The 57671-nt window shown below is 40.9% G+C and carries 56 protein-coding genes, 2 tRNA genes, 3 rRNA genes and 2 pseudogenes (1 of these 63 only partly in view); 36 read left to right on the plus strand and 27 right to left on the minus strand.

Features of this window, described 5'->3' with window-relative positions:
- Both SE27_RS14445 and SE27_RS07110 read right to left on the minus strand, forming a co-directional pair.
- Positions 1 to 128, minus strand: a pseudogene (locus SE27_RS14445) (CinA family protein); the annotation flags it as partial.
- Between the two features lie 584 nt (positions 129 to 712).
- Positions 713 to 1183 carry an internalin gene (locus tag SE27_RS07110; RefSeq protein WP_039622111.1) on the minus strand — a complete coding sequence of 157 codons (471 nt, stop codon included), beginning with the start codon at positions 1181 to 1183 and terminating at the stop codon, positions 713 to 715.
- Positions 1184 to 1409: 226 nt separating this feature from the next.
- Here SE27_RS07110 and SE27_RS07115 point away from each other — a divergent pair, with 226 nt between their 5' ends.
- From SE27_RS07115 to SE27_RS07145, 7 genes are all read left to right on the plus strand, one after another.
- Positions 1410 to 3053: a CTP synthase gene (locus SE27_RS07115; RefSeq protein ID WP_039622114.1), complete on the plus strand. Its 1644-nt coding sequence runs from the start codon at positions 1410 to 1412 to the stop codon at positions 3051 to 3053.
- A 29-nt stretch (positions 3054 to 3082) separates the two neighbouring features.
- Positions 3083 to 3940 (plus strand): 3-deoxy-8-phosphooctulonate synthase, encoded by an 858-nt coding sequence (gene kdsA, locus SE27_RS07120; protein ID WP_039622115.1) that lies wholly within the window; start codon positions 3083 to 3085, stop codon positions 3938 to 3940.
- 44 nt (positions 3941 to 3984) lie between these two features.
- A complete protein-coding gene (gene eno, locus SE27_RS07125) occupies positions 3985 to 5274 on the plus strand; it encodes a phosphopyruvate hydratase (protein WP_039622117.1) in 1290 nt (429 codons plus the stop codon).
- 17 nt (positions 5275 to 5291) lie between these two features.
- Positions 5292 to 5687 (plus strand): septum formation initiator family protein, encoded by a 396-nt coding sequence (locus SE27_RS07130; protein WP_039622118.1) that lies wholly within the window; start codon positions 5292 to 5294, stop codon positions 5685 to 5687.
- Complete coding sequence (ispD, locus tag SE27_RS07135) at positions 5647 to 6369, plus strand: 2-C-methyl-D-erythritol 4-phosphate cytidylyltransferase (protein ID WP_039622121.1); 723 nt, start codon at positions 5647 to 5649, stop codon at positions 6367 to 6369. Before SE27_RS07130 ends, ispD begins: the two co-directional genes overlap by 41 nt.
- 83 nt (positions 6370 to 6452) lie before the next feature.
- On the plus strand, positions 6453 to 7589 hold the full coding sequence (gene rodA, locus SE27_RS07140; RefSeq protein ID WP_039622122.1) for a rod shape-determining protein RodA: 1137 nt from the start codon (positions 6453 to 6455) through the stop codon (positions 7587 to 7589).
- Between the two features lie 448 nt (positions 7590 to 8037).
- Positions 8038 to 9417, plus strand: coding sequence for an NAD-dependent succinate-semialdehyde dehydrogenase (locus SE27_RS07145; protein WP_039622124.1), 1380 nt, complete (start codon positions 8038 to 8040; stop codon positions 9415 to 9417).
- Positions 9418 to 9576: 159 nt separating this feature from the next.
- Here SE27_RS07145 and SE27_RS07150 read toward each other — a convergent pair whose 3' ends face one another.
- The 10 genes from SE27_RS07150 to SE27_RS07195 form a co-directional block, all read right to left on the minus strand.
- Positions 9577 to 9873, minus strand: a complete 297-nt coding sequence (locus tag SE27_RS07150) for a cyd operon YbgE family protein (RefSeq protein ID WP_039622125.1) — start codon at positions 9871 to 9873, stop codon at positions 9577 to 9579.
- 3 nt (positions 9874 to 9876) lie between these two features.
- Positions 9877 to 9978 (minus strand): cytochrome bd-I oxidase subunit CydX, encoded by a 102-nt coding sequence (gene cydX / locus SE27_RS13660; RefSeq protein ID WP_039622127.1) that lies wholly within the window; start codon positions 9976 to 9978, stop codon positions 9877 to 9879.
- A gap of 23 nt (positions 9979 to 10001) precedes the next feature.
- Entirely contained in the window at positions 10002 to 11147 is a 1146-nt protein-coding gene (gene cydB, locus SE27_RS07160) for a cytochrome d ubiquinol oxidase subunit II (RefSeq protein ID WP_039622128.1), read from the minus strand.
- Positions 11144 to 12730, minus strand: coding sequence for a cytochrome ubiquinol oxidase subunit I (locus SE27_RS07165; protein ID WP_039622129.1), 1587 nt, complete (start codon positions 12728 to 12730; stop codon positions 11144 to 11146). The genes cydB and SE27_RS07165 overlap by 4 nt, the downstream gene beginning before the upstream one ends.
- Positions 12730 to 12921 (minus strand): cytochrome oxidase putative small subunit CydP, encoded by a 192-nt coding sequence (gene cydP, locus SE27_RS07170; protein ID WP_039622130.1) that lies wholly within the window; start codon positions 12919 to 12921, stop codon positions 12730 to 12732. Before cydP ends, SE27_RS07165 begins: the two co-directional genes overlap by 1 nt.
- Positions 12922 to 13376: 455 nt before the next feature.
- Complete coding sequence (locus SE27_RS07175) at positions 13377 to 14414, minus strand: porin (protein ID WP_039622131.1); 1038 nt, start codon at positions 14412 to 14414, stop codon at positions 13377 to 13379.
- Between the two features lie 253 nt (positions 14415 to 14667).
- Complete coding sequence (locus tag SE27_RS07180; RefSeq protein WP_039622133.1) at positions 14668 to 15081, minus strand: HIT family protein; 414 nt, start codon at positions 15079 to 15081, stop codon at positions 14668 to 14670.
- A 31-nt stretch (positions 15082 to 15112) separates the two neighbouring features.
- Positions 15113 to 15382 (minus strand): YARHG domain-containing protein, encoded by a 270-nt coding sequence (locus tag SE27_RS07185; RefSeq protein WP_039622135.1) that lies wholly within the window; start codon positions 15380 to 15382, stop codon positions 15113 to 15115.
- A gap of 81 nt (positions 15383 to 15463) precedes the next feature.
- Positions 15464 to 16336, minus strand: coding sequence for an NAD(P)-dependent oxidoreductase (locus SE27_RS07190; protein WP_039622137.1), 873 nt, complete (start codon positions 16334 to 16336; stop codon positions 15464 to 15466).
- A 10-nt stretch (positions 16337 to 16346) separates the two neighbouring features.
- Positions 16347 to 17438, minus strand: a complete 1092-nt coding sequence (locus SE27_RS07195; RefSeq protein WP_039622139.1) for an alpha/beta fold hydrolase — start codon at positions 17436 to 17438, stop codon at positions 16347 to 16349.
- A gap of 138 nt (positions 17439 to 17576) precedes the next feature.
- Here SE27_RS07195 and SE27_RS07200 point away from each other — a divergent pair, with 138 nt between their 5' ends.
- From SE27_RS07200 to SE27_RS07235, 8 genes are all read left to right on the plus strand, one after another.
- Entirely contained in the window at positions 17577 to 18764 is a 1188-nt protein-coding gene (locus SE27_RS07200; RefSeq protein ID WP_039622140.1) for an O-succinylhomoserine sulfhydrylase, read from the plus strand.
- Positions 18765 to 18792: 28 nt separating this feature from the next.
- Entirely contained in the window at positions 18793 to 19122 is a 330-nt protein-coding gene (locus SE27_RS07205) for a YbaB/EbfC family nucleoid-associated protein (protein ID WP_039622142.1), read from the plus strand.
- Between the two features lie 12 nt (positions 19123 to 19134).
- Entirely contained in the window at positions 19135 to 19731 is a 597-nt protein-coding gene (gene recR / locus SE27_RS07210; RefSeq protein ID WP_039622144.1) for a recombination mediator RecR, read from the plus strand.
- A 164-nt stretch (positions 19732 to 19895) separates the two neighbouring features.
- Positions 19896 to 21038 carry a ribonuclease D gene (locus SE27_RS07215; protein WP_039622146.1) on the plus strand — a complete coding sequence of 381 codons (1143 nt, stop codon included), beginning with the start codon at positions 19896 to 19898 and terminating at the stop codon, positions 21036 to 21038.
- 129 nt (positions 21039 to 21167) lie between these two features.
- A complete protein-coding gene (locus SE27_RS07220; RefSeq protein ID WP_039622147.1) occupies positions 21168 to 21476 on the plus strand; it encodes a YcgL domain-containing protein in 309 nt (102 codons plus the stop codon).
- Between the two features lie 21 nt (positions 21477 to 21497).
- Positions 21498 to 21881, plus strand: coding sequence for a hypothetical protein (locus SE27_RS07225; protein WP_039622148.1), 384 nt, complete (start codon positions 21498 to 21500; stop codon positions 21879 to 21881).
- A gap of 22 nt (positions 21882 to 21903) precedes the next feature.
- Positions 21904 to 22755 carry an AAA family ATPase gene (locus SE27_RS07230; RefSeq protein ID WP_039622149.1) on the plus strand — a complete coding sequence of 284 codons (852 nt, stop codon included), beginning with the start codon at positions 21904 to 21906 and terminating at the stop codon, positions 22753 to 22755.
- Between the two features lie 13 nt (positions 22756 to 22768).
- Positions 22769 to 23956, plus strand: a complete 1188-nt coding sequence (locus SE27_RS07235) for a vWA domain-containing protein (protein ID WP_039622151.1) — start codon at positions 22769 to 22771, stop codon at positions 23954 to 23956.
- 118 nt (positions 23957 to 24074) lie between these two features.
- Here the strand turns inward: SE27_RS07235 and SE27_RS07240 are convergent, their stop codons facing one another.
- Entirely contained in the window at positions 24075 to 24506 is a 432-nt protein-coding gene (locus SE27_RS07240) for a CBS domain-containing protein (RefSeq protein WP_039622153.1), read from the minus strand.
- A 439-nt stretch (positions 24507 to 24945) separates the two neighbouring features.
- Complete coding sequence (locus SE27_RS07245; RefSeq protein ID WP_039622155.1) at positions 24946 to 25179, minus strand: SEL1-like repeat protein; 234 nt, start codon at positions 25177 to 25179, stop codon at positions 24946 to 24948.
- Between the two features lie 225 nt (positions 25180 to 25404).
- Here SE27_RS07245 and SE27_RS07250 point away from each other — a divergent pair, with 225 nt between their 5' ends.
- On the plus strand, positions 25405 to 25764 hold the full coding sequence (locus SE27_RS07250; protein WP_039622158.1) for a hypothetical protein: 360 nt from the start codon (positions 25405 to 25407) through the stop codon (positions 25762 to 25764).
- 105 nt (positions 25765 to 25869) lie between these two features.
- Positions 25870 to 26187: a hypothetical protein gene (locus SE27_RS07255; RefSeq protein ID WP_039622160.1), complete on the plus strand. Its 318-nt coding sequence runs from the start codon at positions 25870 to 25872 to the stop codon at positions 26185 to 26187.
- Here the strand turns inward: SE27_RS07255 and SE27_RS07260 are convergent.
- Positions 26117 to 27694 carry a M16 family metallopeptidase gene (locus SE27_RS07260; RefSeq protein ID WP_039622162.1) on the minus strand — a complete coding sequence of 526 codons (1578 nt, stop codon included), beginning with the start codon at positions 27692 to 27694 and terminating at the stop codon, positions 26117 to 26119. The genes SE27_RS07255 and SE27_RS07260 overlap by 71 nt on opposite strands.
- Positions 27695 to 27706: 12 nt before the next feature.
- Positions 27707 to 29047 (minus strand): M16 family metallopeptidase, encoded by a 1341-nt coding sequence (locus tag SE27_RS07265; RefSeq protein ID WP_227504652.1) that lies wholly within the window; start codon positions 29045 to 29047, stop codon positions 27707 to 27709.
- Positions 29048 to 29269: 222 nt separating this feature from the next.
- On the opposite strand from SE27_RS07265, the gene ftsY reads away from it, so the two are divergent.
- The 7 genes from ftsY (at position 29270) to rrf (ending at position 37697) form a co-directional block, all read left to right on the plus strand.
- The gene (gene ftsY / locus SE27_RS07270) at positions 29270 to 30373 is read left to right on the plus strand and encodes a signal recognition particle-docking protein FtsY (RefSeq protein WP_039622163.1); all 1104 of its coding nucleotides are present in this window, start codon (positions 29270 to 29272) and stop codon (positions 30371 to 30373) included.
- 170 nt (positions 30374 to 30543) lie between these two features.
- Positions 30544 to 31230: a nitroreductase family protein gene (locus tag SE27_RS07275; RefSeq protein WP_039622164.1), complete on the plus strand. Its 687-nt coding sequence runs from the start codon at positions 30544 to 30546 to the stop codon at positions 31228 to 31230.
- Between the two features lie 1005 nt (positions 31231 to 32235).
- A 16S ribosomal RNA gene (locus SE27_RS07280) occupies positions 32236 to 33775 on the plus strand.
- Positions 33776 to 33835: 60 nt separating this feature from the next.
- A tRNA-Ile gene (locus tag SE27_RS07285) sits at positions 33836 to 33912 on the plus strand.
- Between the two features lie 82 nt (positions 33913 to 33994).
- Positions 33995 to 34070: transfer RNA gene (locus tag SE27_RS07290), tRNA-Ala, on the plus strand.
- 438 nt (positions 34071 to 34508) lie between these two features.
- Positions 34509 to 37403 (plus strand): 23S ribosomal RNA (locus tag SE27_RS07295).
- Between the two features lie 179 nt (positions 37404 to 37582).
- Positions 37583 to 37697, plus strand: a 5S ribosomal RNA gene (rrf, locus tag SE27_RS07300).
- Together the 16S, 23S and 5S rRNA genes with 2 tRNA genes alongside form the textbook arrangement of a ribosomal RNA operon.
- 118 nt (positions 37698 to 37815) lie before the next feature.
- Here the strand turns inward: rrf and SE27_RS13665 are convergent.
- The 6 genes and pseudogenes from SE27_RS13665 to SE27_RS07330 form a co-directional block, all read right to left on the minus strand.
- A pseudogene (locus SE27_RS13665) lies at positions 37816 to 38611 on the minus strand (IS5 family transposase).
- Between the two features lie 356 nt (positions 38612 to 38967).
- Positions 38968 to 39501, minus strand: coding sequence for a lytic transglycosylase domain-containing protein (locus SE27_RS07310; protein WP_039622165.1), 534 nt, complete (start codon positions 39499 to 39501; stop codon positions 38968 to 38970).
- A 239-nt stretch (positions 39502 to 39740) separates the two neighbouring features.
- On the minus strand, positions 39741 to 40283 hold the full coding sequence (locus SE27_RS07315; RefSeq protein WP_039622167.1) for a type 1 glutamine amidotransferase domain-containing protein: 543 nt from the start codon (positions 40281 to 40283) through the stop codon (positions 39741 to 39743).
- A gap of 255 nt (positions 40284 to 40538) precedes the next feature.
- Entirely contained in the window at positions 40539 to 41024 is a 486-nt protein-coding gene (locus SE27_RS07320) for a GNAT family N-acetyltransferase (protein WP_039622169.1), read from the minus strand.
- Positions 41025 to 41172: 148 nt separating this feature from the next.
- Positions 41173 to 42546, minus strand: coding sequence for an ABC1 kinase family protein (locus tag SE27_RS07325; RefSeq protein ID WP_039622171.1), 1374 nt, complete (start codon positions 42544 to 42546; stop codon positions 41173 to 41175).
- A gap of 165 nt (positions 42547 to 42711) precedes the next feature.
- On the minus strand, positions 42712 to 43014 hold the full coding sequence (locus tag SE27_RS07330; RefSeq protein WP_039622173.1) for a hypothetical protein: 303 nt from the start codon (positions 43012 to 43014) through the stop codon (positions 42712 to 42714).
- A 203-nt stretch (positions 43015 to 43217) separates the two neighbouring features.
- Here SE27_RS07330 and SE27_RS07335 point away from each other — a divergent pair, with 203 nt between their 5' ends.
- The 3 genes from SE27_RS07335 (at position 43218) to aroC (ending at position 45810) form a co-directional block, all read left to right on the plus strand.
- On the plus strand, positions 43218 to 43598 hold the full coding sequence (locus tag SE27_RS07335; protein ID WP_039622175.1) for a lysozyme inhibitor LprI family protein: 381 nt from the start codon (positions 43218 to 43220) through the stop codon (positions 43596 to 43598).
- A gap of 103 nt (positions 43599 to 43701) precedes the next feature.
- Positions 43702 to 44703, plus strand: a complete 1002-nt coding sequence (prmB, locus tag SE27_RS07340) for a 50S ribosomal protein L3 N(5)-glutamine methyltransferase (RefSeq protein ID WP_256938987.1) — start codon at positions 43702 to 43704, stop codon at positions 44701 to 44703.
- Between the two features lie 12 nt (positions 44704 to 44715).
- Positions 44716 to 45810, plus strand: a complete 1095-nt coding sequence (gene aroC / locus SE27_RS07345; RefSeq protein ID WP_039622178.1) for a chorismate synthase — start codon at positions 44716 to 44718, stop codon at positions 45808 to 45810.
- 159 nt (positions 45811 to 45969) lie between these two features.
- Here aroC and SE27_RS07350 read toward each other — a convergent pair whose 3' ends face one another.
- Positions 45970 to 46620 carry an A1S_1983 family putative colistin resistance protein gene (locus SE27_RS07350; RefSeq protein WP_039622180.1) on the minus strand — a complete coding sequence of 217 codons (651 nt, stop codon included), beginning with the start codon at positions 46618 to 46620 and terminating at the stop codon, positions 45970 to 45972.
- A gap of 99 nt (positions 46621 to 46719) precedes the next feature.
- Between SE27_RS07350 and ispF the strand changes: the two genes are divergently transcribed.
- Complete coding sequence (gene ispF / locus SE27_RS07355) at positions 46720 to 47211, plus strand: 2-C-methyl-D-erythritol 2,4-cyclodiphosphate synthase (RefSeq protein WP_039622181.1); 492 nt, start codon at positions 46720 to 46722, stop codon at positions 47209 to 47211.
- Here the strand turns inward: ispF and SE27_RS07360 are convergent.
- From SE27_RS07360 to SE27_RS07370, 3 genes are all read right to left on the minus strand, one after another.
- A complete protein-coding gene (locus tag SE27_RS07360; RefSeq protein ID WP_039622183.1) occupies positions 47199 to 47723 on the minus strand; it encodes a protein tyrosine phosphatase family protein in 525 nt (174 codons plus the stop codon). The genes ispF and SE27_RS07360 overlap by 13 nt on opposite strands.
- A 63-nt stretch (positions 47724 to 47786) precedes the next feature.
- Positions 47787 to 48878 carry a 3-deoxy-7-phosphoheptulonate synthase gene (locus SE27_RS07365; RefSeq protein WP_052251714.1) on the minus strand — a complete coding sequence of 364 codons (1092 nt, stop codon included), beginning with the start codon at positions 48876 to 48878 and terminating at the stop codon, positions 47787 to 47789.
- 125 nt (positions 48879 to 49003) lie between these two features.
- On the minus strand, positions 49004 to 49894 hold the full coding sequence (locus SE27_RS07370; protein WP_039622185.1) for a sulfite exporter TauE/SafE family protein: 891 nt from the start codon (positions 49892 to 49894) through the stop codon (positions 49004 to 49006).
- 215 nt (positions 49895 to 50109) lie between these two features.
- Here SE27_RS07370 and lpxB point away from each other — a divergent pair, with 215 nt between their 5' ends.
- The gene (gene lpxB / locus SE27_RS07375; RefSeq protein WP_039622187.1) at positions 50110 to 51306 is read left to right on the plus strand and encodes a lipid-A-disaccharide synthase; all 1197 of its coding nucleotides are present in this window, start codon (positions 50110 to 50112) and stop codon (positions 51304 to 51306) included.
- Here lpxB and SE27_RS07380 read toward each other — a convergent pair.
- Positions 51293 to 52231, minus strand: a complete 939-nt coding sequence (locus tag SE27_RS07380) for an AraC family transcriptional regulator (protein ID WP_039622189.1) — start codon at positions 52229 to 52231, stop codon at positions 51293 to 51295. The two genes, lpxB and SE27_RS07380, sit on opposite strands and share 14 nt — an antisense overlap.
- Before the next feature lie 191 nt (positions 52232 to 52422).
- On the opposite strand from SE27_RS07380, the gene SE27_RS07385 reads away from it, so the two are divergent.
- The 7 genes from SE27_RS07385 to SE27_RS07415 all read left to right on the plus strand — a co-directional run.
- A complete protein-coding gene (locus SE27_RS07385) occupies positions 52423 to 53637 on the plus strand; it encodes an alkane 1-monooxygenase (protein WP_039622191.1) in 1215 nt (404 codons plus the stop codon).
- A 250-nt stretch (positions 53638 to 53887) separates the two neighbouring features.
- Positions 53888 to 54358 (plus strand): Cys-tRNA(Pro) deacylase, encoded by a 471-nt coding sequence (gene ybaK, locus SE27_RS07390; RefSeq protein WP_039622193.1) that lies wholly within the window; start codon positions 53888 to 53890, stop codon positions 54356 to 54358.
- A gap of 197 nt (positions 54359 to 54555) precedes the next feature.
- Complete coding sequence (locus SE27_RS07395; protein WP_039622195.1) at positions 54556 to 55185, plus strand: 2'-5' RNA ligase family protein; 630 nt, start codon at positions 54556 to 54558, stop codon at positions 55183 to 55185.
- A complete protein-coding gene (cobU, locus tag SE27_RS07400; protein WP_039622197.1) occupies positions 55182 to 55703 on the plus strand; it encodes a bifunctional adenosylcobinamide kinase/adenosylcobinamide-phosphate guanylyltransferase in 522 nt (173 codons plus the stop codon). Before SE27_RS07395 ends, cobU begins: the two co-directional genes overlap by 4 nt.
- Positions 55700 to 56752: a nicotinate-nucleotide--dimethylbenzimidazole phosphoribosyltransferase gene (gene cobT, locus SE27_RS07405; protein WP_039622199.1), complete on the plus strand. Its 1053-nt coding sequence runs from the start codon at positions 55700 to 55702 to the stop codon at positions 56750 to 56752. The genes cobU and cobT overlap by 4 nt, the downstream gene beginning before the upstream one ends.
- 36 nt (positions 56753 to 56788) lie before the next feature.
- Entirely contained in the window at positions 56789 to 57403 is a 615-nt protein-coding gene (locus tag SE27_RS07410; protein ID WP_039622200.1) for a histidine phosphatase family protein, read from the plus strand.
- A protein-coding gene (locus SE27_RS07415; protein WP_039622201.1) for an adenosylcobinamide-GDP ribazoletransferase crosses the window boundary here: on the plus strand, positions 57400 to 57671 show its 5' portion. Its footprint extends 478 nt past the window's final position; 272 of the gene's 750 nt are visible here — the first part of the coding sequence; its start codon is at positions 57400 to 57402; its stop codon lies off the right edge, out of view. The genes SE27_RS07410 and SE27_RS07415 overlap by 4 nt, the downstream gene beginning before the upstream one ends.

Consider the following 57671-nt stretch of genomic DNA (forward strand, 5'->3'; position numbering starts at 1 on the left):
AGCAAAATATCAGCCCCACTATTTTTATACAGCGCAAACTGACTAGACAGATAGCCAGCACTGGCGCTTTCAATAAAGCCAATAGTTAAATGATGATATTGCAATAAATCACAGCATTTTTTAATCATTAGTGGAACATTCCATTATTTGAAGTCATCTTGAAAATATTATTGGTTTTTTAATTTTTGATAAAGCGATGAGTGTAATAGTCAGAATATAATAAATATGCTACTTAATGATTTAACTTTAAAGTATATAAAAATAATATCGTTTTAAGAATAAAAAACGAAATATATAAGATGTGTTTTTTATCTGTATATTTATGATTTAAAAAGAATTAAATTTATAAAATTTTAAAGTGATAATTATAATAATTTGTATTTAGAGGAATAAAAATGCTTAAATTCTTAAGAAGTTTTAATATAATCGATACCTATTTATGGCTTTCACTATTTCTGCTCATTTATCTTTTAGTGTATTTTTACCTTATTAATCCGGTGAAAGTAAGCTAAAGGATTAACAGTTATGGTGCCATGAAGCTAAATAGAAAAATATGTTCTAGAATCACGATAAAATTAATATTGCGTGGTTTTAAATTTAACTAATAGTACAGTTTTACTGGCAAGAGCACATATAAAGATAGATCCATTGAATAGACAATAAAAAACCCAGTATCAGCACTGGGTTTCTTGTATTTTAAATTAAATTGAACTTAGTTGTTAAGTGCTGGCGTTGCAGCAGCAATGGCCGCCGCAATCGCATCATCTTCAGATTGAGAGCTAGCACTGCTTGGTTTACTTGGCGTTGGTTTGCTTTCAATTTTCGCTGTTGGTGGTTTAGGAGCTTCTACTTTGGGTGCTGGTGCCGGCGTCGGTTTTGCTGGTTCAACCTTGGTTGGCTCTTGTGCTGTAGGTTCAACTGGTCGCACTTCTCGGCGAATTTCAGTGGTGGTGTTGGCCGTTTCCTGACGTTCAATTTCTACGCGTGCAGGAATTTCGGGTTCATCGCTTTCAATGGGTTCGAGTGGTTGCATGGGTGCAGGCTCAATTACAGTCACCGTTTCGGGTTGTAAGGTGGTTTCAGGCTGTTTTGGTTCATCTTGCTTGGGCTCTTCTTTTTTTACACAAGCAGTAAGTACAAGAGCAGCAGCAATTGCCCCACAGATTAAAAGTTTTTTATTCATAATTGCACAAAATAAAGCATCGATAGGATGCAACTATTATAACAGTAAATATGAATATAGAAATCCTGCTTCAGTACACTAATTTTTTATCGGAAATGCTGATAGAATAACCAATTGTTTATTGTTCTATGAATTGATGCGGATTGACTTTGCTTTATAGGTACAGAGTAAAGTAAAATTGCGCAACATTGTAGGCCGCTTTAGGCTCGATCGTACGAGAAACCCAATGACCCATTTTATTTTCGTGACTGGTGGTGTAGTTTCATCACTAGGTAAAGGTATTTCAGCTGCTTCAGTTGCTGCACTTTTAGAAGCCCGTGGTTTAAAAGTAACCATGGTCAAAATGGATCCATACATTAATGTCGATCCAGGGACAATGAGCCCATTCCAGCATGGTGAAGTTTTTGTTACCGAAGATGGTGCTGAAACTGACCTAGATTTGGGTTATTACGAACGTTTCTTGCGTCGTGCAAAAATGACCAAATTGAATAACTTTACTTCAGGTCGTGTTTACCAAGATGTCTTAAACAAAGAACGTCGTGGTGACTATCTGGGCGGTACAGTCCAAGTTATTCCCCATATTACCGATAATATTAAAGAACGTGTCCTTCGCGCAGGTGAAGGCTACGACGTGGCAATTGTTGAAATTGGTGGAACAGTTGGTGACATTGAATCTCTCCCATTCATGGAATCTGTTCGTCAGTTAATGGTTGAGCTTGGTCATAATCGGACCATGCTGATGCATTTAACCTTGTTGCCTTATATTAAATCGGCCGCTGAACTTAAAACCAAACCAACACAGCATTCGGTTAAAGAGTTGTTATCTATTGGTATTCAGCCGGACATCTTAATCTGTCGTACTGAATACGATGTCGATGCAGATACGACGCGTAAAATTGCTTTGTTCACTAACGTTCAAGCGCGCGCTGTTGTCGTGTGTAAAGATGCACGCTCTATTTATGAAATTCCACGCACGTTTTACGAGCAAAATGTGGATGATTTAATCTGTGAACGTTTTGGTTATAACGACTTACCTGAAGCGGATTTAACCGATTGGGATAATGTGGTCGAAGCATTATTTAATCCTGAATATACCGTGCGCGTTGCCATGGTCGGTAAATATGTTGAATTGCCAGATGCCTATAAATCGGTCAATGAAGCACTATTGCATGCCGGCATTCAAAACCGCGTTAAAGTTCAAATTGAATATATCAATGCTGAAGAGCTTGAAAGTCAAGATGTGGCCAGCGTATTAAAAGATATGGATGCCATTTTGGTGCCGGGCGGTTTTGGTGAGCGTGGTACAGAAGGTAAAATGCAAGCCATTCAATTTGCGCGTGAAAACGGTGTGCCATTCCTCGGTATTTGTTTAGGGATGCAACTTGCAGTGATTGAATACGCACGTAATGTGGCCGGTATTACTGATGCAACCTCGACTGAATTTAATCGTTCAACCAAATCGCCATTGATTGGTTTAATTACTGAATGGTTGGATGAGCGCGGTGAAGTGCAACAGCGTTCTGTTGAGTCTGATTTAGGCGGCACTATGCGTTTAGGTGCACAAAAATCAGAATTGGTTGCCGGTACAAAAATTTGTGACGTGTATGGTAGTGCTGATATTATCGAGCGCCATCGTCATCGCTACGAGATGAACAACCGTTATATTCCGGTGCTTGAAGAAGCGGGCATGAAAATTTCTGGTTATTCACCGGTGCAACACTTGGTTGAAACAGTTGAAATTCCTCAACATCCTTGGTTTATTGCGGTACAATTCCATCCAGAATTTACCAGTTCTCCACGCGATGGCCATCCATTATTTGCAAGCTTTATTGATGCCGCTAAAAACCAGTATCAAAAAACCAAGTCATAATGTGTTCGGATTAAACTAGGGACGTTTAAATGTCATCATTAAAACCACAAGAAATTGTACGTTTAGGCGATATACAAATGGCAAATCATTTGCCATTTGTATTGTTCGGCGGTATGAACGTACTTGAATCTAAAGACCTTGCTTTTGAAATAGCTGAAACGTATGTGGATATCTGTCAGCGTTTAGAGATCCCATACGTCTTTAAAGCCAGCTTTGATAAAGCCAATCGCTCTAGTCTGAACTCTTTTCGTGGCCCAGGGCTAGAAAAAGGTCTTGAGTGGTTAGCTGACATTAAAAAACAGTTCAATGTGCCGATTATCACGGATGTACATGAACCGTATCAAGCCGAAGCTGTTGCACAAGTGGCGGACATTATTCAGTTGCCGGCTTTTTTAAGCCGTCAAACTGATTTGGTTGAAGCCATCGCAAAAACTGATGCCATTATTAACATCAAAAAAGCTCAATTTCTTGCACCGCATGAGATGCGTCATATTCTGAATAAATGCTTAGAAGCCGGAAATGACAAGCTGATTTTATGTGAACGTGGTTCAGCCTTTGGGTATAACAATTTAGTGGTAGATATGCTGGGCTTTGATCTCATGAAAGAGATGAATGTGCCAGTATTTTTTGATGTAACACACGCGCTGCAAACACCGGGTGGTCGTAGTGATTCAGCTGGTGGTCGCCGTGCGCAAATTACCACATTGGCACGTGCTGGTATGGCAACCGGTTTGGCAGGCTTATTTTTAGAAGCGCATCCAGACCCAGAACATGCCAAATGTGACGGTCCATGTGCACTGCGTATGTCGCAACTGGAACCATTTTTGGCACAATTAAAACAATTGGATACTTTGGTTAAAGGATTCAAAGCGTTAGATACTCATTGATGCACTCATCGCATCTCGTTATTCAATCAACTGAGGAATTGTTCATGAGTCAAATCGTTGACATTCGTGCACGTGAAATTTTGGACTCTCGTGGTAATCCTACCATCGAAGCAGATGTAATCTTAGAATCTGGTGTGGTTGGTCGTGCATGTGCACCCTCTGGTGCTTCAACTGGTTCTCGTGAAGCTTTAGAACTTCGTGATGGCGATAAAGCACGTTATTTAGGCAAAGGTGTTCGCACTGCGGTAAATAACGTAAACACATTAATTCGTGATCTTTTGATCGGTACTTCGGTATTTGAACAAAAAGAAATTGACCAAAAGATGATTGATCTTGATGGTACTGAAAATAAAGAAAAACTAGGTGCAAATGCCACTTTAGCCGTTTCTTTAGCAGCAGCACGTGCAGCTGCCAATGAAAAGAAAATTCCATTGTTTCAATATATCGCAGACTTACGTGGTCAAACAATTTTAACCATGCCTGTACCCATGATGAACATTATCAATGGTGGTTCACATGCAGACAATAACGTTGATATTCAAGAATTTATGATTGAGCCAGTAGGCTTTACTTCATTCTCTGAAGCGTTACGTGCCGGTGCGGAAATCTTCCATTCTTTAAAATCAGTGTTAAATAAAAAAGGTTTAAATACTGCAGTTGGTGATGAAGGCGGTTTTGCGCCGAACTTACGTTCAAATGAAGAAGCAATTACCGTTATTCTTGAAGCAATTGGTCAAACGGGCTACAAAGCAGGTTCTGATATCATGCTTGCACTAGACTGTGCAGCAACTGAATTTTATAAAGATGGTCAATATATTCTGGCAGGTGAAGGCAACAAAGCATTCTCAAGTCATCAATTTTCTGACTATCTAGCTGGCCTAGCCAAGCAATATCCAATTATCTCAATTGAAGATGGTTTGGATGAGTCCGATTGGGAAGGTTGGTCATATTTAACCTCAATTTTGGGCGATAAAATCCAATTGGTTGGTGATGATTTATTCGTAACCAACCCTAAGATTTTACAACGTGGTATTAATGATAAAGTCGCCAACTCGATCTTAATCAAATACAACCAAATTGGTACCTTGACTGAAACTTTAGATGCCATCTACATGGCAAAAGCCAATGGTTACTCGACGGTAATTTCGCATCGTTCAGGTGAAACTGAAGATTCAACCATTGCTGATTTAGCTGTTGGTACTGCAGCCGGTCAAATTAAAACGGGTTCACTGTGTCGTTCTGATCGTGTTGCTAAATATAATCAGCTGCTTCGTATTGAAGAGTTGACGCATGCTGCATATCGCGGTAAAGCTGAATTCAAAGCTTTGAACTAAGCGGCTGAATGCGATTTATGTTAAATATATTTGACTCCTTGATGAGTAAAATATTATTGGGCCTTGCGATCATTTTGATCGCAGGGTTTCAGTATTTATTTTGGTTTGGGGAAGGTGGTTACAATGACCATCAAAAATTAGCACAAAAAATTCAACAACAAACAGAAATAAATGGCGAATTAAGAGAGCGTAATCGCGTTCTTGCAGCCGAAGTCTACGATTTAAAAAATGGTATTGAAGCCATTGAAGAACATGCCCGTTTAGATTTAGGTTTAATTAAGCCGCATGAAACCTTTGTGCAAATGAGTATGATTGGCACGCAGTATAAACCCATCTATATCGATCCCAATGCTCAAGTGGATTTAAGAACCAATGAAGACGCCAATCAAGTTTCTAGCGCAGACACACCCTAAAATTTGGGCGGTCATTCCGGCTGCCGGTTCTGGACGTCGTTTTTCTCAGACTGCGCTTAAACAGTATCAAATGATCGACGATCAAACTGTTTTAGAACACACCATTGGTCGTTTAAATCACTTGTCATTAAGCGGTTATGTTTTAGCCATTGGCGCGAGGGATGATTTTGCCCGAACGCTTAATTTTGCTCAGTCCGATCAAACGCATTTTTGTATAGGCGGGGTAGAGCGTGTTGATTCTGTTTTGAATGCTTTACATTATTTAAGCCCAATAGCCAGTGATGATGATTGGGTTTTGGTGCATGATGCGGCTCGTCCTTGTGTTACGCAAAAGTGCTTGTCACGACTGATTCATACTGCCATCACCGAAAACTGTAGTGCAATTTTAGCGATTCCCGTTCGAGATACGCTCAAATGTGTGAAACAGGCCGAGCAGATTCAAAGTACGGTCAGCCGCGACTTTTTATGGCAAGCGCAAACGCCGCAGATTGCAAAACTAGGACTATTAAAGCAAGCCATTGAGCAGGCTTTAAAAGATGGTGCACATATTACGGATGAAGCCAGTGCGTTAGAGCATATGGGCGCAGTCGTGAAAGTTGTACAAGGCCGTTCAGACAATATTAAAATCACCTATAGCGATGATTTAGAGTTGGCCAAACTCATTCTCAATGCACAAAAATAAAATTAAAATGTATCGTAGATATAGGATCTGGTACGCTTTGAATTTATAATTCGCCATCTCATTTACACGTCTAAACATTTCAAATGATACCATCTCAGCAGTATCGTTTTTTACGTCACGCTTTACGTGATGGTAGAAGCATTAAACATGACGCATCACGTTGGAAAAAACTACATTTAGATCCGTGGTTATTGTGTTTTTTACTTCTAAACGCCGCCTTAGGTTTAATGGTGGTGTATAGCGCCTCTGGACAAGACTCACAAATGGTATTACGCCAAGCAATCAGCTTTGGTGTCGGTTTTATTGCGCTTTTTATCTGTGCGCAAATTCCACCGAAAGTCTATCAAGCAATTAGTCCATTTTTCTATGTCTTGGGTGTGGTGTCGTTAATTTTGGTGCTGTTGGTGGGTGAAACACGCATGGGCGCAAGACGCTGGATCAGTTTACCCGGTATTGGCAGTATGCAGCCCAGCGAGTTAATGAAATTTGCAATGCCATTAATGATGGCATGGTTCTTTGCTCGTCGGCCGTTTCCACCTAAACTTTTGGATATTATCATCGCCTTGGTGTTGATGCTGATTCCTTTTGTATTGGTGGCCTTGCAACCCGATTTAAATATCGGACTGATTATTCCGGGTATTTTTGTACTGTTTTTAAGTGGCATGTCGTGGAAGTTAATTTTAGGCGCATTATCTGCACTGGCCGTTGCTGCACCGGCATTATGGATGTTCGTGTTTCAGGAATATCAGAAAAAACGTGTGATTACATTATTTGATCCAGAGTCTGACGCTTTGGGTGCAGGTTGGAATATTATTCAATCTAAAATTGCCATTGGTTCAGGCGGCTTAACCGGTAAAGGCTATCTCGGTGGCACACAATCGCATTTGGGGTATTTGCCTGAACACCATACCGATTTTATTATGTCAACCTATGCTGAAGAGTTTGGCTTTATTGGGGTGTTTTTGCTGATCAGCTTATTTGCCGCCATTATTATTCGTTGTTTAATGATTGGCATGGACTGTTTTCATAATTTTGGACGTTTATTTGCCGGCGCAATTGGTCTGACCTTCTTCTTCTTTGTCTTTTTAAGTACCGGTATGGTCAGTGGTATTTTACCCGTAACAGGCGATCCTTTACCTTTGATGAGTTACGGCGGAACGGCGGTCATTTCAATGCTGGCCAGTATGGGGATTGTGATGTCGATTCACACCCATCGCTGAGTGATAAATCTATAGATTATTTAATTACAGCGATAAAGCATGCCAAGATAAAATGAGTCAGCAGGTTAGGAATAGGGTAATGCGACAAGCTGACCAAAGTGAATGTTGAACGTGAAGCAGATTCTATAGATAGAATCTGCTTTTTTAATCGGCTTAAATTATCAATCTGATCCTATACACTAAAATCAATGAACTCCTACATCTACTCAGCAACAGAATAAAACACTCGGTCTTTAGGCCAATCAATCGGATGGTTGAAGCTCACTCTTAAAATAATAAAAAAATTTCAGTTCTATGAGGTTTTGTTGGCTTACGTGGTGGTTGTGATACTTTTTTGCTGCTGGCGCTATGCGATTGCACTAAAGCACTTTATGTTGGATGTGCATCGCATGATTTATAGATGCTGCGCTATATTCAAATTATAACGATACACTGACTGGAGATTTTTATGGCTTACCAATCGGTAAATCCTGCTACAGGCGAAGTTGTTAAAACATTTACTCCTCATGATCAACAAAAAATTGACCAAACGCTAGCGCGTGCACAGGCACTGTTTAAATCAGACTGGTCACAGCACGATCACTTGCCGCAGCGATTAGACGTGTTGCTAAAATTTGCAGATCTTTTATTAGAACAAAAAGAACAGTTGGCTACTCTGATGAGTAGTGAAATGGGTAAATTAATTGCCCAAGGCCGAGATGAAATTGAGCTTTGTGCGGGAATTGCACGTTATTACAGTGCTCAGGCAGCAGAATTTTTGAAACCGGTGCAATATCCGACTGACTTGGGTGAGGCATGGGTAGAAAATCATCCGCTGGGTCTAATCATGGCAGTAGAGCCGTGGAATTTCCCGTTTTACCAATTGATGCGCGTTTTTGCACCAAACTATGCCATTGGTAATCCGGTCATGCTGAAACATGCCAGTATTGTGCCGCAGTGCGCTGAAAAATTTGAAGCGTTAATTCGTGATGCTGGTGCGCCAGATGGTGCTTTCACCAATCTATTTATTAGCCCTGATCAAGTGGCAGAAATTATTGCTGATCAACGGGTTCAAGGTGTGGCGTTAACAGGTTCAGAAGGTGCCGGTAGTGTAGTTGCTCAGCAAGCGGGTAAACATCTGAAAAAATCGACGCTAGAGCTCGGAGGGAATGACGTTTTTGTGGTGCTAGATGATGCCGATATGGAAAAAGCCATTACCATTGGTTGTCAGGCACGTCTCAATAATGCAGGACAGGTATGTACCGCCGCTAAACGTTTTATTTTGCATGAAAAGATTGCAGCGCAGTTTAGACAGGGCATGTTAGAGGCCTTTAAAGCGATAAAAATTGGTGATCCGCTCGATGAAAGCACTCAATTGGGGCCATTATCATCAAAAGATGCCACAGATAAGCTGTATAAACAGGTACAAAAAGCCGTTAAACAGGGTGCGACATTGCTCACAGGCGGTAATCCCGTCCAAGGTCAAGGTTTCTTCTTTGAACCTACGATTTTAGAAAATATTAGTATCGACAATGACGCATGGTATGAAGAGTTCTTTGGCCCAGTGGCACAGATTTATATTGCCAAAGATGATGATGAGATTGTTGAGATTGCCAATAACTCAAATTATGGTTTAGGCGGTGCTATTCATTCAAAAGATATTGAGCGCGCTAAAAAATTAGCATCGCGTATTGAAACCGGTATGTTGTGGATTAATTGGTACACTGCATCTTCACCTGAATTACCCTTTGGTGGGGTAAAACGTTCAGGTTATGGGCATGAATTGGCTGATATTGGATTCTCGGAGTTTGTTCAAAAAAGGTTGGTGGTGGTCAAGTCTGCCGAATAAATTATCGATATATAAGCTGAAGCGATTGTTTGTTTTTATAATGCGTCTGCTTGTTAGATAAAATTTAGTGATGGTTTTGATGTTTAATCAGCTATTTCGATGGTTTAAAAACAGGCATGAAAGCCATTAAAAAAGCCCTCAGATGAGGGCTTTTTTAATTTAAATCACGAACCAAGTGTAGTAACCCCAAAGCATAAGTGGCCATGAAAGAAAAGGACTAAACATCCATTTCCATAACCAAAACTTTGGAATAAAGCCTACCCCGTAAACAAAGCCACCCGAAATGCCGATCATAATCAACATCATCACGCGGTGACTATATTCACCATTGGCATCTAAAATTAATGCTGGATGAATGAGTAAAACAGCTGCAAGCGGCAATGCCAACAAAAATGAAATGGCCATAACCAACTTGTTAGGCTTTTGGCTCTTTTCGGGCACTACAACGTCAGTCATTTTTTATTCCTCATCCAAATCTTGATTGTGTTCGATATAAAGCGCACTTAATATACCTGCAAAACACGCCATTAAAATTCCAAGAATCCAAGCGAAATACCACATATCTATTCTCCTTGTACACGCACTCAATAAAGAGTGTGTGAGTTTTCCTGAACGTGTTTATTGGTGATAACGCCCCACATTTTGTAGTAACACCATGTGGTGTAACCCAAGATAAGAGGAACAAAGATGCCTGCTGCTACGGTCATTACTGTAAGCGTATGTTTACTTGAAACAGCATCCCACATGGTTAAGCTGATCGCCGGATTAATGCTAGATGGCATCAAGAACGGGAACAACGCGAAACCTGCGGTAAGAATGGAGCCAATCACAGCAAGGCTTGAACCTAAAAAGCTAAAACCGGCTTTATTTTTACTGGCGCCCAACACCACAATTAAACCACCGAGCAGACCCATAATCGGTGCAAGCATCATAATCGGATAAGTCGTGTAGTTGTTCATCCAGCCGTGGTTACCTGTGGCCAGTACTTCTTTGGCTAAAGGATTCGCCACGCCATTGGTGTCAAATGGTTGAACCAAGGTATAGCCTTCAATACCACCGAAGTATAACCAAGCGCCTGCGCCCAAGAAGCAAACCAAGAACAGGATGCCCATAATTTGCGTCGCTTTGGCTGAACGCATGCGTAAGTCACCATCGGTACGCAGCATCAGCCATGCACCACCGTGTGCGCAAAGCATTGATAGGCTGACTAAGCCACAGATTAAAGCAAACGGGTTGAGTAAGGCAAAGAAGCTACCGCTATAGGTTGAACGCACTGTTTCATCTAAATTAAACGGTAAGCCAAGGAATAAGTTACCGAATGCCACGCCAAAAACCAGCGCAGGAACTGCACCACCAATCGCCAAACCCCAATCCCAAGAGGTACGCCATTGCACGTTTTCTAGTTTTGAGCGGTAGTCAAAGCCTACCGGACGTAAGAATAGCGCGAACAGTACCAACAGCAGTGCCCAGTACATGCCGGAAAAGGCAGTGGCATACACCATTGGCCATGCTGCAAATAATGCACCACCGGCAGTGACGAACCAAACTTGGTTGCCTTCCCAGTGCGGAGCAATAGTGTTAATCGCGGCGCGACGTTCGTTATCATCTTTACCGACAAATGGCATGAGAGCCATGGAGCCCATATCAAAACCATCAGTTAGAGCAAAACCAATCAGCAATACCCCAACCAACACCCACCAAATAATTTTGAGCAGTTCATATTCGATCATGATTGCGCCTCATCATTGACTTTGTTTTGTGCTTCAAGTTTTTCGAAGTGATATTTACCCGTATGCAATGAGCTTGGCCCAAGACGAGAGAACTTAATCATTAAATACATTTCGATAATCAAAAGCACGGTATAGAAGGCAACCAGTGCAATGATTGAACCCCAGATGTCGCCAGTACTTAAAGTTGAAGTAGAAAGATGGGTCGGTAAAATTTCACCAATGGTCCATGGTTGACGACCGACTTCGGCCACATACCAACCGGTTTGACCGGCAATCCAAGGTAGCGGAAGCGAAAACAGTGCAAATTTAAGTAACCAAGGTTTGCTTTCTGCGTTGCGTTTTGCCACTGCATAGGTTGCAAGAGCGAACAATAACAACATAAGGAAACCAGACGCGACCATGGCACGGAATGCCCAGAATAAACTTGGAACGTGTGGAATGGTATCTAGAGCGGCAGATTTAATATTGGCTTCAGTTGCATCCACCACATTCGGCGCATACTTTTTCAGTAGTAGGCCATACCCTAAATCTTTTTGAGATTGATCAAAAGCAGTTTTTAATTCTGGTGAGGTATCACCCGCACGCAGTTTTTCAAGTTGTGCATAGGCCACCATACCATTGCGGATACGTTCTTCATGCTGAATCAATAAGTCTTTAATACCGGTAACTTGTTGAGTGGTCGAGCGTGTTGCAATAATCCCCATGAGATATGGGATTCTAACTGCATAATCTGTGGTCATGGTTTCTTTATTCGGAATACCAAATAAAGTGAACGATGCTGGTGCAGGATGCGTATCCCATTCTGCTTCAATAGCTGCAAGTTTGGTTTTTTGAACATCACCAATTTCGTAACCCGATTCATCGCCCAGTAAAATAACCGATAAGGTCGAAGCTAAACCGAAGATAGCCGCGATAGCGAATGAACGACGTGCAAAGGGTAAATCACGCTTTTTCAGCAAGTAGTAACTTGAAATTGCCATGACAAAAATGGCACCAGTTACATAACCGGCTGAAACGGTGTGGACAAATTTAACTTGTGCCACGGGATTAAAAATCAATGCGCCAAAGTCAATCAATTCCATTCGCATGGTTTGATAGTTGAACTCTGAACCGACGGGATTTTGCATCCAACCATTGGCAATCAGAATCCACAGTGCGGATAAGTTAGAGCCTAAAGCCACCAACCACGTTACCGCCAAATGCTGAACCTTGGTTAGTCGGTCCCAACCAAAGAAGAATAGACCAATAAATGTCGACTCTAAGAAAAATGCCATCAGGCCTTCAATGGCCAAAGGTGCACCAAAAATATCACCCACATAATGTGAGTAATAGGCCCAGTTGGTACCAAACTGGAACTCCATGGTCAGACCAGTCGTCACTCCTAAGGCGAAGTTAATACCGAAGAGTTTTCCCCAGAACTTAGTCATGTCACGGTAAATTTCTTTACCTGAAATCACATAGGTGGTTTCCATGATGGCTAAAATAAAAGCCATACCTAAGGTCAGTGGGATAAAAATAAAGTGATACATCGCGGTCATTGCAAATTGGAACCGCGAAAGATCGACCACGCTTTCAGAAATCATCAACGTGTCTCCTTGATTGGGGAAGGACTGCCGGCAATACGCTCGGCAACTTGAGTGTCAAAATTTTTGGGAACAGTAGGGGCGTCAAACCAGATGCTTTTAATAGTCAACAAAATAACAATCTTAATTATTAATATGATTGTGATCTCTCGAACTAATTTCTGGTTGAAGTTTTTCGGTATTAAGCTCATGCGCATAAGCCTATCTGTAAAACATTATGTTGCTTATTATACAAAAATTAACCAAAGATAAACAGGTTAAATAATTAAAATAGATATATATTATTTTATATATAATTAACAGTAACTTATAAATAATTAATGTTAAAAAATAAACTAAATTTTGTTATTTTAAAGTTGATTAAAATGCTTTGTATTGTTGTTTTTAATCCCGACTAAAATGGTTATATATTATATTTAAAGTTGACTAAAATGGTTGAATATTATTAATGCATTAAAGAGTATTTATAAATGAGATTGATTGATATTTTAATTCAAACTTAAATACATTGAAAAGTAATAGCGGAAAATCAAATATCGGTATGCTGATGAGCAAGGCAAAGGTTATCGGGACTGTCATCAAAAGACCACCCGAAGGCAGTCTTGGATTACATCAAAAGGACAGTAAAATGTTAACCAGAGGATTATTAAAAGTTAAGTTCCATGCCCAAGCCAAACACCGATTGTGAATCTTCTGCGCCCCAGTCACGTTTTTGCTGAGCCAGTAAGCCATACAGTTTGGCTTGTTTGTTGAGTGTATAATCCACAGCGACACCATATTGATCTACTGTGCGGTCGTTACCTGTCCAAGAGGTATCCGCCGTTTGGTATTGTGCTTTTAGTGTCCAAGGTGTAGTCGCAATTTTATAGGTGGCATTAATTAGCCATGCTTGTTCTTCTAGGTTTAAGGCTTTACCTACCGAAGAGGTCGCTTCAGCCGTTTGATACAGTGCATTTAAGCCTAAACCTTCCACACCAACTTTGGCTAAATCATAAGAGCCGGTTAAGCGAAAAGCATCACTGGCTTGTTTGCTGCTGCCAAAACTTGAGGCAGAGTATTTGCCTTTCACATCAAAGTCACCGGCCAAAGCCAAAGCTAAACCTAAATCTTTATTTTCATAAGTGATTGAAGTGGAAATTGCATCACCAACGCCATTGTCGCCGTCAGCCTTATTTTCTTCACCTTGTTGCAGCATGATATTAAGACCGACACCGGCCAGTCGTTTTGGATCGGTTTCAAAACCAACCACGTTTTTTAGGCGTTCTTCGCCATAGATCATGCTGGTCATGTCAAAGCTATGATCATTAAAAATATCATTTTTACTGGCTGCGGCTGTTTTAAAGTAGGAGTCATAGTTACCGGCTTTTAAGGTGCCAAAACCATTCCATTTTAATCCTGCATAGATATTACGTTTCTTAAAGGTTTGGCTATCATCTTCATCGCCATCGACACTAATTTCCCACTCTGCTAAATATAAAGCCGAAAGTTGATCTGAAATTTTTTCTTCGCCTTTGACCCCAATACGGGATGAATTAGAATTCACCTCGGTGACATTTTCACTGCCAAAACTTTTATTATTAAATTGATCAATGCTGACGTTTACTTTACCGTAAAGTGTAGGCGCAGCTTGTGCTGCATGTAAGCTTAAACTGGTTATTGCTACGGCAAGAAGCAATTTTTTCATTGATATTTCTCCAAAACACGATCTTTAAAGGCGACAGCCTGACATAGCTTTTTAAGTACGCTGATGTAGGACAACCTACACAAGCTCACCTGCTTGCAATGCAGTATCTGTAATCTTTATGACAGTGCAGTGAACGATCAATGACAGTTTAATGAACTGTTGAGTGAGGTGGAGATTAAGAAATTCTTTATTCTTATTATATGCTTATAAAAAATGGAGCCGAAGCTCCATTGGATCAATTAAAAATGAGAATTTAAAGCGCGGCTTTAATTTTTTCAGCCAAGGCTTTAATTTTTTCCTGATCACCCATTTGTAAGGCATGTTTACCCAGCTCATGAACTGAACTTGGAATAAGATGAAAGTGCACATGCGGTACGGTTTGACCCGCTGCTGCACCGGAAAGTTGCATCAACACAATGCCTTTCACTTCTAAAGCTTTTTCCATCGCCTGTGCAATTTTTTGCACAATTTGAATGGTATAAGCCGCAGCTTCTGGCGGTAAATCAAGCAGGGTTAACGCAGGGGTTTTGGGAATCACCAGCGTGTGACCTTCAGCTTGCGGCATGATGTCCATAAAGGCCAACACTTGATCATCTTCATATACTTTTATGGCAGGCAATTCGTTGCGAATAATGCGTGCGAAAATATTTTGCTCATCGTAAACCATGTCTAATCCTTGAAAATGCTTGAAGCTGTAATTATTTACAGTTCAATTCTTTCTGACGATCTTTAATGGCGTCAAGTCGTTGTTGTTCTTTATCCGAAAATTTTGGCTTGGTGGTATAGCAATTGTCATTGCCATATTTTGCCTTCGCTTCGGGGTCTTTAAAGCAAAAACCTTTTGATGCATAAATAACATCATGGTCATTTTTCAATTTTTGACACTCTTCTTCAGTGCTGGCTGCAAAAGTGCTTGTCCCCATAAAGACTGCAAGGCTTGTAAGTATTGCAGCGGTAAATTTGCTCATGAGCATTTCCTTAATTTTAACTGGTGTGGACGCATATAATCACAATATTAGGTTTAGTTATCATTATTCAATGGCCAGTTCTTACTCAAGTGTAATTTTACTCCATGATTCATACATTTTTACAGCACTAGAAAAGTCACTGTCTTTTTCTGCTAAATCACTGGAAGCTTGAATTAAACTTTGGGTTAAAGCAATGACCGGTGCCGAGAGTTTTGCTTCACGCACCAAGTCTAAAGCAATTCCGGTGTCTTTGGCCAATAACGGTAGGGCAAAGGTGAGTGGGAAACTGCGGTTTAAAATACGCTGCGGTAAAACTGTTTCAGTCACACCACTTTTTCCACTTGAGGCATTAATACAATCTAAAGCCTCATTTAAATTAACGCCGTGTGCTTTAAGGGTTGTAAATCCTTCTGCAACCGAACATAAATTAACAGCCAGTAACATATTGTTGACGGCTTTAACGGCAAAACCCGTACCTGAGTCGCCCACATGCTTAATCAATTGCCCGAATGCTTGAATCGCAGGTCGTGCTTTTTCAAAAGCTTGCGTGTTACCACCGACCATCACCGTTAAGGTAGCATTCTGCGCACCAATCGTTTGACCACTCACTGGGGCATCGAGAAAGTCGACATTCTGTACTTTTAATTGTTGACTCAGGTGTTTGGCGGATGCAGGTACACCGCTGGTGCAATCCACCCAAATTGCCCCAGATTTAATGCTTAATGGCGCAATCAGTGCTTCAAGATCTGTACTGGTGGGTAAGCAAGAAAAAATAATATCCGCCTGAACCGCGTGTTGTAGCTCGACCGCTTGTGTGCCGTATTCAGTTGCATGTTGTTGAGCTTTTTCAAAGTTACGGTTCCAAACATATACCGTGTCGAAATGTTGCGGTAAATGCGCAGCCATACGATAACCCATTGCGCCTAAGCCGATAAATGCCACTGACTGAATCATGTTCTATCCTTTAGATTTTGCTCGATCTTTGTTTGAGCCAATGGGTCATAAATGGCCAGAACTCGTTGGCACTGGCTTGACTAGACATTAGCCCCAAATGACCACCGGGAATAAGAGTAAACGTGACATCTGTACTATTTGTCAATTTGGTTAATGGTTTAACCGCATTAATTGAGACAATTTGGTCACTACGGCCTGCACCGACCAATAACGAGCAACTGATATTTTTTAACTCAATATAATGATTTTGCAGTTGAATCGCGCCTTTTTTCAGGGGGTTTTGTAGCCACACATTTAAAATCATATCCTCATTGATGCCGCCTGGATAATCAATCATACGATTGAGAAAATGACCCATCGTGGCATGTTCATACAGGGCTTGGCGATTATCTAAATTCAGCAGTAAGCGTTTTTGACTTTTTAACCAGCCTTTGGGATCAATCATTTTAAACACCAAGGCATTTAACAGCCCGGGGGTGTGGATGAACTGTTTAGGTACGTGACCTGAATAAATTTTACTTTGTAAGCTTAAGCTTTTATGAATTAGATGATTAAGCTTTTTAACTATAGTGCCGATATATCCAGAAGCATAGCTATCAACTGGGCTGCCCAAAACAATTAAGTTTTTAACCGGATTAATCGGGTGTAAAGCGCTATATAGCATCACAAATACACCGGACATACTCCAGCCATGTAGTGAAATTTGCTCGCTTTTAGAATGCTGACAAATCTGCTCAATACAGTGTGGAATGGCATCATTAATAAAAGACATAAAGTTTAAGAAACGATCTTGATAATTAAATTGTCCCCATTCCATTAAGTACACATCAAAGCCGCTATTTTGAAAATGTTTCACCAAAGATCGATAGGGATATAAGTCGTAAATCGCCATATTAATGGCCAAGGGTGGCACAAATACCAATGGCTCTTTATATTGCCTATTGGGAGAAGCGTAATAACGCACACGCGTTTGTTTATATTCTGCAATCACCTCATAGGCTGTGCTTTGAGATAACACCAGTGAGTTTGAATTAAATAAACGGGTAGATAGATTTTTAAGTTTCTTGGCCTGTTTGTTAATTTTATCTTTAACTCGAATCATGGGATGTATGCTGATATATAAGTGCATTAAACACAGTGTAAGCGATATTTTTACATTATGCCTTGACCTTAAATGTATTAGACGCTCAAAATATTGGCAATTATTCGCAAAAAGCAATTACAGGATTGGGTAATACACATGAGCCGACCAGACGATATTGAATATCAATTAGACACTTTAGCCATTCGTACAGGTCATACGCGTAGTTTTGAAGGCGAGCACGGCGAACCTATTTTCTTAACCTCATCCTTTGTTTATGAAAATGCAGCAGAAGCCGCGGCTAAATTTTCCGGTCAAGAGCCGGGTAATATTTACTCACGCTTTACCAATCCGACAGTTGCAACGTTTGAAAAACGTTTAGCTGCCTTAGAAGGCGCTGAACGTGCTGTTGCCACCAGTACTGGTATGGCGGCCATTATGGCTGTGGCAATGTCGTATTTAAAAATGGGCGATCATGTGATTTGTTCACGTGCCGTATTTGGCTCTACGGTTTCTTTATTTGAAAAATATGTGGCTAAATTTGGTGTGGCGGTTGATTTTGTCGATTTGACAGATTTACAGGCTTGGAAAAATGCCATCAAAGCTGAAACCCGCTTATTGTTTGTAGAATCACCGTCCAATCCATTGGCAGAGATTGCTGATATTCAAGGCTTGGCAGAGATTGCCCATGCCAATGGTGCATTACTGGCCATTGATAACAGCTTTTGTACCCCCGTGTTGCAACGCCCTATTGAATTAGGTGCAGATTTGGTGGTGTACTCCGCCACCAAATACTTAGATGGTCAAGGCCGCGCTTTGGGCGGCGCCGTGGTGGGTAATCACAAGTTGCTTGATGAAGTGTTTGCCTATGTACGTACCACAGGCCCATCGATGAGTCCGTTTAATGCTTGGGTGTTTTTAAAGGGTTTAGAGACCTTGCATTTGCGCATAAAAGCGCATTCAGAAAGTGCACAAAAACTGGCTGAATTTTTAAATCAACACGAAAAGGTTGAAAAAGTTTATTACGCAGGTTTAAGCTCTCATGTTGGTCATGCGATGGCCGCTAAACAACAAAGTGCTTTTGGTGGCATTGTTTCCTTTGAAGTTAAAGGCGGACGTGAAAGCGCATGGACAGTCATCGATCAGACGCAATTTATTTCAATTACCGGTAATTTGGGCGATACCAAGTCGACCATTACCCATCCAGCCACCACTACACACGGTAAACTTCCTGCTGAAGCCAAAGAAATTGCCGGTATTCGTGAAGGTTTAATTCGGGTATCTGTTGGTTTGGAAGATATTGATGATATTATTCGCGATCTTAGTCGTGGTTTAGACTTAATCTAATTTTAACCTTTGTGGTTCGGAGATTTTTATGAACATTAATATGTTGATGCAGCAAGCACAGCGCATGCAAAAAGATATGGAAGTTAATGTTAAAAAGGCAAAAGAAGAACTTGCTCAAACAGAAGTACACGCTGAAGCGGGCGGTGGTTTGGTTAAAGTTACCATGACTTGTCGTAACGTGGTAAAACGCATTGAAATCAGTCCTGATCTTTTGCAAGATGATGCCGATATGATTGAAGATTTGATTGCCGCAGCAATGAACGATGCAGCACGTCAAGCCGAAGCCGTTTCAGAAGAAAAAATGAAAGTGGCAAATTCGGGTATGGGCATGCCACCGGGCCTTGCTGGTTTATTCTAAGGAAGACGTTAAGTGTTTAGTGATCGATTTGATCAGCTAGTGCAAGCTTTACGTATTTTACCTAGCGTTGGGCCGAAATCGGCTCAGCGTATGGCATTGCACCTGATTATGAAAAATAGACAAGGTGCAGTGGGCTTAGCGCATGCATTAAATGAAGCGACCAGTTATATTCATGAGTGTCGTCTATGTCACTCACTGACTGAAAATGAGATATGTGATATTTGTCTCTCACATGAACGTGATGATCAGCTTTTATGTGTGGTTGAATCGCCAGCTGATGTTATGGCCATTGAACAAAGTGGCAGTTTTAAGGGTAAATATCATGTTCTAGGCGGACATTTATCGCCGTTAGATGGTATTGGGCCTGAAGAAATTGGTATTCCATATTTAATACAGCGACTAACACAAGGTCATGTGGTTGAAGTCATCTTGGCCACCAATGCCACAGTAGAAGGACAGGCGACTGCACACTACTTGGTAGAAGCCACCAAACACTTACCATTACAAATGACGCGAATTGCACAAGGCGTTCCGCAAGGCGGAGAACTTGAGTATGTCGATAGTCATACCTTAAGTCAGGCTGTGCATAATCGTATGCGAATGAAGTGATTTTGGCCTGTACTTAGATCAAAAACCTCTAACTGATGGCTGGGTTTCTACTTGAGGTGTCAAATTACGAGCAATAGACGCTATAGACATAAAATTTGTTATAGCCAAATGTTATATATCGGTTAATATGCTTTTAAAGAGAATCTGATCTTAGACTCGATAATATGTTCCAGTTCATTCAGCAACAACAAGACTTAGACAATATTCTGCATTTAATGAGTCAAACCTCGGTTTATGGGTTAGATACAGAATTTATTAAAGTTGATACGCTGTGGCCCAAATTAGGGGTCTTTCAAATTAATGTTGCGGGTCAAGTGTTCTTGCTCGACGGCACACGTCTAGAACTGTCAGCCTTTTGGGAAAAATTATTTCAAGCGCAGCAGAATATATTTCATGCCTGTAGCGAAGATATTGATTTAATTTATCACTATGCGCAGCAAAAAAGTTTAAGCAATGTCTTTGATACGCAAGTCGGCTTGTCCTTTTTAGGCCATGGACTGCAAGTGAGTTATCAAAACGCCTTAAAGCAAATGCTCGATGTGGATATTGATAAAGATCAGACGCGTTCTGATTGGTTGGCGCGTCCATTGACTACCAAGCAATTGGATTATGCGGCCAATGATGTGCTGTATTTGATGAATTTGTCGCATAAAATTCAGCATCAACTCAGCGATAAGTATCTACTTGATTTTGCCCTTGAAGATTGTCGTCACTTGACCTATGAAATCGGACAAGAAACGCCTTTAGAGTTACTGTATCAGGATATCGGAAATTATCGTCATTCACGCCGTCAACTGATGCAATTACAACAATTGGCAGTGTGGCGTGAACAGATGGTCAAAGCCTTAAATTATCCGCGCAGCTTTATTTTAAAAAGCTCAACCATGATGGATTTGGTCGAGCAAAATCCACATAACCAGTTTCAACTCTCTGGCATCAAAGATATTCGGCAAAATATTGTTCGGGACTACGGTAAAACCATTTTAGATTTACTGAAATTTTTACCCGAGCAAAATGAATGGCCACTGCGTATGGCACGCCCAATTCGCCATTCCTCTAAAGATATTGGCGAAAAAGTGGATACCGTGATTCAAGCTGTCGTGCAACAGACGACCGTGCCTAAAGAAGTGCTGATGCGTAAAAAATGGCTGAATGCCTTATATCAGCATGTGGTGTTTCATAACGATGAACAAGATTTACCGTCTTATCTTTTGGGTTGGCGCTATGAGTTATTAACCAAGCCACTGATTGATGTTTTACATAGCGATGAAAGTTACCTTTCTACCCAAATGAAAGTCATGGAATAATTTTTAGGCAGATTGCCAAAAGAGTGGTCATTTATATAAAATCGGGACGGGTACCTGAGCATTGCTTAATGTACCGGTCTTTTTTTTACTGTATGCTTGAGCTTAAGTTTTATGAGTACTGTTTCAACTATGCACTGTTCAATTTATAAATCTAGCAAAAAAGATGAAATGTATATGTACATTCCTCGTCCTGTGTCGAGTGAAAACGAAGCAGAGCGCGCGGATCCGCTACTGGCTTTACCTGAAGCAATGCGTAGCGCATTTGGTCGAGCCATCTTTATTATGGATTTAGAACTATCTGAAAGCCGTAAATTGGCACGTGTGAATGTCTTACACGTTATGGATTCAATTCAAAACAGAGGTTTCTTTATTCAGGTTCCACCCGAAGGATTAATTAATCCCAATGCAGTTGCCCCTGAGGGATTGCGCGGTGCTTAAGGTTCATTCAGGAGTTGCACAATGAATAGTTTGCTTTCACTGCTAGATTCAATTCCTGAAGACAGCATTGCTGTTACGGTTTATTTGCTGGGCAGCATGATTATGCTGTGGGCGTGGTATGGCGTTGCCAAACGCTTACCGAAACCTTTGGGTGGAATTACGTGGATCGTAGGATTTGCAATTTTACTCACACCTACGGTTTCTGAAGGCAATAATGCCTCAATTGCTCCAGCAATTTTTGGCTGGGTTTTTGGGATTCTAACCAAAGAAAAAGATTTGGTTTGGTTCAATGCCGCGCTCATTTTATTTGTGATTGGATTGGGTTTGTTGGTGGGCTATCTATGGTCACAATACAGTGCCAAAAAAGCAAAATTTGTCATCAACAAAAAAAGTTCACCACTTTAAAGTAAAACAATAAGGTCAAATCATGTCTGTGGATACTCAACAATTTACTGGTACCAACCAATACATCGCAACTGAAAGTCTAAAACTGGCAGTAAAAGCTGCGCGCGCACTCCAAAAACCGCTTTTAATCAAAGGTGAGCCGGGCACAGGTAAAACCTTACTGGCAGAGCAAGTGGCGCAAAGTTTAGGCATGGAGCTGAAAACGTGGCACATTAAGTCCACCACAAAAGCCCAACAAGGTTTATATGAATACGATGCCGTATCACGTTTGCGTGATAGCCAATTGGGCGATGATCGTGTTTATGATATCAAAAACTATATTAAACCGGGTAAATTGTGGGAAGCCTTTACCAGCGATCAGCGCTGTGTGTTATTGATTGATGAAATTGACAAGGCGGATATTGAATTTCCAAACGACTTGTTGCATGAATTAGATAAAATGTCATTTTTTGTCTATGAAACAGGCGAAACCATTACTGCCATTCAGCGTCCAATTGTGATTATTACCTCAAATAATGAAAAAGAATTACCCGATGCATTTTTGCGTCGTTGTTTCTTTCATTATATTGAATTCCCTGATGAAGCCACCATGCGTGCCATTATTGATGTGCATTTTCCGCGTGTTTCTGCCAGCTTGGTCTCTGAGGCGCTACAAGTATTCTTTAAGTTGCGTCAAGTTCCGGGCTTAAAGAAACCGCCATCAACCTCTGAATTAATTGATTGGTTAAGTTTGCTGATGGCAGATGACATGCCTGCCGATGTGCTACGTAATCATGATAAATCTGAAGCTATTCCACCGCTGTATGGTGCGCTGATTAAAAATGAGCAAGATGTACAGTTGCTGGAACGTTTAGCCTTTATGTCACGACGTTAAGGAGACATCGCTCATGTTCGTGCGACTGTTTTATACCTTGCGACGTTACGGTATACCGGTTTCAACGCGTGAATTAATCGACTTAAATCAGGCGGTGAGCGAAGGATTGGTGTTTGCCGATCAAGAAGAGTTTTATCAATTGGCCAAAACAATTTTGGTCAAAGATGAACGCTTTTTTGATAAGTTTGACCGTGCCATGAAGGATTACTTTGAAGGTATTTCCACTTTTGATATAGATGATGTGCTCAAGCAAGTACAGCAATTGCCCAAAGAGTGGTTAGATCTTGAATTGCTTGAAAAAAATCTTACGCCAGAGCAACGAGAAGAACTGAAAAAAGCCGGTTCACTCGAAGAATTAATGAAGATGCTTGAAGAGCGTCTACGTGAGCAACATAAAAAACACCAAGGTGGCAATCGAATGATTGGCACCGGTGGCACATCACCATTCGGTGCGTTTGGTGATCATCCCGAAGGCGTGCGTATTGGTGGGCCGGGGCGTAAGCGTTCGGCAGTTAAGGTGTGGGAACAGCGTAAATATAAAAACTTAGATGATGAACAAATTTTAGGGACACGGCAAATGCAGATGGTACTGCGCCGTTTACGTAAATTTGCCCGCCAAGGTGCAGCTGAAGAGTTGGATATCAATGGCACTATTCGCGAAACGGCCAAGCAAGGGGTGCTCGATGTCCAGCTGATCCCTGAGCGACGTAATCGCGTTAAAGTTTTAATGTTGTTTGATGTTGGTGGCTCTATGGATTCTCACATTGCACAATGTGAAAAACTATTCAGTGCAGCCAAAACAGAATTTAAAACCCTCGAGTACTTTTATTTCCACAACTGTTTATATGATTATGTGTGGAAAGACAATGTGCGCCGCTCCAACACGCGCATGAACACCTTTGATTTGTTTAACACCTATGGGCGCGATTATCGGGTGATTGTGGTGGGTGATGCCAGTATGGCACCTTATGAACTAAACTCAGTTGGTGGCTCGGTTGAGTACATGAATGATGAAAGCGGTAAAGTCTGGTTACAACGCTTAAGACAGCATTTTGAAAAAACAGCGTGGCTCAATCCAGAAGAAGATCGCTATTGGCATTACACGGCTACGATTGGTCAAATTCAACAGCTTTTTGAAAACCATATGTATCCTATGACGCTAAAAGGGGTTGAAGAAATGACCAAATATTTAGCGCGTTAGATGATTTACTTTTCGCTTAGATAAAGTATTACAGCAACACCAAGCGAGACTGAATAGGTAAAAAATCAGCACTAAAAAAACCTCTGATGTGCAGAGGTTTTTTTAGTGCTGATTAAAATTAACTGGCAATATATTGTTGTAGTTGTTCAATTAATTTACGCTGATCATCCATCACTGCTTTGACCAAGTCGCCAATTGAGATAAAACCGACTAATTTTTCATTTTCAATTACGGGAAGATGGCGTAAATGACGATCGGTCATCAAGTCTAAGCAGTCCTCAACACTGGTGGCTTTTGTCACTGTCACGACTTTTGTGGTCATAATTTCACTGACCAAGGTTTGTTTTGAAGTACGTTCCATCAGCATCACTTTACGCGTGTAATCACGCTCAGACAAAATACCTACGACTTTATCTTGATCCATGACCACGACTGCTCCAATACCTTTTTCTGCCATAAGCGAAATCGCTTCAAGTACGGTTGAATGAGGAGCAATAGTAAAAATGGTTTGTTGACTTTTATCCTGAATTACTTGTGCCACATTGGTCATAATTGGTCATCCTTCATTGTTTTTTATTTGATCTTAAACTTAGCGTGAAATTGAAAAAATGCAAATACTTTTAAGTCAAAAACTAAGTCATTGATAGTTTATGTAGCACTTTAACCTATAGATGAAACCTGTTGCCTAAGTGCTGATGATTCAGTGAAAAAGAAATATAGATTTGTTGTGTGGTTAATTTAAATTTTTTACTAGCGGCGTTGCCCTAGCACAATCATCACAACATATTTTTAATAAAGAAATTTTGCAAAATAAATTTTAGGCAAGAAATTGTGATGACTGAATACACTTTATCTCAAAAATAAGCTTTCATCTCAGTACATTATAAAAATTTTAGCTGAAGCGTGAGTGAAAGCTTGAAAGCGTAATGTAAATAAATATATCTCGAGAAAGAATAGGCATTAAAAAACGCCACCTTGGTGACGTTTTACTAAGCTTGCATGGTAGCTAAATTTTGCCAGTACTGCGCTTTGAGCGAATCGCGTTCAACTCGAAAGCCTTGATAATACAATTCGGCCAAAAATAAAGCGGCTTTACCATGTCCTGCGCGTGCCACGTCTTCCAACTGTTTAACGGCATCGGCAAAATTCATTTGTGATTGAATGGTATTGACTGCTTCTGCATATACATGTTCTAAATCTTGATGAGAGAGTTGTTGAATCATATTAAACTCCTTATTGTAATTATGATTACTGTAAAAGACCTTTCGCTTTGTCTTACGATTACTTTAACGTAGTCATATTAAAGTAATATTACAATAAGTATAAATTGTCAAACAATAAGTCTGGACTAAATCATTTAAATTGGATTTACAGGATGATACAACGCTCGAAAAGATTTTTGCATAGTATAGAGATGCTGCAAGAATTGTAGAGATAAGGAGAATAATATGACAAGAACATTTGATGGTTTGAATTTTGATTTTCCTCCAACAGCGGCTCAAATTGTCGAGCTTGCACATCAACATCGCAGAAATTTAGATGAAGCCGTTTTTCATCAGGATATTCACTTGGGAAATTTTTGCCTTTTGCAACGTAAAAGGGTTTACGATTTTACGCGTGATTTAGACAAACAACAGCGTAAAGACTTTTATGGTGTCTACAATGGCGAATTGCTGCGTATCGCCGATGACGATGAACTACATCCTCAAGATGCAGAACGGGGCGTCGGCGTTTTTGCAATTGTGTTGGTATTGGCGATTATTGCATTGGTGCTTTATTTCGCAGTCATTAAAAATATTGTCGGATAGTGCATGACTGAATGCTCAATTTTCATGTGGGTGCATGGAAATTGAGCAGCTTTGCTTGTGCTTCTTTATACCACGCCCTAAACTACCTTAAGTTCGAGGTAGTTTATGCATATTGCTATACAAAAAATTGCTCAATTAAAATCTGAAATCAAACTTGAAGATGTCTATAACGTACTCATTGTGAGTATTATTGTCATTATATTGGCACTGGCATTAATTGCGCTGCACCGACCGATCTCGGTGCAGCAGTTTGAAAATGTGACCAAACTTTCCTCACAAGCCAATCATCCTGATACCCAAGCAATGGCCTTGCAACTTATGCAGCAACCTGAAGTCGCTTATGGTCAGTATTTTAGATTGCTTCAGGCGCATCAGTTGGAAACGACACGGGCAAATCAATTACCTCCTTTTCAGGTGGATTAAGAATATTAGGAAGGTTTTCCGTGGGTAAAGGTTGGGCAGCCTGCGGATTCAGATCTTGCTTTAATCTGGTTTCTAGTGCAGTTTTATCTAATTGGTCATTGACTACGATCAGCGTTAAACGTTCGGGATGTAAGTGTTTCTGAATGGCATTTTGTACATCTTGGGCATTAATTTTTTCTAATAATTTTGGATATTGACTAAGATAGTCTGCTGCTTGGTGATAAAAACCCATTGCGCCCAACTGTGCATTGATATTGGCATTACTACTGTAATTGTTGGGAAAGGCACGCAACATGCCGGCTTTGGTTTCTGCAAGCTGATTTAAGTCAATGGGCTGTGTAACGAAATCAATAAGTGCTTGATGTGCCACTTGCACACTGCTTAACAGTTGATCTTGTCGCGTTGAATAGCTAAAACTAAAGGTACCCGGTACTTGGCTAAATGAAAAAGTACTATATGCGCCATAAGTATATCCACGCTTTACCCGTAATTCTTGCATTAAAATGGAGTTAAATCCGCTGCCACCAAACATCTGATTGGCAATTTCTAAGGCCAAGCGATCTGAATCAAAACGGCTGGTGCCTAAATGCCCCATCATCACGTGTGCTTGACTGGAGTCAGAGGCAATATGACGAATATCAAAGCTCGATTTATCTATAGGTTCAGGCAAAGCTTGAGCTTTTTCGCCTTGTTTTAAGTTGCCTGCAATTCGCTCAGAAAGTTTAAGCGCTTCTTTTGCGCTTAATTGTCCCGTGATGGCAATATTCATATTTTGCGCCACCAAAAATTGATTGCTAAATTGCTTGAGTTGTAGCGGAGTAATTTTGCTAATACTGCGCTGCGTGCCGCTAATCGGTTCGGCATAAGGATGTTTGCCGTATAAAGCCCGATAAAATTGTACGTTCATCATCCGGCTGGGGTTTTCTTGGATCTGTTTTTGTCCAACCTGTGTATTGCTCAGAATTAAATTAATACTCGATTTTTTAAACGTCGCGTGATTGAGTATCTCCATCAACATGCCTAAAGCCGGTTCAAGTTTTTTAGGATGAGATAAGACCCGTAATTTAACAATAAACATATCGCGGTAAGCTTTAACGCTCAATTGCGCACCCACACGCTCAAAAGCACGAGCAATTTCATTGGCAGTATATTTTTCTGTACCTTCATCCATCAATTGCGCTGCCATATTGGCAATACCATGTAATCCTGTCGCCACTTCTTCATCGCGTGCTGAGCCTGCATTAAAGGTCAGTTGTATATCCACAATGGGTAAGTTTTGTGACTCTACAAATAAGCTGCGAACTTTATAGCGGTTTTTTAAATCATGCACATATGGTGCATTAAATTGCATGGCAGTTTGCGGGCTTTTTAAGCTCTGTAATAAAGCAATTGATTTTAAAACGCGTGGATTATGATCGAGTGTAACGCCTTCTAAGTTCACATCAGCAATACAGGCTTGAGTTAAAAAAAGTCCACTCAATGCAGTCAAAAAATACGGCTTAATCATGTGAATAATCCATTACTGTGTTTTATTTTCAGGAGAGAGATATAAAGTGCTGAGGTTGTCACGAACAAAATAGATATTGGCCACACGTTGAATATCTTGCGGAGTCACTGTTTCAAAATGCTGCGGTAATTCATCAATAAGGCGATAGCTTAAACCGTTAATTTCTAAATTACCGATCATCTTGGTTTGACCGGCAATATCATCTTGGCTATACACTAAACCAGAGACAAATTTGGCGCTTACGCGTTCCATCTCATCAGGCTGAATCAGCTCAGTCTTTAATAAGTCAATTTCATTTTGAATGGCTTTTTCAGCATTTTGCAGACTCACGCCTTCGGTTGGAATGGCAGAAATACTCAGCACGCTATCGCCACGGCTATAAGGGTCGTAACTGACGCTTATGGCGGTCAAGATTTTTTTATCTCGAACTAGTCGGTCTTGTAAGCGCGAGGAAATACCACTGTCTAATATATTCTGAATGATGGTGAGTGCGTAGGCATCCTGCGGATTTTTGGCAGTTTTGAGTGAGCGGACATTCCACGCCATATATAAATTCGGCACGTGTACAGGTAAGTTAAGCTCCATATGGCGGTAACCGACACGCTCAAATTCTAAGACATCATTGCGTTCGGGTGTTTTTCTGGGGGCAATATCACCAAAATATTTTTGTACCTGTAGTAATATTTTTTCAGAATCGACATCCCCGACAATAATTAAGATTGCATTGTTCGGGGTGTACCAATCTCGATACCATTTTTTTAGATCGTTCAATTGAATATTTTGTAGATTTTTCATATAGCCAATCACCGGTTGGCGATAATGACTGGTCGGATAGGTGAGCCACTTAAAACGTTCAAATGCCAAGGATCGCGGATTATCATCTGTACGTAAACGCCGCTCTTCCATCACCACTTTAATTTCAGGTTCGAAATCTTGCTGACGCAGCAGTAAATTGCTCATCCGATCGGCTTCAAGCTCTAAAGCCATCGGTAAATAGTTTTTCGGATACAGTTGATAGTAATTGGTGTAATTGGCTGTAGTAGCGGCATTGATACTGCCGCCATACATGCGACTTAATCGAGTAAATTCATCATTTGGCACTTTATTGGTGCCTTTAAACATCATGTGTTCAAGCGCGTGAGAAATTCCGAGTAAGTTTCCCGACTCATCACTGCTGCCGACGCCGTACCAAATCTGCGTCATCACCATCGGAGAACGATGGTCTTCACGAATAATGACTTTTAAACCATTTTTTAGGGTGGTTTCAAAAGTGGTGCGTGCCAGTTCGCTGCGTGTTTCCGCATAGAGTGTGCTGCTTTGGATCGATAGCCATGTAAAACCGATCAGTAAAATAAGCTTTTTGCTCAAAGCCAGTGGTGTAGAAGATGAAAAAAGCCTATTGAGCACAAGATTTACCCAAGTGATTATGGTATTTAAGATTATTTTTAAGAAATTACACTTTGAAAGCAAGGCGAACGTGTTCCTTTTTGGTATGTGCTGCTTGTACGGGGAATTGCAGCGTAAATTTATGCTAGAATCCTTGTTTTTTAACGCAATGCTTTTCAAGGATTCGGCATGCAACAGCAATCTAATGGGCAAAATAAATTTTTGATTGATGCTGATATCGGAGATGACGATGTCACTTTACCGAACTTACCTGCGGTAAATGTTCCTATTGTTGAGACGCCAAAGCCACAAGATACAATTGTTTCTGCGCCTATGGTGACAGAAAGTACGCAAAATGAGCCAGCAAAGGGCGGCTTCTTTGGTCGTATGAAAGTGGGGCTGACCAAAACACGTAAAAATCTTGCCGATGGGATGGTGAATATTCTCATTGGGGGTAAAGAAATTGATGATGAATTGCTAGAAGAAGTTGAAGAGCAACTCTTGGTGGCAGATATTGGTGTTGAAGCCACTAAAACCATTATTGCCAATTTGACTGAGCGGACTGCGCGCGGCGACTTAATTTACTCTCATTCATTATATAAAGCATTACAAGAAGAGTTGGTGGCTTTACTTGCACCGCGAGTCAAAGCTTTACACATTGATCCGAATAAAAGCCCGTTTGTAATTCTGGTGGTGGGCGTGAATGGTGTGGGAAAAACCACCACCATTGGTAAATTGGCCAAGCGCTTACAAGGTGAAGGTAAAAAAGTCATGTTGGCGGCTGGCGATACTTTTAGAGCGGCTGCAACGGAACAACTGGAAGTGTGGGGCGAGCGTAATAATATTTCAGTGGTCTCTCAAGGCAATGGTGCAGACAGTGCATCGGTCATTTTTGATGCTTTTGAGAGTGCGCGCGCCAAAGGCATTGATGTCTTAATTGCCGATACGGCTGGTCGTTTGCATACCAAAAGTAATTTGATGCAAGAGCTGACCAAAGTAAAACGTGTTATGCAGAAAATTGATGCCACCGCGCCGCATGAAATTATGTTGGTGGTGGATGCTGGTACTGGGCAAAATGCGATTAATCAAGTGGAAATGTTTGATCAGGCTGTAGGATTAACTGGACTGACAATCACCAAACTTGATGGTACAGCCAAAGGCGGTGTGCTGTTTAATATTGCCAGTCGTAGTCATGTGCCTATTCGTTTTATTGGTGTGGGTGAAAAAATTGATGACTTGCGCCCATTCTCCGCTAAATCCTTTGTGGCTGCATTATTTGAAACCGATAAATAAAAATACTTGATGTTTCACACAAACTCCGCTAAATGCGGAGTCTGTTATTTTATAGCGATATGTTTGTGTTAAAAAACAGCATTCAATAACAAGTGATTGAAAGAATGATCGCATAAGTGACTAGAATAGCCAGCTTAAAGGTTTAACGTTAGTATTGGGGGAGTACGAGTGTGGCATTATTAGAAAAAATTGGTCATATCCTAAAATCAGATATCACTAAAGAATTTAAGTTAAAAAAGAAATTAACTGATGAAGTATACGAATTGACCTTTGTCGATCATTTAAAGAAACGCCGTAGTATTGAAGTGCTGGGTAAAAAAGTAAACTTTAGTCAAGCATATATAGTAGAGCTAATTCAAGAAGCAGTACGCAGTTGTCCATCGGCTTTAAACTCTCAAAGTTCAAGAATTGTGGTGTTATTTGGCGATTCGCATGAAGATTTTTGGCAGATTGTGAAAGATGTACAACGCAAACTGATTGCTGCACATATTTTTGAAAGTACAGAAATGAAGATTGATCAATATAGAGCGGGTTTTGGCACCATTCTTTTTTATGAAGATCAACAAACCATTCGACAATTACAAAAAAAAGTTCCGTTTAATTCAGACGAATTTCCGGTTTGGTCTGAGCAGACTTCGGGTATGGCACAGTATGCAGTGTGGACGGCTTTGGCAGACTTGGATATGGGTGCATGCTTAAAGCACTATAATCCAAGCATTGATTTGGCTATAGCACAGCATTTCAGCATCAAAGACTCATGGTTGTTGCGTGCGCAATTGGTTTTTGGCTCCATTGAACAAGCAGCCACGATTAAAGACGAGCCAGAAGACAGCGAACGTTTTAAAATATTTTTCTAAGTGAAATTTGATAAAAGTATCTAAGAAAATTAACATAAGATGAAATGATCTGATAAAGATTGATAAAATCCAAAGGGTCATCTCATAGGATTTTAAAATCTATAAAGTAACGCCGTACTATTTCTAATATTGCTCATGAAGTATTTTCAATATATAGCCAAACTCTGGAAGAATTAGCACATTAAATTCTATTCATAACCTTTTAACAAATATTAGATCCATGCCAAGGTGGCATGGATGCCACCGGTTGAACAGAGGTTTCAGGGATGAACCTTCTGTCCAACATAGGCATTTGTTTACTTTGTGCCTGCAAAGTAAGAAATCAGGTATTTGAAAATATTTAAACATTAGCCTTTATGTGAAGTCGTATTAATCTTTTCTGTTCTGTAAATTTTATGAAACCTATCGTGTGTTACTTATTTTCGTAACTAGCTATAGATTAAATAGATCACATCATTAAAGCGTCTGTTAGCCATAGTTTTTTGCTCTTCCTTTGGGCATATTCAGCGTGATAGATGCTTTCAGAGATTCGATGAGGTGATTTTCTTGAAGCTTTATCGCAGATTTTAGTTTTAAGTGGTCCTTAAAGTTTGTTTGTGGCTATAAATGAGTATCTATAGGCTTAGTTAAAGTGATAAATCTGTACTATTGGTTTAAAAATAGACAACTGGTTGTATTTTTAACTTTTTAATCGGTTTAGGGGTTGCGCTGATTTTTAAAGTGTATAGAATACGCTGCATCCCGACGAGATAGACGGAAACGATTGAGGCACGAAGTGCTGAGATGTTTAAGTTTATTAAGTTGAGCGACTTAATTACTGACGAAGTATTAAGAAGATCATTAATAGATTATGAAGAACAACTTGTGTGGATTTTTACTGGTTGATCGATCGAAATTATTTTCATTGATTGAATGGTAGAAATTACTCGAAGTTTATTTGAGAAAGATTTGTCAGACAATTGATGAGCCAAGATTGGTGCCCTTTAAGGCACTAGAAATGATATTTAACTGAAGAGTTTGATCATGGCTCAGATTGAACGCTGGCGGCAGGCTTAACACATGCAAGTCGAGCGGGGAAGAGTAGCTTGCTACTTAACTTAGCGGCGGACGGGTGAGTAATACTTAGGAATCTACCTAATAGTGGGGGACAACATCTCGAAAGGGATGCTAATACCGCATACGCCCTACGGGGGAAAGCAGGGGACTCTTCGGAGCCTTGCGCTAATAGATGAGCCTAAGTCGGATTAGCTAGTTGGTGGGGTAAAGGCCTACCAAGGCGACGATCTGTAGCGGGTCTGAGAGGATGATCCGCCACACTGGGACTGAGACACGGCCCAGACTCCTACGGGAGGCAGCAGTGGGGAATATTGGACAATGGGGGGAACCCTGATCCAGCCATGCCGCGTGTGTGAAGAAGGCCTTTTGGTTGTAAAGCACTTTAAGCGAGGAGGAGGCTCCCAGTATTAATACTACTGGAGAGTGGACGTTACTCGCAGAATAAGCACCGGCTAACTCTGTGCCAGCAGCCGCGGTAATACAGAGGGTGCAAGCGTTAATCGGATTTACTGGGCGTAAAGCGTGCGTAGGTGGCCAATTAAGTCAAATGTGAAATCCCCGAGCTTAACTTGGGAATTGCATTCGATACTGGTTGGCTAGAGTATGGGAGAGGATGGTAGAATTCCAGGTGTAGCGGTGAAATGCGTAGAGATCTGGAGGAATACCGATGGCGAAGGCAGCCATCTGGCCTAATACTGACACTGAGGTACGAAAGCATGGGGAGCAAACAGGATTAGATACCCTGGTAGTCCATGCCGTAAACGATGTCTACTAGCCGTTGGGGTCTTTGAGACTTTAGTGGCGCAGCTAACGCGATAAGTAGACCGCCTGGGGAGTACGGTCGCAAGACTAAAACTCAAATGAATTGACGGGGGCCCGCACAAGCGGTGGAGCATGTGGTTTAATTCGATGCAACGCGAAGAACCTTACCTGGTCTTGACATAGTAAGAACTTTCCAGAGATGGATTGGTGCCTTCGGGAGCTTACATACAGGTGCTGCATGGCTGTCGTCAGCTCGTGTCGTGAGATGTTGGGTTAAGTCCCGCAACGAGCGCAACCCTTTTCCTTATTTGCCAGCGGGTTAAGCCGGGAACTTTAAGGATACTGCCAGTGACAAACTGGAGGAAGGCGGGGACGACGTCAAGTCATCATGGCCCTTACGACCAGGGCTACACACGTGCTACAATGGTCGGTACAAAGGGTTGCTACCTAGCGATAGGATGCTAATCTCAAAAAGCCGATCGTAGTCCGGATTGGAGTCTGCAACTCGACTCCATGAAGTCGGAATCGCTAGTAATCGCGGATCAGAATGCCGCGGTGAATACGTTCCCGGGCCTTGTACACACCGCCCGTCACACCATGGGAGTTTGTTGCACCAGAAGTAGGTAGTCTAACCGCAAGGAGGACGCTTACCACGGTGTGGCCGATGACTGGGGTGAAGTCGTAACAAGGTAGCCGTAGGGGAACCTGCGGCTGGATCACCTCCTTAACGAAAGATTGACGATTGGTAAGAATCCACAACAAGTTGTTCTTCATACGATGTATCTGAGGGTCTGTAGCTCAGTTGGTTAGAGCACACGCTTGATAAGCGTGGGGTCACAAGTTCAAATCTTGTCAGACCCACCAATCTAACGAACTTAAAGATTGATGAAGCAATTCATTGAACTTGAGTAACAGATAAACAGATAGATCAAATCTAATGATAGCTGGGGACTTAGCTTAGTTGGTAGAGCGCCTGCTTTGCACGCAGGAGGTCAACGGTTCGACTCCGTTAGTCTCCACCAAATTTCAAGATCAGAAAAGCATGCTTTTCCTTGAAATTTAAGCAAGAAGCTTTGCTTCGCGCAGACTATAAGTCTATAGATTATAGAACTTAATAAAAGAAACCTAGTGTTTAAGTTTATTAAGTTCTGTGATTTATCACAGCGTTAAACATGACCTGACGAAGGCATGTTAACTCATTAACAGATTGGCAAATTTGAGTTGAAATAATTGTTTAACTCAGAACTGATTTTGAATTCAGTTTTAATCGATTGTCACTATTTATAGTGATGTGAGGTTAAAGTTGAATGAAGATAAAGAACTGAGCACTAGCGAATTAACTGAATCAAGCGTTTTGGTAATATTAAGATTGAAGCTGTACCGTGCTTAAGTGCACAAGACTTTGAACGATAAGTTGTAAACACTCACTTGTAGGTGTTGACGACTGTTTGGGGTTGTATAGTCAAGTAATTAAGTGCATGTGGTGGATGCCTTGGCAGTCAGAGGCGATGAAAGACGTAATAGCCTGCGAAAAGCTCCGGGGAGGCGGCAAATATCCTGTGATCCGGAGATTTCTGAATGGGGAAACCCACTTACCATAAGGTAGGTATTGCATGATGAATACATAGTCATGCAAAGCGAACGGGGGGAAGTGAAACATCTCAGTACCCCTAGGAAAAGAAATCAATTGAGATTCCCTTAGTAGCGGCGAGCGAACGGGGACCAGCCCATTAAGTTATCTAAGTTCTAGTGGAATGCTCTGGGAAGTGCAACCATAGTGGGTGATAGTCCTGTACACGAAAGGGCTTAGATAATGATGTCGAGTAGGGCGAGGCACGTGAAACCTTGTCTGAATATGGGGGGACCATCCTCCAAGGCTAAATACTCCTGACTGACCGATAGTGAACCAGTACCGTGAGGGAAAGGCGAAAAGAACCCCTGTGAGGGGAGTGAAATAGATCCTGAAACCGCATGCATACAAGCAGTGGGAGCCGACTTGTTCGGTGACTGCGTACCTTTTGTATAATGGGTCAGCGACTTATATTCAGTAGCGAGGTTAACCGTATAGGGGAGCCGTAGAGAAATCGAGTCTTAATAGGGCGCATTAGTTGCTGGGTATAGACCCGAAACCAGGTGATCTATCCATGAGCAGGTTGAAGGTTGGGTAACACTAACTGGAGGACCGAACCCACCGTCGTTGAAAAGCCGGGGGATGACTTGTGGATAGGGGTGAAAGGCTAATCAAACTTGGTGATAGCTGGTTCTCCCCGAAAGCTATTTAGGTAGCGCCTCGGACGAATACCATTGGGGGTAGAGCACTGTTTCGGCTAGGGGGTCATCCCGACTTACCAAACCGATGCAAACTCCGAATACCAATGAGTACTATCCGGGAGACAGACTGCGGGTGCTAACGTCCGTAGTCAAGAGGAAAACAATCCAGACCGCCAGCTAAGGCCCCAAAATTATAGTTAAGTGGGAAACGATGTGGGAAGGCATAGACAGCTAGGAGGTTGGCTTAGAAGCAGCCATCCTTTAAAGAAAGCGTAATAGCTCACTAGTCGAGTCGGCCTGCGCGGAAGATGTAACGGGGCTAAAACTATATGCCGAAGCTGCGGATTTACAATTTATTGTAAGTGGTAGGGGAGCGTTCTGTAAGCCGATGAAGGTGGATTGAGAAGTCTGCTGGAGGTATCAGAAGTGCGAATGCTGACGTGAGTAACGACAATGCGAGTGAAAAACTCGCACGCTGAAAGACCAAGGGTTCCAGTCCAACGTTAATCGGGGCTGGGTGAGTCGACCCCTAAGGCGAGGCCGAGAGGCGTAGTCGATGGGAAATTGGTTAATATTCCAATACTTCTGTGTAATGCGATGAGAGGACGGAGAAGGTTAAGTCAGCCTGGCGTTGGTTGTCCAGGTGAAAGGCAGTAGGCATGCATCTTAGGCAAATCCGGGGTGCTCTATGCTGAGAGCTGATAGCAAGCTGTACTTGTACAGTGAAGTGGCTGATACCATACTTCCAAGAAAAGTCTCTAAGCTTCAGTTACACAGGAATCGTACCCTAAACCGACACAGGTGGTCAGGTCGAGTAGACCAAAGCGCTTGAGAGAACTCTGCTGAAGGAACTAGGCAAAATGGTACCGTAACTTCGGGAGAAGGTACGCTGCCGACGGTGATTCCCCTCGCGGGATGAGCGGTTGGCAGCCACAGAAACCAGGCCGCTGCAACTGTTTATTAAAAACATAGCACTCTGCAAACACGAAAGTGGACGTATAGGGTGTGATGCCTGCCCGGTGCTGGAAGGTTAATTGATGGGGTTAGCGTAAGCGAAGCTCTTGATCGAAGCCCCAGTAAACGGCGGCCGTAACTATAACGGTCCTAAGGTAGCGAAATTCCTTGTCGGGTAAGTTCCGACCTGCACGAATGGCATAATGATGGCGGCGCTGTCTCCAGCAGAGACTCAGTGAAATCGAAATCGCCGTGAAGATGCGGTGTACCCGCGGCTAGACGGAAAGACCCCGTGAACCTTTACTGCAGCTTGACATTGAACTTTGATCTTACTTGTGTAGGATAGGTGGGAGGCTTTGAAACTTGGACGCTAGTTCAAGTGGAGCCAATCTTGAAATACCACCCTGGTAATATTGAGGTTCTAACTCTGCTCCATAATCTGGAGCGAGGACCATGTCTGGTGGGTAGTTTGACTGGGGCGGTCTCCTCCTAAAGAGTAACGGAGGAGTACGAAGGTGCGCTCAGCGTGGTCGGAAATCACGCGTAGAGTATAAAGGCAAAAGCGCGCTTAACTGCGAGACCCACAAGTCGAGCAGGTACGAAAGTAGGTCTTAGTGATCCGGTGGTTCTGTATGGAAGGGCCATCGCTCAACGGATAAAAGGTACTCTGGGGATAACAGGCTGATACCGCCCAAGAGTTCATATCGACGGCGGTGTTTGGCACCTCGATGTCGGCTCATCTCATCCTGGGGCTGAAGCAGGTCCCAAGGGTATGGCTGTTCGCCATTTAAAGAGGTACGCGAGCTGGGTTTAGAACGTCGTGAGACAGTTCGGTCCCTATCTACCGTGGGCGTTGGAAATTTGAGAGGATCTGCTCCTAGTACGAGAGGACCAGAGTGGACGAACCTCTGGTGTACCGGTTGTCACGCCAGTGGCATCGCCGGGTAGCTATGTTCGGAAGGGATAACCGCTGAAAGCATCTAAGCGGGAAGCCTTCCTCAAGATAAGATTTCCCAAGGACTATATGTCCTCTAAAGAGCCGTTGAAGACTACAACGTTGATAGGTTGGATGTGGAAGTGCAGTGATGCATGAAGCTGACCAATACTAATTACTCGTGAGGCTTGACTATACAACACCCAAACAGTTGTATGACTTCACTTAATATCCAAATATAACTTGATTTAGTTAATCAAACGCTAGACAATATTCAACTCAAACAGCCCAATCTGTTCAAGATTTGGAAAAAGCAATGGCGCAAGGAACATCGTTCCTCAAATAAGACCAAAGCAAGTATCCATAAACAGTTGTGCTGGCGACAATAGCAAGAGTGAACCACCTGATCCCTTCCCGAACTCAGAAGTGAAACCTCTTCGCGCTGATGGTAGTGTGGGGTTACCCATGTGAGAGTAAGTCATCGCCAGCTCATTATTCCTAAAAACACCCCCAACAGCAGTTGGGGGTGTTTTTTTATGGGGAAATTTAAATAGATAAAGAAAGATAAAGATATATATAGATATGTTGCAAAGTTGATTTAAGAGCATCTAATTCATCATTCCTGCAATTAAATTCATTCTTAAACCAAATCGTTTCCATCTATTCCTATAGCGTTCTATTAATATCCGAAGATGCTTAAGTTGGCAGTTGATATGTTCAATGGCTATCCTACGCCGACTGATTTCTTTGTTGATCTGTTTTGTTATTTGGGGTAATGAAATATTCTTGGATTTCTTGATTGGAATAAGTAGCTTACTCTTAATTTGATGAAATCCTTTATAGGTTAAATCTACTATAACACAATGATAAATAACCAATTTTTTCACATGTTTGCGTGCAATCGTCAGATCATGTTTTCTGCCACTTTCTATCTGAATACTGACTATTTGCTTTAACTTTGGATTGAAAATCACTTGTGTTTTTAGGGTATGTTTCTTCTTTTTACTGCTATAGAATTTTATTTTTTTTTTGAGCGCTTAATTTTTGACTCTGTGACATCAACGATCACATAATCACACTCATTAAAACTTTGATTTCTTTTAGGCAAGGCAAAAATTCGTGACTGAATCAGAGCTTTTTAACTTTCTGAATAGTGCGATTTACATTACTTTCAGCGAGATTATAGTCAGCAGATAACTCAATTTGAGTTCTATAACAACATAAGTAGTTTAAAGTTAACAACAATTGATCCGCTAAATGCAAAGAATGAGGCCTTCCAGATTTTTTCTTTGCAAGTTCAGCTTGTTGTAATACTGAGATCGTTTTTAAGGATAGCGGACAAGGAACTCTCACGAGTCTTTTAAATTCCCCATCATTGAATCGAGTTGAATTTTCATATTTCATGGGGCTAGTATAAACAATTTTTTACTTTCGCAAGAGGTCTATTGAACCAGAGAGTTTTTAAATTCTTGAATAATATCATTTTCATTGCTTCTATAGTGCGCAGATAAATTGATTATCTAGGCTCAAAGAATGAGCTTTTGAGATTTTTTCTGCCAATTTAAGCTTATCGTAATACGAATAACATCTTTAAGAACAGAACACGGGGAAACTCAACCCCAACGAGTCGCTTAAATACCTCATTATTAAATCGAATTAAATTTTCATATGATCAGTATAAATAATTTTTTACTTTCGCAAGAGGTTTACTATTGCTAATAAGAATTCTGAACTATTTTTTGAGTTACAACTCATCTTGCTTATAAAGCTTTTTTTAATAAGATTTGATGCTGCTTAACTTGATGTGCATATTTTTTACCTTGTTTTTTCATTCTTCGATTAGAATTATAACCTGTAGGGCCTACATTATAATAAGCAAGTGCTTTGGGCCAACTTCCTGCTTTGTTATTATAGGAGGCTAAAATATAGGTGCCACAATTAATATTATTATATTCTTGAATAAGATCGCCAGGACAGCTAGATTGCCAATAACGTGGAATAACTTGAGTAAGCCCTACAGCGCCTGCTGGTGAGATGGCATAATTTCTATAGCTAGATTCTTGACGAATTAATGCCGCCAGTAATATAGGATCTACTTTGTATTTATCAGCACTTTGTACAATAATAGGTGATACACGATTGGCTGTATTATATTCAACAGAATATGCTTTTTGTATACCTTTGGATAGTTTTGCTGATCGTTTGGCAATTGATCCAGAACCTAAAGATGAGCAACCCGTAAATGTGATTGCAACAATCACTGTAGTCATAAGTTTTAAAGAGTGAAAATTCATCTTAGAAAACTCTAAACGTAAATTAGATAAAAAATGATCAATTAACAAAAGTACAAACCGCAAAATAAAATCTATATAAGCCTATGCTAGTAGGCTGAGTGGTTTGAGTCAATACAATTACTTTATCGGATTATATTGATTGGTGAAGTATTGAGTATTAGCTCAGCATTAATGACTTTATATTATCAGTAGTGATCAGTCCCATTCTATTCATGGGACTGATCATCTAAAATAAAGTTTTAACTATCCAATTCTTTTAAAATAGCCTGATTAAAAGCAGGGATATCATCTGGAGAGCGCGAAGTAATTAAGGGCCAATTATTGGTATTACAGCGATGAACTTCCTCATTTACCCAATGTGCACCCGCATTTTCGAGATCCAGTTTTATACTTTTATAAGAGGTGAGGTTTTTATCTTTAATTCTCTCAGCATTGATAAGTACCCAAGGTCCATGGCAGATAATTGCAATTGGCTTGGCGTTGTCAGTAAAATGCTGAATAATTTTATGTGCATCCTCATTTAATCGCAGCGTATCTGCATTTACAGTTCCTCCAGGAATCACCAAAATATCATAGTCTTCTGCAGACACTGTCGATAACGTGGTTTGCGGTATATAAGAGGTCGCCGGCTCTTTATCACCTTTCACCGTATGTACCTCTTTTTGTTCTTCTGCAGCATGAATCACTTCGATTCCTTTGGATTGTAGAAACTCAAGCGGTTTCATCAGTTCGTCTTGTTCTACGCCGACGTTAGAAGTAATAAATAATGCTTTTTTAGACATTTTGATGATCCTAACTATTGATTCAATTGATTACCTTAGCAAGCTGCGCAAAAGAGGCTGTACACATTTCAGCTTATTATTGTAAAAGTTTGAAAAAATAGAGCTTAAAAATAAGTTGCATATCTTCATGCTGCCTGAGCTTTATAGTTTAATTAATAATTAGATCGGCTAACATTCATATCTGCTATTTTCGTAAGGAAATGCTGACATCAACTTATTTTTATTTTAAAGCTAAGTGTTGATATAAAAATTAAATTAGAGTTCTTTTTTCATCCAGATTTCACAGGCATGACTATGGCCTGTATTGCCTAAAGGATGATGAAGATAGATAAAGCCTAATTTTTCATAAAGTTTCAGGGCTTGTTTTAGTTGTTGAGTGGTTTCTAAATAACATACTTTAAAGCCATGTTGTGCTGCAAAATCAAAAGCATGTTCTAATAATTGTTTCGCTAACCCTAAACCGCGTATTTTTGGCAAAAAATACATTTTTTGAATTTCTAGAATTGAGCTGTCACCTTTTAGTTTAGAAATACCACCACCGCCAAATATTTCTCCATGTTCATTTTCAACTACCCAATATTGAGCATAGGCCTGTGTATATACAGTGTATAAATCATCTAAAATAGGGTCTGCTACTGCAAAACCTAATTCAGGTGCAAGTCCAAACTCTTTAGAGGTTTCACGGATAATATGCGCAATTTGAGCATTATCTTGGGGTTGGATTGGTCGAAGATGATACATAAATTCAATGACTACCCATAAAAAAGGAGCGTTATAAGCAAAAATGGAACTTTGTTAGGTTGTATGTTTTAAAAATACAAATCTATTTTTAAATAAAATGAACCAAGTCATCAGAATGATCAAAGAAGATCATTCTGATAATAAAATCTTATAAGAATTTCGCCACCATTTTACGTACATTGGTTTTGGCATCAATTACGGTCATAAAGGTATAGGCGCCAATGAATTTACGGCTAATAAACATAAATTCTTTAGGCGGAACACTGAAATAACGAGAAGCAATAGATTTGGATGCGCGTTGCATCACACGGCTATGTAATTGACTTTTTTTCCAATCATAACGCTGATGTTCATCAATCACGCCACTTGGTAAGTCTGGATTATTTAAAATGGTGCTAAAGGCCTCTGTGGCCAATAAGAAGACTTTGGCCATATCTGGTTTGGTGCTTACGGGAATTGAGTCGAAAAACTCATAACCCGTCATCGCTTTGACCATTTCATCAAGATTATGATGATAACCGGCTTTAATTAAGTTGCGCGCCACTGTCAATAAATGATCATCAAATTGTCGAATCGCCCCAAAATCTAACAGAACAATTTTATCTTGAATGTCATCTGCATTGCCTAAACGAACCAAATAATTGCCAAAATTTGGATCTGTTTGCATTTCACCCCATTCAAAAATTTCACGAACAGCAATTTCTAAAGACGCTTCACCCAATTGATTGCGACGTTCTTGGGGTAACGACAGCATTACGGGGCTATTAATTGGCACACCGCGCTCAAAAGTCATACATAAAATTTGATCGCTACAATATTCCTCAATGATACGCGGTACAACATAGCGCGGATCATCTTTTAAGCGTTCTGCAAAACGACGCGTGGTGTCTGCTTCAGTTTGATAGTTCACTTCGCGGTGCATCATCTCACGCACTTCATCGAACCATTGATCAAATTCACGTGTTTGCGGCACCATACGCGTCAGTTTAAGCATATTTTTAAACAGGCTCATATCTGAATCTATGGCATCGGCCACGCCCGGATATTGAATTTTAAGCACGATTTCTAAGCCGTCAGATTTACGTGTGGCACGATGTACTTGTGCTAAAGAAGCCGTACCCAGTGGCTCCCGATCAATGGTTAGATCATTGAGTTTTGCACCTAATTGTTGTTCTAAGTGGGTTTTAATAGCCGGCCAAGCCAGTGCGATGGTTTGATTGTTTAACGTGTTCAGTGCTTGAGTAATTTCTTCAGGTAAAAAATGTTCACCATAAAGCGCCATCATTTGCCCAATTTTAACGATAGAGCCTTTTAATTTTCCAATTTCAGAAACCAGATAATCTGCCTGCTCTTTGGTGGCTTTTTTGCGTTTTTTTTCTTTTTCTGCATCACTGGAGAATATCGTGGTTGCACTAGAAGCCGCCCATCGCGTTCCTGCTAGTAACGAGGCTTTGGCAAGAGATAAGCGTCGATCCATAGAGGAAGTTTTGAGTTGTTTAAGCTTGTCGTTCTGATCTGACATTAAACAAAATCCTTTAATCAGCAAGTCGCAGAATAATTAATTGTAACGGATATTACCGCTTATTCGCGTATTAAAAAAGTTCAAGCTCGTGAATGAAGCGTTAAAAAGCATAAACATATTAAACTATTGACGGTTAAAGAGCAGTTGCAAGATAAAATCATTTTATCAGCGAAATTGAATTTTAATATTGCTCTTTTGCTTTAGCATCGTTGCGTGCTCTTGAATGTGTTTTAAAATCATGTTTTGAACGGTGTCATGCGTAAAACCCAAAGAATAACCTTTCACAATGATAATACTGGGTAAGCTAAAGAATAAATAGCGAGCATCTTCTAGAGAAGGCGCTGTATAGATAGCATGCTCAATTAACAATTGTTGGAAGAATTTTTTTTCCTTCTCAACTTGAGCAGAGTGAGTGTCATTCCAGTATTTTTCACGCATTGCCATTAAATTGTTATGTTTGTAGCTCATCAGAATCAGCATTTAAACGAAGAATTTAAACTAATATGAGGGCATTTTAAGTAGATTCAATCTCTAAGCGCTTTGAAGTTAGAATTGTCATAAAGACCGGCCTTTCATGTGATAGAAATTTATTTCTGCTTGCTGTAATATCGCGCAATAAACAAAACAATAGTATTTGTAATTGAATCATTTAGCGTAAATAGGGGAATAGTATGCAGTGGGCAATACCAATCATGCTGAGCATGGCAGCTTTGGCTTCAAATTCAGTTTGGGCTCAAGGATACTCAGAGGAATATAAACAGTGTCTAAATAGTTCTTATGGACAAGCCAGCACCATTAAAAAGTGTGTAGATAAAGAGTTAAAAGCTCAAGAAAAGCTTTTAGAAACCTATTATAAAAAATATTTAAAACATAGTGACACATATCGCAATAATATTGAGCAGCAACATCAGGTGTGGGGAAACCGAGTGAAGCAACAATGTTATTCAAAAGTGACTTCAAGTTATGTGGAGCTGCAACAGGCAAAATGTGTCTTAGAAATGACCATGCAGCGCGCTTACTATTATGAAACTAAGCAATTGGTGTATAGATAATTGCTGTGAAACGGTGGGTAAGGTTATAAAAAAATATTAAAACAAGGTATCATAAGGCGTTTTGAAAAATTTGACCTTGGAGACGCCTTAAGTGGATGATCAACTGACCATTAGCCCTGAACATTTGCAGGAAGCCGCTGAAAACCTTACCACTATTCGAGATTTTATTCGTTTTGGTGTTTCAGCTCTACGTCAATACGATGCACACTTGGGTCAAGGTACGGAAGACTTTTTTGCTGAAAGTTCGGCTTTAGTCTTGCAAACATTGGCATTGGACTGGAGTGCTAATCCAGAGATTTTAGATGCGAAATTGCTGCCAAGTGAAAAAGCGGAGTTCATTAGTTTATTGGAGCGTCGTATCAATGAAAAAGTGCCGACCTCTTATTTGTTGAATCTTGCGTATTTCTGCGGAAAACCGTATTACGTTGATGAGCGTGTGCTTATTCCACGTTCACCAATTGCTGAACTTATTACGCAGCGTTTCGCACCGTACTGCTTAGATGAAAATGGTTTAATGCGTGAAGCTTTAAACAATTTACCTGAAAATGAACAGGCGAAAATGCCACGTCGTATTTTAGATATGTGTACAGGTTCAGGTTGTATTGCCATTGCCTTGGCGGATGCTTTTCCTGAGTCTGAAGTGGACGCCACCGATATTTCTAAAGAAGCGTTAGAAGTGGCGTCTATTAATGCAGAACATCACAATATGCAATATCAAGTTGCATTGATGGAATCTGATCTTTTTGCAAAAATTCCTGCTGAAAATCAATATGATTTAATTGTGTCAAATCCTCCTTATGTTGATGCTGAAGACATGGCGGATTTACCCGCTGAATTTTTACATGAACCTGAGCTGGCACTGGCGGCGGGTCAAGATGGTTTAGATTTGGTTCGTAAAATGCTTGCCCAAGCAGCAGATTATTTAACTGAAGATGGCTTAATTGTCATTGAAGTGGGTAATTCTGAATGGGCCATGAAGCAGAATTTTAATACAGTGGATTTTCACTGGTTAACATTCCAAAAAGGCGGCTCGGGTATTTTTGCTTTAACCGCAGCGCAATGCCGTAAATATCGTGATTTATTTGTACAATCTGTTCCAGCATAAGGGGCTTTAAACATGGCAGGTAATAGTATCGGGCAATTGTTCCGTGTAACGACTTGTGGTGAATCTCATGGCGCAGGTTTGATGGCCATTGTCGATGGTGTGCCGCCAGGTTTAGAGTTATCTGAGGCAGATTTACAAAAAGATTTAGACCGTCGTAAACCCGGAACCTCAAAGTTTGCCACACAACGTAAAGAGCCTGATGAAGTTGAAATTATTTCGGGGGTTTTTGAAGGTAAAACCACAGGAACTTCTATTGGTTTATTGATTCGTAATACAGATCAAAAATCTAAAGATTACGGCAATATTGCACAAACTTTTCGTCCTGGTCATGCCGATTATACTTATAGTCAGAAATATGGCTTCCGTGATTATCGGGGTGGTGGACGTTCAAGTGCGCGTGAAACGGCCATGCGGGTTGCGGCAGGCGCAATCGCTAAAAAATATTTGGCTGAAAAATTTGCTATCTTAATTCGCGGTCATGTTACCCAAATTGGCACAGAAAAAGCCGTTAAAGTGGACTGGAATGAAGTCTCCAATAATCCATTTTTCTGTGCTGATATAGAGGCTGTTCCTCGTTTTGAAGCCTTGGTCACCTCTTTGCGTGAGCAAGGTACCAGCTGCGGGGCAAAGCTAGAGATTTTAGCGGAGCATGTCCCTGTAGGTTGGGGTGAACCGGTATTTGATCGTTTAGATGCCGATATTGCCCACGCCATGATGAGTATTAATGCGGTAAAAGGCGTTGAAATTGGGGATGGCTTTGCGGTGGCTGAGCAATTTGGTCATGAAAGCCGTGATGAGTTAACCACAGACGGATTTTTAGCCAATCATGCCGGTGGTATTTTAGGCGGAATTTCAAGTGGTCAAACCATTCGCGTGGCGATTGCACTTAAACCGACGGCCAGTATTACGACAGCGGGCAAAACCATTAATATTGACCGCAAAGATACCGATGTACTCACCAAAGGTCGTCATGATCCTTGCGTTGGTGTACGTGCAACCCCAATTGCTGAAGCGATGTTTGCTATTGTATTGATGGATCATTTTATGCGCCACCGTGCGCAAAATGCCGATGTGGTGGCGCCTTTTGCACCGATTGAGCCTAAATAAAAAGCCAGCGTTATCGGGTTAAATGACTTTGGTTAGCTTGCAATCAATTTTAATTTAAGCTTAAAGCACATAAAAAAACCAGACTTGAAGTCTGGTTTTTTTATGTGCTTCTATTCAAAATTATCTTCAAGTTATAGTTGAATTGAGAAAAGATGAAGCCTAGTCATAAATGCGATACACGCCAACGAACCGTTCACAGCCTTTTTGCTGGGTTTTAACCGATAGAATCGCTTTATTAAAATTAAACTGATATTGGCAATCGTGTTCATTGTCTTTAATTTGATGTTTCTGATTGGTGTCGGTATAGGCCAAGAAAGCCGCACTTTGGCTGTTGGCTTTATTGTTGGGATTGCGATAAGCAATCCCTTCGATTTTAATTTTATCTTTGGTCAGTTGATGCACTTGTAAATGCACAGGAGCATGTGCAATTTGACCCTGTTCAAATCTTAAATAATGGTTGGTCAAACTCTGATTGAGTGAGGTATAAAATTTAAGATCATCACGACGTAGCTCAAATTGTTGTTCGTAACAATTGATACTTTTACATTGCTGTAAGCGTTTAAACCATAAGCTGTGTGTGTCTTCTAATAGACGAATAGGCGCATCACTAATCAATAAAGCAGTTTTATAATCGGTATTTAATTTTTCTCGCGTTTCATTAAAATTTTTGCCACAGATTTTTTTCAGCGTCATACCATTTGAACTTGAACAGTCAATTTTTTCGGCATAAACCATCGGTGAGCATAAACAGCCCACACTGAATAAGGCACTTAATATTTTAGTCAGATTAATATCGGTATTCACCAGCATGATCGCTTATAATTTCACTATATTGCGCTGCCGTAACTATAGCGAAATAGAAAGCGTCAATACAACATCTCAATCATTTATTTATTAAGGATGCCTACAGTGGTCGCACAAATTCGAATTGGTCAGGGAATGGATGTACATGCGTTTGAAGAAGGGGATTTTGTCACTTTAGCGGGCATTAACATTGCACATGAGTATGGTTTAAAAGCGCATTCAGATGGTGATGTGGTGTTACATGCCTTATGTGATGCTTTATTGGGCGCATTGGCTTTAGGTGATATTGGCCAGCATTTTCCGGATACGGATGCAAAATTTAAAGGTGCTGATAGTCGCGTTTTACTGAAACATGTCTATCAGCTGATTTTAGATCGTGGTTATGCATTAAATAATGCTGATATTACCGTGGCGTGTGAACGTCCAAAACTGGCCAAACATACCTTGCAGATGCGTCAGAGCATTGCAGATGTGCTCAATGTGCATGTGACACAAGTTAGCGTCAAAGCCACCACCACTGAAAAATTAGGTTTTACAGGGCGTGAAGAAGGTATTTTAGCAACCGCGACGGTATTAATTTCCCATCAAGCAAAGTGATCGGGATGAATCAAAGAATGTTGCAGTTCTTGGGTCGATTTTCGACCTTGTAGTTGTAATGCAACCGCATGCATCAGGCCAGTCCACGTGTCGTTGGGTTGCCAGATGCTGTGCATTAACGCTTGCGCGCTCGGCATATCGACATCCATGTAGTATTGACGATATAGATACATCAGGCTACTCACATGATAGTTTTTGCTGCAATGAATCCAAACCAATTGTTCTTGAACCAAGTGATGCAGTAAATCTAATGCTAGTAAGCACTGATCGTCGGATGGTGTATCGGTAGAAATAGGCAGTTGAATATAATTTAAACCCAAATCCAAACAGATTTTATCTTCATGCGCTAAGTGTGGTTCTGCATCAGAAAGTGCTAAATTCACAATCGTGGTCACCCCATATTCTTTAATTACTTTTAACTGTTCAGCGGATGGCTGCGCAGAGCTGAATAAACGCGCATGAACAAATTGGAAATTTTCGATATGGCTGAGTGTATGTTCAATTTCATTCATAAGATAAAATTTTCCTAAGGTTAAAGTAGAAACGCCATCTATCAAGATGGCGTTTTAAATCTCTTAGCGATTGGGTAATACGTCTTTAAGTGCTTCATGCATATCAAGTAAGGCTTTTTCGGTGGTTTCCCAGTCGATACAGCCATCAGTCACTGATTTACCATACTCAAGCGCATCTAAATTTTCAGGAATATCCTGACGACCGCCTTTGAGATGGCTTTCCACCATAATACCGACGATGGATTTATTGCCATCTAAAATTTGTTCGGTAATATTTTTTAACACCAATGGTTGTAAGTATGGGTCTTTATTGGAGTTGGCATGACTGGCATCAATCATAATCTTGTTGCTGACTTTGGCTTTGGCTAAAGCATTTTCTGCTTCTGCTACCGAGCCTGCATCATAATTGGGTTTTCCATTGCCACCGCGTAAAACCACATGTGCATACTGATTGCCACTGGTACGAATCACAGAAACTTGACCTTGATCGTTTAGGCCCAAAAAGCTATGACCGTGTTTAACCGATTGCATGGCGTTGGTGGCAACGGTTAAGCCGCCATCAGTGCCATTTTTAAAACCGACCGGCGAGGATAAACCCGATGACATTTCACGATGGGTTTGGCTTTCTGTGGTGCGTGCGCCAATGGCTGACCATGAAATAAGATCTTGATAATATTGCGGTGAGTTCGGGTCAAGGGCTTCAGTTGCACAAGGCAAGCCTTTTTCATTGAGTTCAACCAACAACTGACGACCAATACGCAAACCCTTTTCGATGTTGAACGAGTCGTTCATATCAGGGTCATTGACCAAGCCTTTCCAGCCGACAGTGGTGCGTGGCTTTTCAAAATACACGCGCATCACAATATAAAGGGTGTCTTTGACTTGCTCACTTAAAACTTTTAAGCGATTGGCATATTCATGCGCAGCAACGGTGTCGTGAATGGAACAAGGGCCAATAACGACAAATAGACGCTTGTCCGAACCATCTAAAATATTACGAATGGTTTCACGACCTTTAAGCACTATTTGGTAGGCACTTTCAGTTAAAGGTAACTCTTTTTTTAATTCAGCAGGAGTTACCAAAGGCTGAATGCTTTGTACATTCACGTCATCGATGTCGGATTGTGTAATAGGATTTGACTGTAGTGTATTCATTGCCGTCACTGGTTTGATTATACAAAAGTTTTTTAGTTGCTTGAATATAGCACGATTCAAACGCTAAGTCGGTATACAAAACAGCAATAAATTGCTGAAAAGCACTCATTAATCGTGTAGATAGTTTAACCATTACTTGATTGTGCGAGGGTTAAAACCATCGCCGTTGTTGGTTTTTCAACAGGTTTTACTTTAACGGGATGTAGCATAAAATTAAGACCCAAAGCAAATAAGGTAATCCCTAAAATTTTACGGATCATGCGTTCCGGTAAGCGTGAGCTGATGAGCGTTCCAATAATAATGGCTGGAATGGAGCCGACCAACAACCAACCCAATAAGTGTAAATCTACATTACCTGAGCTTAAGTGTCCAAGCCCTGCCACTAAAGTCAAAAGTACAGCATGTACCACATCTGAGCCAATAATCCGAATCATGGGCAAATGCGGGAACATTAACACCAGAGCCATGATGCCAAAAGCACCGGCACCTACAGATGAAAGCGTGACAAATATGCCCAGCACAATCCCCATCACTACAATATAGACCCGCTTTTCTTTGGCGCGAAGATGAATATTGGCTAAATCTTCGGTCAGCTCTAGAGATTCATTTTGGCGGAATTTGCTAAAGAATTTTTCAATCGAGCCGCGAAACACGATAGAGATACCGGTTAAGGTCAGCATAAAGCCCAACACCATGGTGAGAATGCCTTTATAACTGGCCGATTGACTTAAGTAGTTCTCTAATACCCAGTGCGTGGCTAACGATGCCGGAATACTGCCGACAGCCAGCCAGAGCACAATAGGCCATACAATATTGGTTTTTTTAGCATGTACAATCGAGCCGCAGAATTTGGAAATAGCGGCATATAATAAGTCAGTCCCAATGGCAATATGCGGTTCAATTTTAAACAGGCTAATTAAAATTGGGGTCATTAAAGAGCCGCCACCCACGCCGGTAATACCTACGCAGAAACCGACTAAAACGCCTGCTAAAATAAACTCAAAGGGACCGAACATGGGTAAATGCCAAATATTAAAAACTTAGATATATTAGGGTTTTCTAAGATAAGCTGTTGTCTTGATTGTTGATTTACTTATTCTAAAAAACGCTAAAGTCGGCTGCTGTAACAATGTAGGTCTCGCTTAGTCAGTGTTGATCAGTCAAGTCGCCATTAAACTTTCACATAGATGAACATGCTAAAATACCCGTTATTTTAATGAGGATAATAATCTTGCAAGATCGAAAGCTTAAAATTGGTATGGTGGTGGGAGAGGTATCCGGTGATACGCTGGGTGCAAAGCTCATTCGTAGTTTTCGTGAGCAAGGCATTGATGCTGAATTTGAAGGCATTGGTGGCCCGCAAATGATTGCAGAAGGTTTTAAAAGCTATTATCCGATGGATATTTTATCGGTAATGGGCATTGTTGAAGTGTTAAAAGATATTAAAAAACTCTTTGCAGTACGTGATGGTTTGGTCGAATTGTGGTGCAATAATCCTGTGGATGTATTTATTGGCATTGATGCACCAGACTTTAATTTACGCTTATCTAGAAGCTTAAAACAAAAACAGCTTCCGATTAAAACCGTGCAATATGTCAGTCCATCGGTGTGGGCATGGCGCCAAGGACGTGTACATGGCATTAAAGCCACTATTGACTTGGTGTTGTGTTTATTTCCGTTTGAAAAAGCTTTTTATCAAAAATTTGCGGTACCTGCTGCTTCTGTGGGGCATCCTTTGGCCACTCAACTGCCACTGAAAAATGCTTTAATTGAGGCCAAGCAAGAGCTGGGTTTAAATCCTGCACAAAAGCATATTGCGCTTTTGCCGGGCAGTCGCCGTGGTGAAATTGAACGACTGGCACCAATCGCCTTAGATGCAGCTCAAATCATCAGCACAAAACATCCGGAGTATATTTTCTTAATTCCAGCGATTAATGACGCTCGAAAACAGCAAATTGAAGAGTTATTAAAACAATATCCAGCGGAATTGACTCAGAAAATTCAACTGATGGAAAACACCCATATTGAGTCGAAAATTGGTCGTCAAGTGATGAATGCGGCTGATATTATTGCTTTGGCTTCAGGCACGGCCACTTTAGAGGCGATGCTGTTACATCGCCCGATGGTGACTTTTTATAAACTGAATTGGTTGACCTATTGTGTGGTCAAATTCTTAATTAAAATTCCGTATTATTCGTTGCCCAATATTATTGCCGGCAAAAGAATTATTAAAGAGTTGATTCAAAGTGCTGCCACTGCTGAGAATTTAGCTGCTGAAATTGAAAAATTGATGAATATTGAAACTGCACAAATTCAAGTAATGCAGCATATAACCATGCATAAAAAATTACTTGCAGGCAATAGTGAAGATCCGGTACAGGCTATTTTGCAGATCTTAAAAAAACCCAATGCTCCTAGTGTGGTGTAACTTGCTGAAACTGTTGTCTATACTGGCTAGGGGTTAAATCAAAAAGTCGTTTAAAGGTTTGGCTAAAGGCGGTTTCTGATGAGTAACCGACCCGAGGCGCAATTTGTTGAATAGACAGCAGTCCTTCGCGTAAATGTTGACAGGCCAAGCGAAAACGATACTGCTGCAAATAAGCCAATGGCGTTTCACCGACCATTTGACTAAACAGAGTTGCAAACTTGGAGCGTGACATGCAGCACTGTGCGGCTAAGCGCTCCACCGTCCATGCCTGTTCAGGATGACCATGAATTGCAGCTAAAGCGTTGGCCAGTTCAGTATGCGCCAAGGCACGCAGCCAGTTGTTACTGTCTTGCAATTGGGCAATGTAATCTCGCACGCATTCAATAAATAAAATGCTGACCAAATGATCGAGAATTTTATCGCGTCCGGGGCGCACTTGATGCACTTCAAGCGCTAAAAAATGTAAACCAATTTGTAGCCACTCAGGTGTATTACTGCCGGCAATATGAGGAATGTGAATATACTCGGGCAGAGCATTTAATAGTGGACGCGCCATAATGGTATCAATATGACAGTGTATGGCTAAAATTAAACTGGCTTCACCAGTCGTACTGCCAAACGCAATGGTTTCTTTTGTTTTTTGCTTAAAAAAACCGCTGATATTTAACACATCTACCAAGTTGGATGGATGCTGGCTAGAACAAGTATGCTTTTGCCCTGATGGAATAAGCAGCAAATCGCCAGCTTCAAGTTGCAGCGGCTGAGATGATTCAAGTTGAAGGGTCATTTGACCCGCCAGCACCACATAGCCAATCATGGCATCTGCTTCTTGATAGCGATATGCCCAGTCACCTTGCGGTTTTAAATAAATAAATTCAGATTTATTAAGATGAATATCATCAAAAATTTTACTTAAAGCGTCCATGTATTATCGTTCTATATATTGAGTGAAAATCATAACCAGCTTTCTCTTATATATAGCATCGCCAGTTTTTAATTTAAAGAGTGCGGCCATGTGCAAAGACGTTTGCATAGCTTTTTTGGACGTTTACAACTGTTGTTTAGCGCTCACATAGATAAAGATAAAAGGAGAATAAAAATAGTGGAGTAAGCAAGATGAATGCACCAGTGAATCTAAATCCCAGCGATCTGCAAGCCTTACGGGTAGCAACTGGCTTGGCGCTTGATAAAAAGCGTTATTGGTGGTTACTCAGTCCCGGACTTCCCGTGATTGGCATTGGGATTTTAGCCGGATATTATTTTGGTCCAAAATCAAGTAAGACAGTATTTGCCTTAGGCGGACCATTATTTTTACATGTGATTATTCCTGTGATTGACGCAATAGTCGGTGCAGACAGCAATAATCCTAGCGATGAAGAAGTTTCCGCTTTGGTCAGCGATCCTTACTATGACCGCATTGTAAAATTATTTATTCCCTTACAGATGGCTGCAAACGTTTTCGCAGGTTATGTGGTGAGCCGTCCCAGTACATCTTTACTGGATCAAATACTGCTGGGTGTTTCGATGGGTGCAATTAATGGGGTCGCGGTCAATACGGCACATGAGTTGGCACATCGACCACATAAAAAAGACCATTATTTGGCGCATGCCACATTAATGCCATTATTTTATAATCATTTTCGTATTGAACATCCGTATGGACATCATAAACGCACTGCAACTCCTGAAGATCCGGCATCTTCAAGAATGGGAGAGACTTTTTATGAGTTTTGGCCAAGAACCGTTTTCGGTGGCTTTAAATCAGCCATTGAAATTGAGACGCGCCGATTAAAACGCAAAGGATTGTCTTTTTTTAGCCCACAAAATGAGCTGTTTCAAGGTTGGGCCATGAGTGCCAGTTTTCATGCAGTCATGCTAAAATTATTTGGTAAAAAGATTGTTCCGTATTTGGTAACACAGGCTTTCTATGGGGTCAGCCTCTTTGAAATTGTTAACTATATTGAGCATTATGGTTTAATGCGTGACAAAAAATCGGACGGTGGCTATACGCGTATTCAGCCAGAGCATAGTTGGAATAACAATAACATTACCACCAATTTGTTTTTGTATCAGTTACAGCGCCATTCCGATCATCATGCTTATCCAACGCGTCCATTTCAAGCTTTACGGCATTTTGATGAAGTGCCAGAACTACCCAGTGGCTATGCCACCATGCTGTTACCTGCTTTAGTGCCGTGGTTATGGTTTAAGATCATGGATCAACGGGTATTTGAGCATTATCAAGGCAATTTAGACAAAGCCAATATTCAGCCCAAACGCCGTGCAAAAATTTTTAAAAAATTTGGTTTAATCGATCGATTACTCAACTAAGCTTCGAGTGAAAAAGCGTTCAATAGACAGCAATATCTTGATATATCCTTTCTGTTGAACGTGTTGATTAGACTATGATTCAAATGCATATTGTGTATTTTGCTGATCTGTTTTTGATCAACGTAAAGGTCAAGCATCTTAAAATCAACAATCTCAAAGCTTCTATATAACTAAAAATAGCCTAAGCTTAATGAATTCTATTTTGAAAAAGGCATATAATTGCATAATCAAATCACAAATATGATTCAAAATGACCCCTGCATGTAAAATTTTAAAATCACATAGAATTGAATTTTCGCTGCATGAATATCAGCATGATGTGCATGCAAAAAGTTTTGGTTTAGAAGCAGCAGAAAAGTTAAATTTAGCGGTAAATGAGGTTTTTAAAACCTTATTGGTGACCGATACAAAACATTATTATGTGGCGGTTCTACCGGTTAATTATCAATTAAGTTTAAAGAAAATGGCGGCAGCGGTGGGCGCTAAAAAATTACAAATGGCAGCGCCTAAAGATGCTGAGCGTTTAACCGGTTATTTACTCGGTGGCATTAGCCCGATTGGACAGAAAAAACGTTTAAAAACCATAGTCGATGCTTCAGCTGAACATTTGCCTACCATATACGTCAGTGGGGGTAAACGTGGTTTAGATATTGGCGTACATCCACAAGATTTGCTGAGCGTATTAACCGCGCAATTTGCCGATCTTTTAGATCACGACTAACGAATAAACGCTGCATGGTTTATGGAAATAGAATAATAGATTGAGCTACGCTTTAATTTTTACGTCTATCAATCTAATCATCCAATTGAAAGCCAAGGGTTAGGCTGGCCGATTTACACGTTGTTTTAAGCGAAATATAAGAAAATAAAGTTCATTCATGCTTTAATAATGCCGTCGAATTTAAAGTGATTTACTGCGTGTTCTTAAAGCCATCGACGTCTGTTATAGCAACTCGTGCAGGGGATTATCCTGAATGGCACTGTGGTCGCGAAAAATTTTCATTGTGGTATTTAGAAATTCAGCATCCTGAATTGTTGACTTATTTAAATCAACTACAATCCGCATTTACCGATTTTTTATATGCGCCGAATACGCGCCAATTTCATATCACCTTGTTTGTTTGTGGGTTTTTAACGCCGCACAGTGCAGTATTGAATGATGATTTCACCATTGGGCAATTACAGCAGCAACTTACAGAACTAAGCCGAATGCAACCGCAAACCATTCAATTAAAAACCGGCAGTATTCAAAGTTTTAGCAGCGCATTATTTGTTGAAATTATAGATGAACAAGGTCAATTGTTAAAATTACGTGATCGATTGGCTCAGCATTCATCAGAGATTGCGCCCTTAGCATATTGCCCGCATTTGACTTTGGGTTTATATCGAGACAGCTTTAATAGTGATTTAATTTTTAATCAAATAGAACAAATACAACAAAAAACATTTGATCTCTCAATCGATCAGCTGATATTTGGCACGTATCAAGCGCAAGTGTTACAAGGTCCACTGTCCCCATTTCAGCACGTTCAATTGGAAACTCTATGATGCAACTCATTTTAGGTGGCGCGCGTTCTGGTAAAAGTTGCCTTGCAGAACACTATGCACAAGAGAGTCAACTTCAAGTGACTTATATTGCCACCGCACAAGCCTTTGATGCAGAAATGCAGGCGCGTATTGCGCATCATCAAATGCAGCGTCCGTCGCATTGGGCATTGATTGAACAACCGCTTTATTTGGCCGATTGTTTAACCGCGATTGATCAGCCTAATCAGCTGATTTTGGTGGATTGTTTGACCTTGTGGATGAGTAATTTATTGATGCATGATGATACAACCTTACAATTCAAGGAATGCCAAAAGCTGCTTCGCGTTTTACCGAATTTACAATCCCAAATTATTTTGGTCAGCAATGAAACAGGTTTAGGCGTAATTCCCATGGGTGAAATTAGTCGTAAATTTGTGGATGAATCTGGTCGTTTACATCAACAATTGGGACAAATTGCCGATCGCGTTATTTTTTGTGTAGCAGGTTTTCCAATGTTTTTAAAAGGAGAAAAAGAGTGAACTGGTGGTTAGATACAGCCAAAATTCCAAGTCAGCAAGCCCAAAAAGTGGCTGAAGCACGCCAATTACAATTGACCAAACCGACTGGTTCGTTATCTGAACTTGAAACAGTTGCGGTGCAATTGGCCAGTTTACAAGATACCTCACATCCGGATATACAGCAGCCATGGATCAGTATTTTTGCTGGAGATCATGGGGTGATGCAGGAAAATATTTCTGCTTATCCGCAAGCCGTTACGCGGCAGATGCTACAAAATTTTGCCACTGGCGGTGCGTGCATTAGCGTTATTGCCAAAGAGTACAATGCCAAACTGCAAATTATTGATTGCGGCTCGGTCGGTGAAGCCTATGATTATGTAGGTGTGGAGCGTCATTGCATTCGTGCAGGCACTGCCAACTTTGCCCAAGAAGTGGCGATGACTGAAGATCAGTGCAGAGCAGCGCTAGATTTAGGCCGTAACAGCGTTGAAGATGCAGTTGCCTATGGTGCATCTATTTATGTGGCAGGTGAAATGGGTATTGGCAACACCTGTTCTGCTTCTGCTGTGGCTTGCTTTTTACTCGATGAAGATGCCGAGCAGCTGACCGGTGTGGGGACGGGTATTCGCGCCGAGCAACTGATCCATAAGAAAAAGATTATTGATCAAGCTTTGGCTTTACATCAACATTATGTCGGTCAAGATGCTTTTAAAGCATTGTGCGCAGTGGGTGGTCTAGAAATTGCAGCCATGACCGGTGCCTATATACGCTGTGCGCAATTGGGTTTGCCCGTGGTGATTGATGGTTTTATTAGCAGTGTTTCGGCGCTGCTTGCGGTGCGTTTAAATCCTGCTGTGCGGCAATGGATGTTGTTTGGCCATCAATCGGCTGAATATGGACATCGCCGTTTATTAGAGGAGTTACAAGCCAATCCTCTACTGAAATTAAATTTACGTTTGGGTGAGGGCAGCGGTGCAGGAGCGGCGTTAGGACTGATTAAATTGGCCTGTAGCTTGCACAATAATATGGCGACTTTTGCACAAGCTGCGGTAATTGGCGAAAAAGTCTAATTATGCCGTTAATCTTCAATCCTCAGAGTTTTAAACATGTTAAAGATTGATCTACTGCGTCATGGGCAAAGTACTTTAAGCCATACTCTGCGCGGTTCTACCGATGATGACTTGACCGAATTAGGTTGGTCGCAAATGCAGCACAGTATCGATCAGTCTTTGCATGCTCAGGATAATGAAGCGGTACCGTGGGATGTTATTTTTAGCTCGCCTTTAAAGCGCTGTCGCTTATTTGCAGACCGTATCGCGCAGCAAATTGAAAAGCCTGTTTTTTATCATGCAAATTTGCAAGAAATGCATTTTGGCGATTGGGAAGCTTTATCTACGCAATATATTTATGAGAATGAGCCAGAACTATTGGCAAATTTTTGGCAACAGCCGACCTTGTTTAGCCCACCCAATGCTGAAACTATGCAGAATTTTCATCTGCGAGTGATCAACGGGCTGACCGATATACAGCAGCAGATGCAAGCCAATCATTGGCAACATGCTTTGCTGGTGACGCATGGCGGTGTCATCAAACTGCTTAAATGTATTGCTTTAAAGCATGCATTGGATGATTTATTAAAGATGTCCGCGGAGTTGGGGCAGTTAAATGCTTTTATTTTGCATGAGGATGGTGCTTTAGCCTTTGTGGAGTACAGTGCATGACTCCCTTTTTAATTGCACTACAGTTTTTAACCACTTTCCCGATTCAACTGAAACAGATGCCAACCCAGCAGCAAAATGGTCAATCACTGCTGTTTTATCCAGTGGTGGGTTTAATCATTGGCCTGATTTTAGCTATTTTGGCATTGCTATTACAGGCCCTGCCAAATGTACTGTTAAGCAGTTTAATTTTAGTATTCTGGATTTGGCTGAGCGGTGGTTTACATTTAGATGGCTTGGCGGATAGTGCCGATGCGTGGGTGGGTGGTTT

Origin of the sequence: Acinetobacter harbinensis, from assembly GCF_000816495.1 — a bacterium.
Classification (GTDB): Bacteria; Pseudomonadota; Gammaproteobacteria; order Pseudomonadales; family Moraxellaceae; genus Acinetobacter; species Acinetobacter harbinensis.

Coding starts and splice junctions, on each gene's coding strand:
- SE27_RS07110 (WP_039622111.1), bottom strand. CDS start 1,183: ATGAATAAAAAACTTTTAATCTGTGGGGCAATTGCTGCTGCTCTTGTA.
- SE27_RS07115 (WP_039622114.1), top strand. CDS start 1,410: ATGACCCATTTTATTTTCGTGACTGGTGGTGTAGTTTCATCACTAGGT.
- kdsA (WP_039622115.1), top strand. CDS start 3,083: ATGTCATCATTAAAACCACAAGAAATTGTACGTTTAGGCGATATACAA.
- eno (WP_039622117.1), top strand. CDS start 3,985: ATGAGTCAAATCGTTGACATTCGTGCACGTGAAATTTTGGACTCTCGT.
- SE27_RS07130 (WP_039622118.1), top strand. CDS start 5,292: ATGTTAAATATATTTGACTCCTTGATGAGTAAAATATTATTGGGCCTT.
- ispD (WP_039622121.1), top strand. CDS start 5,647: ATGAAGACGCCAATCAAGTTTCTAGCGCAGACACACCCTAAAATTTGG.
- rodA (WP_039622122.1), top strand. CDS start 6,453: ATGATACCATCTCAGCAGTATCGTTTTTTACGTCACGCTTTACGTGAT.
- SE27_RS07145 (WP_039622124.1), top strand. CDS start 8,038: ATGGCTTACCAATCGGTAAATCCTGCTACAGGCGAAGTTGTTAAAACA.
- SE27_RS07150 (WP_039622125.1), bottom strand. CDS start 9,873: ATGACTGACGTTGTAGTGCCCGAAAAGAGCCAAAAGCCTAACAAGTTG.
- cydX (WP_039622127.1), bottom strand. CDS start 9,978: ATGTGGTATTTCGCTTGGATTCTTGGAATTTTAATGGCGTGTTTTGCA.
- cydB (WP_039622128.1), bottom strand. CDS start 11,147: ATGATCGAATATGAACTGCTCAAAATTATTTGGTGGGTGTTGGTTGGG.
- SE27_RS07165 (WP_039622129.1), bottom strand. CDS start 12,730: ATGATTTCTGAAAGCGTGGTCGATCTTTCGCGGTTCCAATTTGCAATG.
- cydP (WP_039622130.1), bottom strand. CDS start 12,921: ATGAGCTTAATACCGAAAAACTTCAACCAGAAATTAGTTCGAGAGATC.
- SE27_RS07175 (WP_039622131.1), bottom strand. CDS start 14,414: ATGAAAAAATTGCTTCTTGCCGTAGCAATAACCAGTTTAAGCTTACAT.
- SE27_RS07180 (WP_039622133.1), bottom strand. CDS start 15,081: ATGGTTTACGATGAGCAAAATATTTTCGCACGCATTATTCGCAACGAA.
- SE27_RS07185 (WP_039622135.1), bottom strand. CDS start 15,382: ATGAGCAAATTTACCGCTGCAATACTTACAAGCCTTGCAGTCTTTATG.
- SE27_RS07190 (WP_039622137.1), bottom strand. CDS start 16,336: ATGATTCAGTCAGTGGCATTTATCGGCTTAGGCGCAATGGGTTATCGT.
- SE27_RS07195 (WP_039622139.1), bottom strand. CDS start 17,438: ATGATTCGAGTTAAAGATAAAATTAACAAACAGGCCAAGAAACTTAAA.
- SE27_RS07200 (WP_039622140.1), top strand. CDS start 17,577: ATGAGCCGACCAGACGATATTGAATATCAATTAGACACTTTAGCCATT.
- SE27_RS07205 (WP_039622142.1), top strand. CDS start 18,793: ATGAACATTAATATGTTGATGCAGCAAGCACAGCGCATGCAAAAAGAT.
- SE27_RS07215 (WP_039622146.1), top strand. CDS start 19,896: ATGTTCCAGTTCATTCAGCAACAACAAGACTTAGACAATATTCTGCAT.
- SE27_RS07220 (WP_039622147.1), top strand. CDS start 21,168: ATGCACTGTTCAATTTATAAATCTAGCAAAAAAGATGAAATGTATATG.
- SE27_RS07225 (WP_039622148.1), top strand. CDS start 21,498: ATGAATAGTTTGCTTTCACTGCTAGATTCAATTCCTGAAGACAGCATT.
- SE27_RS07230 (WP_039622149.1), top strand. CDS start 21,904: ATGTCTGTGGATACTCAACAATTTACTGGTACCAACCAATACATCGCA.
- SE27_RS07235 (WP_039622151.1), top strand. CDS start 22,769: ATGTTCGTGCGACTGTTTTATACCTTGCGACGTTACGGTATACCGGTT.
- SE27_RS07240 (WP_039622153.1), bottom strand. CDS start 24,506: ATGACCAATGTGGCACAAGTAATTCAGGATAAAAGTCAACAAACCATT.
- SE27_RS07245 (WP_039622155.1), bottom strand. CDS start 25,179: ATGATTCAACAACTCTCTCATCAAGATTTAGAACATGTATATGCAGAA.
- SE27_RS07250 (WP_039622158.1), top strand. CDS start 25,405: ATGACAAGAACATTTGATGGTTTGAATTTTGATTTTCCTCCAACAGCG.
- SE27_RS07255 (WP_039622160.1), top strand. CDS start 25,870: ATGCATATTGCTATACAAAAAATTGCTCAATTAAAATCTGAAATCAAA.
- SE27_RS07260 (WP_039622162.1), bottom strand. CDS start 27,694: ATGATTAAGCCGTATTTTTTGACTGCATTGAGTGGACTTTTTTTAACT.
- ftsY (WP_039622163.1), top strand. CDS start 29,270: ATGCAACAGCAATCTAATGGGCAAAATAAATTTTTGATTGATGCTGAT.
- SE27_RS07310 (WP_039622165.1), bottom strand. CDS start 39,501: ATGAATTTTCACTCTTTAAAACTTATGACTACAGTGATTGTTGCAATC.
- SE27_RS07315 (WP_039622167.1), bottom strand. CDS start 40,283: ATGTCTAAAAAAGCATTATTTATTACTTCTAACGTCGGCGTAGAACAA.
- SE27_RS07320 (WP_039622169.1), bottom strand. CDS start 41,024: ATGTATCATCTTCGACCAATCCAACCCCAAGATAATGCTCAAATTGCG.
- SE27_RS07325 (WP_039622171.1), bottom strand. CDS start 42,546: ATGTCAGATCAGAACGACAAGCTTAAACAACTCAAAACTTCCTCTATG.
- SE27_RS07330 (WP_039622173.1), bottom strand. CDS start 43,014: ATGAGCTACAAACATAACAATTTAATGGCAATGCGTGAAAAATACTGG.
- SE27_RS07335 (WP_039622175.1), top strand. CDS start 43,218: ATGCAGTGGGCAATACCAATCATGCTGAGCATGGCAGCTTTGGCTTCA.
- aroC (WP_039622178.1), top strand. CDS start 44,716: ATGGCAGGTAATAGTATCGGGCAATTGTTCCGTGTAACGACTTGTGGT.
- SE27_RS07350 (WP_039622180.1), bottom strand. CDS start 46,620: ATGCTGGTGAATACCGATATTAATCTGACTAAAATATTAAGTGCCTTA.
- SE27_RS07360 (WP_039622183.1), bottom strand. CDS start 47,723: ATGAATGAAATTGAACATACACTCAGCCATATCGAAAATTTCCAATTT.
- SE27_RS07365 (WP_052251714.1), bottom strand. CDS start 48,878: ATGAATACACTACAGTCAAATCCTATTACACAATCCGACATCGATGAC.
- SE27_RS07370 (WP_039622185.1), bottom strand. CDS start 49,894: ATGTTCGGTCCCTTTGAGTTTATTTTAGCAGGCGTTTTAGTCGGTTTC.
- SE27_RS07380 (WP_039622189.1), bottom strand. CDS start 52,231: ATGGACGCTTTAAGTAAAATTTTTGATGATATTCATCTTAATAAATCT.
- SE27_RS07385 (WP_039622191.1), top strand. CDS start 52,423: ATGAATGCACCAGTGAATCTAAATCCCAGCGATCTGCAAGCCTTACGG.
- ybaK (WP_039622193.1), top strand. CDS start 53,888: ATGACCCCTGCATGTAAAATTTTAAAATCACATAGAATTGAATTTTCG.
- cobU (WP_039622197.1), top strand. CDS start 55,182: ATGATGCAACTCATTTTAGGTGGCGCGCGTTCTGGTAAAAGTTGCCTT.
- SE27_RS07410 (WP_039622200.1), top strand. CDS start 56,789: ATGTTAAAGATTGATCTACTGCGTCATGGGCAAAGTACTTTAAGCCAT.